The 56,613-nt window shown below is 63.8% G+C and carries 54 protein-coding genes (2 of these 54 running past the window's edge); 28 read left to right on the top strand and 26 right to left on the bottom strand.

Going from position 1 to position 56,613, the window contains the following annotated elements; genetic code table 11:
* Positions 1-891: the 5' portion of a radical SAM protein gene (locus EN846_RS29570; protein WP_189379543.1), read on the bottom strand. It extends 873 nt beyond the left edge of the window; only the first 891 of its 1,764 coding nucleotides appear in the window; its start codon is at positions 889-891; its stop codon lies off the left edge, out of view.
* A gap of 466 nt (positions 892-1,357) precedes the next feature.
* Here EN846_RS29570 and EN846_RS29565 point away from each other — a divergent pair, with 466 nt between their 5' ends.
* Genes EN846_RS29565 through EN846_RS29550 form a run of 4 tightly spaced genes read left to right on the top strand, consistent with a single transcriptional unit; the run spans position 1,358 to position 6,503 of the window.
* Positions 1,358-2,110 carry a hypothetical protein gene (locus EN846_RS29565; protein ID WP_128346094.1) on the top strand — a complete coding sequence of 251 codons (753 nt, stop codon included), beginning with the start codon at positions 1,358-1,360 and terminating at the stop codon, positions 2,108-2,110.
* 4 nt (positions 2,111-2,114) lie between these two features.
* A complete protein-coding gene (locus EN846_RS29560) occupies positions 2,115-4,241 on the top strand; it encodes an MBL fold metallo-hydrolase (RefSeq protein WP_348630840.1) in 2,127 nt (708 codons plus the stop codon).
* Position 4,242: 1 nt separating this feature from the next.
* The gene (locus EN846_RS29555; protein ID WP_128346096.1) at positions 4,243-5,445 is read left to right on the top strand and encodes a YcaO-like family protein; all 1,203 of its coding nucleotides are present in this window, start codon (positions 4,243-4,245) and stop codon (positions 5,443-5,445) included.
* Complete coding sequence (locus EN846_RS29550; protein WP_128346097.1) at positions 5,442-6,503, top strand: TfuA-like protein; 1,062 nt, start codon at positions 5,442-5,444, stop codon at positions 6,501-6,503. The genes EN846_RS29555 and EN846_RS29550 overlap by 4 nt, the downstream gene beginning before the upstream one ends.
* 26 nt (positions 6,504-6,529) lie before the next feature.
* On the opposite strand, the gene EN846_RS29545 is transcribed toward EN846_RS29550, so the two are convergent.
* A complete protein-coding gene (locus EN846_RS29545) occupies positions 6,530-6,784 on the bottom strand; it encodes a hypothetical protein (RefSeq protein ID WP_128346098.1) in 255 nt (84 codons plus the stop codon).
* A gap of 932 nt (positions 6,785-7,716) precedes the next feature.
* On the opposite strand from EN846_RS29545, the gene EN846_RS29540 reads away from it, so the two are divergent.
* On the top strand, positions 7,717-8,346 hold the full coding sequence (locus EN846_RS29540) for a hypothetical protein (protein ID WP_245493291.1): 630 nt from the start codon (positions 7,717-7,719) through the stop codon (positions 8,344-8,346).
* A 1,382-nt stretch (positions 8,347-9,728) separates the two neighbouring features.
* Positions 9,729-9,941 (top strand): AlpA family phage regulatory protein, encoded by a 213-nt coding sequence (locus tag EN846_RS29525; protein ID WP_128276450.1) that lies wholly within the window; start codon positions 9,729-9,731, stop codon positions 9,939-9,941.
* A gap of 323 nt (positions 9,942-10,264) precedes the next feature.
* Here the strand turns inward: EN846_RS29525 and EN846_RS29520 are convergent, their stop codons facing one another.
* Positions 10,265-10,939 carry a hypothetical protein gene (locus tag EN846_RS29520; protein ID WP_128346100.1) on the bottom strand — a complete coding sequence of 225 codons (675 nt, stop codon included), beginning with the start codon at positions 10,937-10,939 and terminating at the stop codon, positions 10,265-10,267.
* A 165-nt stretch (positions 10,940-11,104) separates the two neighbouring features.
* On the opposite strand from EN846_RS29520, the gene EN846_RS29515 reads away from it, so the two are divergent.
* Positions 11,105-11,344 carry a helix-turn-helix transcriptional regulator gene (locus tag EN846_RS29515; RefSeq protein WP_128333228.1) on the top strand — a complete coding sequence of 80 codons (240 nt, stop codon included), beginning with the start codon at positions 11,105-11,107 and terminating at the stop codon, positions 11,342-11,344.
* A 150-nt stretch (positions 11,345-11,494) separates the two neighbouring features.
* Here the strand turns inward: EN846_RS29515 and EN846_RS29510 are convergent, their stop codons facing one another.
* Positions 11,495-12,814 (bottom strand): site-specific integrase, encoded by a 1,320-nt coding sequence (locus tag EN846_RS29510; protein ID WP_135898837.1) that lies wholly within the window; start codon positions 12,812-12,814, stop codon positions 11,495-11,497.
* Between the two features lie 1,323 nt (positions 12,815-14,137).
* Here EN846_RS29510 and EN846_RS35385 point away from each other — a divergent pair.
* The 3 genes from EN846_RS35385 to EN846_RS29495 all read left to right on the top strand — a co-directional run bounded on the left by EN846_RS35385 (position 14,138) and on the right by EN846_RS29495 (position 15,249).
* The gene (locus EN846_RS35385) at positions 14,138-14,305 is read left to right on the top strand and encodes a hypothetical protein (RefSeq protein ID WP_189340676.1); all 168 of its coding nucleotides are present in this window, start codon (positions 14,138-14,140) and stop codon (positions 14,303-14,305) included.
* Between the two features lie 152 nt (positions 14,306-14,457).
* Positions 14,458-14,637 carry a hypothetical protein gene (locus EN846_RS29500; protein WP_127285361.1) on the top strand — a complete coding sequence of 60 codons (180 nt, stop codon included), beginning with the start codon at positions 14,458-14,460 and terminating at the stop codon, positions 14,635-14,637.
* Positions 14,638-14,817: 180 nt separating this feature from the next.
* Positions 14,818-15,249 carry a cupin domain-containing protein gene (locus EN846_RS29495; protein WP_127392900.1) on the top strand — a complete coding sequence of 144 codons (432 nt, stop codon included), beginning with the start codon at positions 14,818-14,820 and terminating at the stop codon, positions 15,247-15,249.
* A gap of 6 nt (positions 15,250-15,255) precedes the next feature.
* Here EN846_RS29495 and EN846_RS29490 read toward each other — a convergent pair whose 3' ends face one another.
* Entirely contained in the window at positions 15,256-15,711 is a 456-nt protein-coding gene (locus tag EN846_RS29490; protein ID WP_127285359.1) for a carboxymuconolactone decarboxylase family protein, read from the bottom strand.
* 303 nt (positions 15,712-16,014) lie between these two features.
* On the opposite strand from EN846_RS29490, the gene EN846_RS29485 reads away from it, so the two are divergent.
* The 3 genes from EN846_RS29485 to EN846_RS29475 all read left to right on the top strand — a co-directional run bounded on the left by EN846_RS29485 (position 16,015) and on the right by EN846_RS29475 (position 17,849).
* Positions 16,015-16,773, top strand: a complete 759-nt coding sequence (locus tag EN846_RS29485; RefSeq protein ID WP_128346102.1) for a copper homeostasis protein CutC — start codon at positions 16,015-16,017, stop codon at positions 16,771-16,773.
* Between the two features lie 16 nt (positions 16,774-16,789).
* Positions 16,790-17,284, top strand: a complete 495-nt coding sequence (locus EN846_RS29480; RefSeq protein ID WP_127392902.1) for a GNAT family N-acetyltransferase — start codon at positions 16,790-16,792, stop codon at positions 17,282-17,284.
* 76 nt (positions 17,285-17,360) lie between these two features.
* On the top strand, positions 17,361-17,849 hold the full coding sequence (locus EN846_RS29475; protein ID WP_128346103.1) for an SRPBCC family protein: 489 nt from the start codon (positions 17,361-17,363) through the stop codon (positions 17,847-17,849).
* Between the two features lie 63 nt (positions 17,850-17,912).
* On the opposite strand, the gene EN846_RS29470 is transcribed toward EN846_RS29475, so the two are convergent.
* From EN846_RS29470 to EN846_RS29460, 3 genes are all read right to left on the bottom strand, one after another.
* Positions 17,913-18,707, bottom strand: coding sequence for a xanthine dehydrogenase family protein subunit M (locus tag EN846_RS29470; protein WP_127393493.1), 795 nt, complete (start codon positions 18,705-18,707; stop codon positions 17,913-17,915).
* A gap of 14 nt (positions 18,708-18,721) precedes the next feature.
* Entirely contained in the window at positions 18,722-21,073 is a 2,352-nt protein-coding gene (locus EN846_RS29465; protein WP_127393492.1) for a xanthine dehydrogenase family protein molybdopterin-binding subunit, read from the bottom strand.
* 101 nt (positions 21,074-21,174) lie between these two features.
* Entirely contained in the window at positions 21,175-21,675 is a 501-nt protein-coding gene (locus tag EN846_RS29460; RefSeq protein WP_127285950.1) for a (2Fe-2S)-binding protein, read from the bottom strand.
* Between the two features lie 216 nt (positions 21,676-21,891).
* Here EN846_RS29460 and EN846_RS29455 point away from each other — a divergent pair, with 216 nt between their 5' ends.
* Both EN846_RS29455 and EN846_RS29450 read left to right on the top strand, forming a co-directional pair.
* Entirely contained in the window at positions 21,892-23,127 is a 1,236-nt protein-coding gene (locus EN846_RS29455) for an FIST signal transduction protein (protein WP_245493292.1), read from the top strand.
* 12 nt (positions 23,128-23,139) lie between these two features.
* Positions 23,140-24,483, top strand: a complete 1,344-nt coding sequence (locus tag EN846_RS29450) for a hybrid sensor histidine kinase/response regulator (RefSeq protein ID WP_127285949.1) — start codon at positions 23,140-23,142, stop codon at positions 24,481-24,483.
* Between the two features lie 3 nt (positions 24,484-24,486).
* Here the strand turns inward: EN846_RS29450 and EN846_RS29445 are convergent, their stop codons facing one another.
* Positions 24,487-25,170, bottom strand: a complete 684-nt coding sequence (locus EN846_RS29445) for a response regulator transcription factor (RefSeq protein ID WP_127393290.1) — start codon at positions 25,168-25,170, stop codon at positions 24,487-24,489.
* A gap of 12 nt (positions 25,171-25,182) precedes the next feature.
* Positions 25,183-25,428 carry a hypothetical protein gene (locus tag EN846_RS29440; RefSeq protein WP_127393291.1) on the bottom strand — a complete coding sequence of 82 codons (246 nt, stop codon included), beginning with the start codon at positions 25,426-25,428 and terminating at the stop codon, positions 25,183-25,185.
* A gap of 69 nt (positions 25,429-25,497) precedes the next feature.
* Here EN846_RS29440 and EN846_RS29435 point away from each other — a divergent pair, with 69 nt between their 5' ends.
* From EN846_RS29435 to EN846_RS29425, 3 genes are read left to right on the top strand one after another with little or no spacing between them, the layout of a single operon-like run.
* Positions 25,498-26,196, top strand: a complete 699-nt coding sequence (locus EN846_RS29435; protein WP_127393292.1) for a fumarylacetoacetate hydrolase family protein — start codon at positions 25,498-25,500, stop codon at positions 26,194-26,196.
* A gap of 4 nt (positions 26,197-26,200) precedes the next feature.
* Complete coding sequence (gene maiA / locus EN846_RS29430) at positions 26,201-26,851, top strand: maleylacetoacetate isomerase (RefSeq protein ID WP_127393293.1); 651 nt, start codon at positions 26,201-26,203, stop codon at positions 26,849-26,851.
* A gap of 35 nt (positions 26,852-26,886) precedes the next feature.
* Positions 26,887-27,927, top strand: coding sequence for a zinc-dependent alcohol dehydrogenase family protein (locus tag EN846_RS29425; RefSeq protein WP_127393294.1), 1,041 nt, complete (start codon positions 26,887-26,889; stop codon positions 27,925-27,927).
* 15 nt (positions 27,928-27,942) lie between these two features.
* Here the strand turns inward: EN846_RS29425 and EN846_RS29420 are convergent, their stop codons facing one another.
* Positions 27,943-28,836 carry a DMT family transporter gene (locus EN846_RS29420; RefSeq protein WP_127285941.1) on the bottom strand — a complete coding sequence of 298 codons (894 nt, stop codon included), beginning with the start codon at positions 28,834-28,836 and terminating at the stop codon, positions 27,943-27,945.
* A gap of 106 nt (positions 28,837-28,942) precedes the next feature.
* Between EN846_RS29420 and EN846_RS29415 the strand changes: the two genes are divergently transcribed.
* A complete protein-coding gene (locus EN846_RS29415; protein WP_135858367.1) occupies positions 28,943-30,361 on the top strand; it encodes a PLP-dependent aminotransferase family protein in 1,419 nt (472 codons plus the stop codon).
* Between the two features lie 6 nt (positions 30,362-30,367).
* Here EN846_RS29415 and EN846_RS29410 read toward each other — a convergent pair whose 3' ends face one another.
* On the bottom strand, positions 30,368-31,261 hold the full coding sequence (locus tag EN846_RS29410; RefSeq protein WP_127394344.1) for a LysR family transcriptional regulator: 894 nt from the start codon (positions 31,259-31,261) through the stop codon (positions 30,368-30,370).
* 114 nt (positions 31,262-31,375) lie between these two features.
* Here EN846_RS29410 and EN846_RS29405 point away from each other — a divergent pair, with 114 nt between their 5' ends.
* Complete coding sequence (locus EN846_RS29405) at positions 31,376-32,830, top strand: MFS transporter (RefSeq protein ID WP_128346105.1); 1,455 nt, start codon at positions 31,376-31,378, stop codon at positions 32,828-32,830.
* 138 nt (positions 32,831-32,968) lie between these two features.
* Here EN846_RS29405 and EN846_RS29400 read toward each other — a convergent pair whose 3' ends face one another.
* The 3 genes from EN846_RS29400 to EN846_RS29390 form a co-directional block, all read right to left on the bottom strand.
* Entirely contained in the window at positions 32,969-33,466 is a 498-nt protein-coding gene (locus EN846_RS29400) for a MaoC family dehydratase (RefSeq protein WP_127285957.1), read from the bottom strand.
* Positions 33,467-33,693: 227 nt separating this feature from the next.
* A complete protein-coding gene (locus EN846_RS29395) occupies positions 33,694-34,122 on the bottom strand; it encodes a phasin family protein (protein WP_127311406.1) in 429 nt (142 codons plus the stop codon).
* Positions 34,123-34,177: 55 nt separating this feature from the next.
* The gene (locus tag EN846_RS29390) at positions 34,178-35,473 is read right to left on the bottom strand and encodes a DUF445 domain-containing protein (protein WP_127285959.1); all 1,296 of its coding nucleotides are present in this window, start codon (positions 35,471-35,473) and stop codon (positions 34,178-34,180) included.
* 201 nt (positions 35,474-35,674) lie between these two features.
* Here EN846_RS29390 and rirA point away from each other — a divergent pair, with 201 nt between their 5' ends.
* Positions 35,675-36,136, top strand: coding sequence for an iron-responsive transcriptional regulator RirA (gene rirA, locus EN846_RS29385; protein WP_127285960.1), 462 nt, complete (start codon positions 35,675-35,677; stop codon positions 36,134-36,136).
* A gap of 13 nt (positions 36,137-36,149) precedes the next feature.
* Here the strand turns inward: rirA and EN846_RS29380 are convergent, their stop codons facing one another.
* The 5 genes from EN846_RS29380 to hemP are packed head-to-tail and all read right to left on the bottom strand — an operon-like array spanning position 36,150 to position 40,262.
* The gene (locus EN846_RS29380; RefSeq protein ID WP_127311405.1) at positions 36,150-36,938 is read right to left on the bottom strand and encodes a heme ABC transporter ATP-binding protein; all 789 of its coding nucleotides are present in this window, start codon (positions 36,936-36,938) and stop codon (positions 36,150-36,152) included.
* A gap of 7 nt (positions 36,939-36,945) precedes the next feature.
* Positions 36,946-38,046 (bottom strand): iron ABC transporter permease, encoded by a 1,101-nt coding sequence (locus EN846_RS29375; protein ID WP_135858363.1) that lies wholly within the window; start codon positions 38,044-38,046, stop codon positions 36,946-36,948.
* A gap of 2 nt (positions 38,047-38,048) precedes the next feature.
* Positions 38,049-38,945, bottom strand: a complete 897-nt coding sequence (locus tag EN846_RS29370; protein WP_127285963.1) for a hemin ABC transporter substrate-binding protein — start codon at positions 38,943-38,945, stop codon at positions 38,049-38,051.
* A gap of 12 nt (positions 38,946-38,957) precedes the next feature.
* On the bottom strand, positions 38,958-40,019 hold the full coding sequence (locus tag EN846_RS29365) for a hemin-degrading factor (RefSeq protein WP_127285964.1): 1,062 nt from the start codon (positions 40,017-40,019) through the stop codon (positions 38,958-38,960).
* Positions 40,020-40,055: 36 nt separating this feature from the next.
* Complete coding sequence (hemP, locus tag EN846_RS29360; protein WP_127285965.1) at positions 40,056-40,262, bottom strand: hemin uptake protein HemP; 207 nt, start codon at positions 40,260-40,262, stop codon at positions 40,056-40,058.
* A gap of 281 nt (positions 40,263-40,543) precedes the next feature.
* Here hemP and EN846_RS29355 point away from each other — a divergent pair, with 281 nt between their 5' ends.
* From EN846_RS29355 to EN846_RS29340, 4 genes are all read left to right on the top strand, one after another.
* Positions 40,544-42,682 (top strand): TonB-dependent hemoglobin/transferrin/lactoferrin family receptor, encoded by a 2,139-nt coding sequence (locus EN846_RS29355; RefSeq protein ID WP_245493485.1) that lies wholly within the window; start codon positions 40,544-40,546, stop codon positions 42,680-42,682.
* Between the two features lie 5 nt (positions 42,683-42,687).
* Entirely contained in the window at positions 42,688-43,128 is a 441-nt protein-coding gene (locus EN846_RS29350; RefSeq protein ID WP_127285681.1) for a hypothetical protein, read from the top strand.
* 102 nt (positions 43,129-43,230) lie between these two features.
* A complete protein-coding gene (locus EN846_RS29345) occupies positions 43,231-44,232 on the top strand; it encodes an energy transducer TonB (protein WP_245509017.1) in 1,002 nt (333 codons plus the stop codon).
* 44 nt (positions 44,233-44,276) lie between these two features.
* Positions 44,277-44,591: an antibiotic biosynthesis monooxygenase gene (locus EN846_RS29340; RefSeq protein WP_127285680.1), complete on the top strand. Its 315-nt coding sequence runs from the start codon at positions 44,277-44,279 to the stop codon at positions 44,589-44,591.
* Between the two features lie 175 nt (positions 44,592-44,766).
* Here the strand turns inward: EN846_RS29340 and putA are convergent, their stop codons facing one another.
* Positions 44,767-48,378, bottom strand: coding sequence for a bifunctional proline dehydrogenase/L-glutamate gamma-semialdehyde dehydrogenase PutA (gene putA, locus EN846_RS29335; RefSeq protein WP_127391900.1), 3,612 nt, complete (start codon positions 48,376-48,378; stop codon positions 44,767-44,769).
* 163 nt (positions 48,379-48,541) lie between these two features.
* Here putA and EN846_RS29330 point away from each other — a divergent pair, with 163 nt between their 5' ends.
* Entirely contained in the window at positions 48,542-48,994 is a 453-nt protein-coding gene (locus EN846_RS29330) for an Lrp/AsnC ligand binding domain-containing protein (RefSeq protein WP_127285682.1), read from the top strand.
* Between the two features lies 1 nt (position 48,995).
* Here EN846_RS29330 and EN846_RS29325 read toward each other — a convergent pair whose 3' ends face one another.
* On the bottom strand, positions 48,996-50,204 hold the full coding sequence (locus tag EN846_RS29325; RefSeq protein WP_127391901.1) for a cytochrome c peroxidase: 1,209 nt from the start codon (positions 50,202-50,204) through the stop codon (positions 48,996-48,998).
* Between the two features lie 7 nt (positions 50,205-50,211).
* On the bottom strand, positions 50,212-50,655 hold the full coding sequence (locus EN846_RS29320) for a FixH family protein (RefSeq protein ID WP_127391902.1): 444 nt from the start codon (positions 50,653-50,655) through the stop codon (positions 50,212-50,214).
* Between the two features lie 208 nt (positions 50,656-50,863).
* On the opposite strand from EN846_RS29320, the gene EN846_RS29315 reads away from it, so the two are divergent.
* Positions 50,864-51,784, top strand: a complete 921-nt coding sequence (locus EN846_RS29315) for a sugar kinase (protein ID WP_127391903.1) — start codon at positions 50,864-50,866, stop codon at positions 51,782-51,784.
* A 162-nt stretch (positions 51,785-51,946) separates the two neighbouring features.
* Here EN846_RS29315 and EN846_RS29310 read toward each other — a convergent pair whose 3' ends face one another.
* From EN846_RS29310 to EN846_RS29300, 3 genes are all read right to left on the bottom strand, one after another.
* Positions 51,947-52,975, bottom strand: coding sequence for an aldose epimerase family protein (locus EN846_RS29310; RefSeq protein WP_127391904.1), 1,029 nt, complete (start codon positions 52,973-52,975; stop codon positions 51,947-51,949).
* A gap of 98 nt (positions 52,976-53,073) precedes the next feature.
* Complete coding sequence (locus EN846_RS29305; protein WP_126088724.1) at positions 53,074-54,531, bottom strand: NAD-dependent succinate-semialdehyde dehydrogenase; 1,458 nt, start codon at positions 54,529-54,531, stop codon at positions 53,074-53,076.
* A gap of 175 nt (positions 54,532-54,706) precedes the next feature.
* The gene (locus EN846_RS29300; protein ID WP_135858358.1) at positions 54,707-55,657 is read right to left on the bottom strand and encodes an AEC family transporter; all 951 of its coding nucleotides are present in this window, start codon (positions 55,655-55,657) and stop codon (positions 54,707-54,709) included.
* 144 nt (positions 55,658-55,801) lie between these two features.
* Between EN846_RS29300 and EN846_RS29295 the strand changes: the two genes are divergently transcribed.
* Positions 55,802-56,613, top strand: the 5' end (the start) of a protein-coding gene (locus EN846_RS29295; RefSeq protein ID WP_135858355.1) for a caspase family protein. 2,200 nt of this gene lie beyond the right edge of the window; 812 of the gene's 3,012 nt are visible here — the first part of the coding sequence; the start codon lies at positions 55,802-55,804; its stop codon lies beyond the right edge, outside the window.

Here is a 56,613-nt window from a genome sequence, read left to right as displayed (position 1 = left end):
CTTGCGCATCCCCATCGCCGCGACCTTCCTACAGGCCTCCTCATTGAAACCATCTTCTAATCGGGCATAGCCGGTGAAGTTGAAGGAACCGCTTTCCGGGCGCAGCGCATCTGAAAGCGACATCAGCAGTCGCGGCGACAGCGCCTCGTCGGTAATGACAAAGTGGCGCGCGTCAAACCAGGCCGAAAGCGTGCGCACATCCTCCGCGATCTTTTCAACGGGCCGAATGCGATAAGCTTTGCGACTAACGTGGTTGATATAGGGAATGTCGCAGAATTTGCACCTGTTGAAGTAGCATCCCTTGCCGGTGAGGATTGGAAGTACGGGGACAGGCGTAAGGTAGCTCGAAAGCGGCAATCCTTCGAAATCGGGTGTCGGTAGTAGGCCGACGTTCTCAACATGCGTGACAGTCGCTTTCACTCGACCACTGTCGAGATAGAGCAAATTCGGAATTTCGCTCAGATCCTCACCCGCAGCTCGCGCATCCAAAATGCCTTCAAGGGCCGTTTCACCTTCGTACACGACGACGACATCGGCAAACGCCTCGAAGAACTCTGGCCTCGACTGCAATTGAGCCGCAAACTTCGTATATACGGCGCCCCCAAGAACAACAAACTGTCCGCTGCGCCTCAACATGGACGCCAGCATCAGTCCCGGCACTATCTGCTGCCTGTTGGTAATAGTGATACCGACCACGTCGGGTGCCTGTGCGAGCATCTGAGGCACAAGGAGGTCAGTCCAGATCTCCTCAAAGGCGTTGGCCTCCGGACGTCGCTGGAGCGCGATGAGATCAGCAAGTCTTGCGGCATCAAAGCCCGGCACGTCATAGCGTATGGGACTCAACCCGAAGTCGAAGGCGAAACCCGAGGCGGCACTAGCGACATTGAACATTCGCTCTAGCAACTCTCGAGCCGTCGCGTGCGAAACCGCGTCGAAGAAGCTGACTGGGCTTCGCAACACGTCGAGCGCCCACTCAATTCGCTCCTGAACATTTTGCGCGACACGGATAAGTCGCTGCCGCGACGCGTCATTGTCCTTCGCTGGCAGCCGCCTTACACGTCGCGATAACTCCTCTTGGAAGGCCCGAGACGCTAGTACCTGAATACTCTCCAAATTTAGGTCAACAAGATTGACAGTATGGCCGCCTCTTCTGAGCCACGCAGCTAGCGAAGGCAGCGCAAGTTGAGACGCTCTCGGGTCTCCCATCGGCGGGTATACAAGCGTTGCAAGCAACGGCAGCCACCCCAAAATAGCTAGCAATATCACCTTGAATGGAGCTAGCATGCGTCATTAAGGCGAGTTGATCAATGGTGAAGCTTTGAGCCGATTGCGAACGATATCGGAGGAGTCGTTCTCATTGACGGTTGTGGAGATGTCCCGGGATGTTGGAGACATCGTCACAATTCCGATCGTGAACGACTGGCTGCAACTCGAATTTCGTCTGATCTGTCTGCCAACTGTTGAAGAGGATGCAGATTTTTGGCGAGAGGTGAGCGCTCTGGCCGAGGAAATGCGCGCGCTAGACACCAATTTGGCCTGGTTCTTTCTACATAAGCATCCCGGGCTAAAACTTCGCGTTCGTGCTGTGGGAGCCCGTGAGGAAATCTTATCGATCGTCGACCGCTTTGGTTCGAGGCGCAGATCGTGGCTCGAGTTTTTATCGTACGGATCGTACTTCGATCAGGCCGGCCTCCTCCCACATGCCTTTCGGCGATCGATCGACCGCGTACTGACTGCATCAGCAGTAGCCTATCTTGCTGCGCCAGTGATCGAGGAAGACGTAGTGACGTGCTGGTCTCGCTTTGCAACAAGATTTCTCAGCCACTTTGAAGCTGACCCTTGGATCGTCTGGGAACTGCTTTCTCGGTTCCAGCAGTTCAATACAACTAGGTTCTATCCGCAGAGTTTCGTACGCACCCGTTCTACGCGCGATCCATCTGCGCTGCTTCCGGCGTTGCCGGTCTCGGCTGAGCGGGGTTTTGCTGCTAGCCCGGCGCTCCTACAGTGCCTGAACCTAATATTCAACATGTGGATGATCGACGGGGAGATTCAGAGGGACTTGCTGAGCCTAGCATTGGCCCAAACATCCCCTGAGCTTATGGCGAGGTAGCACAGTGTCATCAGCCGATTTCTTCGAGACTCGGGTTATTTGGAATGACACCACCAAATATGGAACTACGCTTTCTGGTCGCCTCGAACAGACAATCAGAAACACACTTCATTCTGGGACATTTGATAGACTGAGGCGATTGCGGTCCCGCCATGCGGGCCGGCCGAGATTGGCATCCGGAGAAATCGTCGAAGCGATTCTAGAGGAGCGCGCAGCACCCACGTATCAGGCGGCTATCAACGATCAGGACTTCTGGCATATCGATCGAAATGCAGTGCAGCCGTCGGCATGCCTCATTCGTACCAGCGATCATTCGACTTTCGCCTCTATTCCTCTCGATCCCCAGTCCCTCCGCAACCTTCGAGCGGGCCTACGCTCAAACAACGCGGTCGTACCCCCGTTGGGCCGGCTTCTGCAGCGACAGGACGGTATACTACGCAATGCCAACTTCGCGCGGCGGATCCAGCGGTCCCCGCGACTCCAGCCGTTGTTTGTGGGTCACGCATGCGTGTCGTGGACCGACGGAGATGTCCGAGTATGGACCGACCCGTTCTTGCGTCCGAAGAGTCTCGCTTACCCCGCGACCTATCAACCGCTGGGGCCCCTGGACATGCCGGAAGCAATTCATGTGGTCGCGATTACTCATTCGCATCCGGACCACTTCGATCCGGGCTCGCTCCTATTGTTCCCTGAGGATACGCAATTTCTGATACCGATGGTTGAGCGCGAGACGCCCCTTACCCTCGACCTCTCACATCGCCTCCGTCAGCTCGGGTTCGACAATGTTCGACAAATGCGGTGGGGGGAAAGCTACAGCGTAGGTCGGTTTGAGATTGTTGCGCTTCCATTTCACGGAGAACAGCCCTTAGGAGGCCATGCGATCGCTGAGCGCGACGACAGGATGGTCGGGAACATTTACCTCGTGAAGCCGGCCGGTGGTCCATCTTGTCTTTTGTTGGCCGACAGTGGCTCGGACCCTTGGGGAAGCGCCGTTGGCGTGGCTCGTCACGTCCGGAGGGATCATGGACGGGTCGACTTTCTCTTCGGAAATCACAGACGGTGGCGGTTATTTCCTCCTCAGTACTTGATAAGTTCGGTTCCCCATTACCTCTGCTACATACCTGACGCTGAACTCCAAGTTCCTCAGCAAATCATGCTCGATGCCGATGGTCTTTGGTCTATCGCCGATATCATCGGCGCCAAGCGAGTGGTCCCCTACGCGATGGGCGGCGCACGATGGTACGCGGAGCTGGGGCTCGGACCCGATCCAATGATGGAGACGAGTTCCTCAGCCTTCTATGCGGGGCTCGATGAGCTCGAACGAACGGACGACGAAGACACTGTAATCACGTCGAGTGCTCGCCCGCTCAAGCTAGCCGCGGGCCAAGGGGCGACAGGGCTTGCGAGAAAGTGGTGGGCCACAGGGGTATCGAAACCGGGCGCGAGACAGTTCGGTAAGACCAAGCCAACAAGCGCGCCGCGCACTTTCGCGGCGGGTGGAGTAGTTATGACATCCGTGCTCCCACACTTGAGCGAGGTTACAAAACTAGATCCACGCGCTTGGCTGGTCGCGGACGGCGACTTCTGTGAGATCGTTTGTGCGTCTGACGCACAAGCCGATTTCCTCTGGACCATGGTCGGTCGGCTTCAACCACCGGGTTCGTGGTACACGCGTTCGGAAGTGCCAATTTCCGCGGGCCAGTTTGCAGACCACCGCAACTGGCTCGGTATTTTCGAGGACCTGCATAGGCAGAGTTTTCTCGTCCTACGCGACTCTGACGCCCCGATCGCAAGGTGGCGTCAGATCTTTACCGGCTACCCGTTCCAGAGTCTGCCGTCTGAACTCGTCGCCATGATTGCCCAAGGGTTGCTAAAACTGCCACTCAGCATTCGTGGTCGAATTGGCACGGGAGGGCGAGATGAGACCTTCGCGATCACCCATAGCGACGTGTCGCTGCCCGACCAAGCTGAGTCTTTGCTGAAAACCTACAGCCGGGTCGAAATAGCACTCGCGCTGCTTCTTGTACGCCTCGTTCATAACACGTATCGCAGCGTGAGCGCGATACGAACATCTGTCGCGGTCGGAGACGAGTACTCATTCTTCGTTTCTATGCTTTCATCAGAGACATAACTTGAAGGTCAGCTTGTTGATGGAGCATCGATCTATTTCTGTCGAGGCGACTTGGCAAAACATCCGACCCTACCTGGCCGAGCGAGGGATCACTCGCGTTGGAGACATCACCGGTCTCGACCGCATCGGAATACCCGTCTGGATCGCCGTACGCCCTAATTCACGCGCGTTATCAGTCGCGCAGGGCAAGGGCGAGACTGCTGCGCGGGCCCGTGTTGCCGCCGCGATGGAGGCAATCGAGAGTTCCCATGCTGAGTGCCCTAACCTGCCCTTGAATCTCGATACCTACGAGGGCCTGGTCCGTCGGAGCCAGGTGGTCGACGTTGGGGCACTGCCGCAAGTTAGGGACTCGCTCTTCGGGACCAGACAGCCGATGTTCTGGTGCCAAGCCTCTGAATGGTCCACTGGCGACCGGATCTGGGTTCCATATGAGGCTGTGTATGCCGACACCACTGTGCCACGGCTAGAGGGAAGCGGCGCGTTCCTAACAAGCACGAACGGCCTTGCCGCAGGAAACAGTTTCGAGGAGGCGGCAACGCATGCCCTCTACGAACTTGTTGAGAGAGATGCCCTTGCCCTCTTTCGACTTTGGAGCGAGGCGGAACGACACGCCGGCCGGGTGATAGTCAGCACCGTGACGAGCCGTAGGACGCGAGACATCATCGATCACCTTCTGGCTCTTGGCATCATTCCGATGATTTGGGATTGCACGAGCGATGTGGGGATTCCCACCTATCGGGTCATCTTGTTCGACGAGACGGCATCTGCCACTTCAGCGCTCCACGCTGCAGCATTCGGATCGGGCTGCAATCTTGATCGCGAAGAAGCTCTCTGGAGCGCCTTACTTGAGGCAGCGCAGAGCAGACTAACGGCTATCGCTGGTGCACGGGACGACCTCTCACGGGACCGCTATGCCTCGGCCGCCCTCACAATGCGCTCGTTTAGGGCAATGGCCCAAGAAAACGGGGCCCTTTCTTTCGATGACCTAGCGAACATCCGTGACTACGATCAACCGATTGACACGATTTGTCGAGCTCTTAGGAAAATCGGCATTGGCTCAGTGCTGTCCGTGCAGCTGTCGCCACCGGACCGTCCCTACGCCGTCGTCAAGATGCTGGCGCCAGGTCTGGAAGGGGCCGACGACTCCCCCTCTTACCTGCCGGGCGCTCGCGCCATGAGCAGGTTGCGGGGCCACTCGGCATGACAGAGATCTTCGTCTTCGTTGGCCCGAGCATTTCGCGTGCAGAGGCAGCCAAAATCTGCGACGCCGTGTTCCTCCCACCGGTGCAGCAGGGGGACATCATCCGTGCGATAGAACGGCGACCTCGCTGCATCGGTATCATCGATGGCTTCTTCGAAGCGGTTCCGGCGGTATGGCACAAAGAACTGCTGCTGGCGCTGTCGGTCGGGATTCCAGTCTTCGGCGCCGCAAGCATGGGCGCACTGCGGGCGGCAGAACTCGATCAGTTTGGGATGATCGGGTTTGGCGAAGTTTATCGGTGGTACAAGGCCGGGCTCATCACTGCGGATGACGAGGTCGCAGTCCTGCATGCACCAGCCGAGTTGGGCTATGCCCCGCTAACGGTCTCGACGGTTGATATCCGGGACTTTGCAAGTGAGGCTACTCGAGAAGGTGTCGTCAGCTCAGACTTTCTAGCGGACGCCGTTAGCTGTGCACAACAGTTGCACTTCAAAGATCGAACTTGGGACAACTTGGCGCAGGCGCTGTTGCAAACCCAAACCAATGAATCGGTTTCTCGCTTCTTCGACTTCACTCACCGAGGTGCGCCGGGTGTAAAGGCAAGAGATGCCTCCAAGCTGCTCCGCGCGCTTAGTGCGTGGACCTGCAAACCCGCACAGGATGTAGGTCCAAACTTTGAACTGAGGAACACTATCTTCCTTCATCGATTGGAGGAAGGGGAGCGTGCGCATCCGCAAACCGCCATGAGCGACGAAGAATGGACAAACTTCACGACGCAGGCCGGCGCCGGCCTGCGTGCGGTCGCGCGTGAAACAGCCGCTACATTGGGATGGACACTTCACCCCATGGAGGTAAGCAGTTGCGCGACTGAATATCTGATATCGCACGGCGCCTTCGAACCGTGTATGCAAGAAGAATGGCTGAGAGAGCAACAGCTAACCGAGGCGTCGTTCTGGAGCTTGGTCAACGACATTCTGTTTGTCAGACGCCTTAGGAAACTTCAGTCACTCAGGCGCGGTGCATTCGAAAGTTTGGCGATCAGTACGCGCGACCCTGGTTGAACCCAAGCATCAAAGCTTGCTGTTGGTTACCAGGGGCACATGATTGTCGAGCCAACGCCGCCATTCGCTGCTGCCAAACGCTTCAGCTCCTCGGCGCTCATGACGAGCCCGTATACGGGCGGGCCAAGTTTAGCCTTGGTAGCCTCGCTCAATGTATTGTAGGCGTCGAGTTGAGCCGCACTTACAGAGATTGTGACCGTGACGTCGACGGGGACCGCTGCGGATTTCTCCGCGTCATTGACTTGGTGCAATAAAGTGTCAACCGGCTTTTTCTTAGCCATATGCAATGTCCTCCAATTGCAGACAGACTGCTAGTGCACGTGACAACGCAGTCTAGGCCAAATTGCTGTGTTACGCAACCAGTGGCCGCATTCTATCAGTAGCAATTTATGCGCTGAATGAGTATGTCTCAGCTGGTGCGCCTGAGTTGCTCGGGATGGCAGAGTCCTTTTCGGCCGCATCCTCGATTGAACATTCGGATCGCTGGTTTGATCAGCGACCGACGAAATCGACCCGCTGCCAGACCCAGCAGCATCTCGATAATGGCCCGCTAGAACTGTTGGGTCACTGCGAACGCTCCATCTTCGCGATCCGCGTGACAGCCCGATTTCAGGCTATGCGCAAGCCTACTTCAATGGCCGAACCTAGTATCCCGCTTTGTCCATGAGCACCCGCAATTCGATCTGAGGTGCGACCCAGAAAGTCCGAAAAGCTTCCAGGAAGTCCAGCCGATGACCAATTGTAGAGCTGTCTGACGTTGGCTTTGGGACCGTTCACCGTCCGTCGGGTTTTGGTCGGCTCAAGCATTAAGTTGCCGGTCCGGTTCCAACCCATCTCGGACATCGTAGGGTAGTCTCCTTCTCGAGATATTTGACTCCTTGAGAACATCAGCGGCGCAACCGTGCCGAATGACTTCTTCTCATCACCGTCCTCTCTGCCTGCCTGATTGTCTACGGCCCGCCTGTGCGGCATCGCCGGATGCGCGCCTGCACGGACTGACTGGCCATCCGCGGTTGGAGCCGTTATGCTGCCGTCACCATGCGCTGAAGTCGTTTTTGCGCAATTTGACTGACATTCAACTAGCTAATGACGAAGTTGATGGAAGCCGCGCGGTGTCCTCAAGGGGTTCCCGGTATACCGCCCAGCCAAAACTTGTCAGTCCAGATATTATGAAATCACCCAATTAGTTGATGCTGGTATGAGGGAGAGAACCATGGACCGAAATGAGCCCGTTCATCTAACGACACAAGCCGACCTGATGCGGGCCGCACATGCAAAGGTGAAAGACGATCTGCAAAGTCCGGAAAAAAGATGTCGCGCCATTGCCCAGAAGGCGCTTGACGATTTCGGTGCGAAGCTCCCTCCTACAAGAAGCTTTGAACTGTACCTTGTTCAAGGAGTTTCGGGGAAAGATGTCATCTTTCCTCCCGAGTTCATTTTTCTACTTGATGTTGGCCTAGACGCGGCAGTCGGGGTTTCTGTGTACTGGCAAGCACACGGGCGAGGCGATCCAGACTTCCCGGACTTCTCAGCCGCCACTTTGAGGAGTGTTCTAAATCGTAGCAGCACGGGCATCATTTTCCCCAAAATTGCGGGTGAATTGATGATTGTAGTCAAGACCGGATACAAGGATAGCGATGTGAAGGCTGGCTTGGAGGCGGAGGGGTTGAAGAACGTGCAAGGGTCCGACTTCTTTTGGACCGGGAATTGTCAACCATTCATCGAGCAAAGCTTGTGCAAAAAGCTGGAGGCCGATTTGCCGTTCGTGAAGTCCGCGGAGCAAAACGGAGTCGCTCGAATTGTCGATTTTGGACCGGGCTGGTCCTGTGTGAGATTGGCTTAGATCGTGGAAATGAGACGGATGCGCGGATCGGAGCATCCCTCCTACTGGACGCCGTCGCTCTCTTAACGAAAGGAGTGTATCATGACTGAACGATACGAAGGGCGCGCACTATCATTGGAGGAGGCGGCCGTTCGCGCCGTGGATCAAATCCCCTGGCGGGAAGGTCGGGACTACGCTGTTGGCCGCGTTGTAGAGTGGGGACTGCAGCGGGGCGGCTTTATAGATACTAAACTCTACTACGTTATTGTCGAGGAAGACCCAAACGCCGACTTCCGGACGGAGGGTCCTTGATGGCCAGACCAGTCACTATGAAGGAACATCAAGAAGGTCGCATCAAAACAGCCTCTCTTACACTCATTTGCCGGTCGTAGCACCATGCAGAAGAAGCCCTGCGCCGAGACCGCGCTGGTGATGCCTGGTGGCTGCATGTCGGCCTGCGTCTGGTGAACCTGGAAACGGCGGAGATCCTCAGCCGTCGCCGTGTCGGACGAGCGGCCGATGACGGCCGCCAATCTCTTAACGCAGCGGATATAGTCCCGGCGCGTGTCTTCGATCATGCGCTCGCGCAGCGAACTGCCGGATGGATGCAAAGGATCGGTGATTATCAGATGCTCCTCTCAAGCAGAAGGTTGACCCCTCATGCTCGGAGCGGATGACCGCCCGTCACCCTTGGTCGTTCACCGCCCCACCAACGCCGCCACCTACGCGCCAGCCTCGAAACTCGCGTGCTCCCGCGCGAGCGAATTCGTTTCATTGGTGCAACCACGACCTCAAGCGAGATCGCCGGCAGATCCGGTTTCCGGAAGCTGCGAAGCCGGCGTCCACGGCTAAACTTGCTGCGAAAAGCAGCCGTTGGGGCCGTGGATAGCTTTCGGGTCAGACTCTCCCGTTCCCTTTCGGTCTTTGCAGCACCGAGCCAGGCGCATCACGCTCGACACTGTAGAAAATATCGCATGCCCTCAGAGTGGGGGGAAAGGCGGTAGCGCTCTACCGACTCGAACCCCCAATAGGCGCCTCGCTCAAGTTTGCACCGCCGCGGATCCAGATCCGCCAACTTCCTTGAAAAGCGCACGCAATTCGGCTGGAGGGGCAGAAAGTTCGAAAAAGCTTCCAGGAACCCCAGGCAAACTGGACTCGGGGCGCGTATGGACTGTCTCAGGGCACGGATTCTTCAGTGTCAGGCCTTTGTTTCGGACTTAGAACGCCTTCAATCACGGTATCGAGCTTGGGCGGGGCCGTGGCATTGGACTCTAAACCCATCCCATTTGCCGCCGTCTCTAGGCCGGGGTACAACGTCGGCGGAAAACCTCTTGCACGCCCGTAAGTGTCTGTCCTCTCTGGATCAGGAGCAATCAAGAACAGCCAACAGAGGCAGCGCGACCATGCTCGAACCAGACCGTATCATCCGCCTGAAAACCGTTCTTTCCCGGACCGGTCTGTCCCGATCCACGATCTATCGCAAGATCGCCAAAGGCACCTTCCCACGCCAGATTCAGATCAGTATCCACGGTACAGGCTGGCACGAATCCGATATCAGTCGCTGGATCTCCAATCCCGTTTCGTGGCGTCCACAAGACCAGGGCGACAAGGCGTGATGAGGGTGATGTACACTGCGCGGAAAACTGGGCTTCATCGAGACGCAGCGGCACGGCGGCGAGGCTATTGCTTGAGCCCAGTGGGCCATGTCCATTACAAGCGTCGCCGAGGCGAACGAACACGGCAAACCAGAAACGATGGTCGGCCTCACGCTCAACCAGGTCAACTTTGGGTCTGGCCGCTTATCTCCTTTCAGAGCCCGCGCCGAATCGGTGGCCGCCCTCAGGCTGACAGAGCAAGCGTTCAGCGGAGCGGCCGTGACGCCGGCGATCGATCAGGCTTCCCTTGAGGCAGACAGCTTCCTCTCCGCCTATAAGAGCCGTCAGCTATCGATTACCCGATCGATCCGGCGATCGTCGCCGGATCGATATTTATGGTGGCGGGCGAGGTCATCCAGCACCGATCGGATATGCGGCCAGGGGAAATCGTCTGGATGTTCCCAGTGCTCACCGTCACGCAGGATGACCTCGAGCTTGGCCAAAATGCCTTCGATGGACGTGGCCACTGTCTGCGGTAGATCCTCCAGAAGTGCGCTTTCGGCTGTTTCCGATTGCCGGATCAGTTCGTCTGTTCTCGAATAGCCGATCTCAGCATCAGCAGCGTCCCAGCGCGCCTGGTGTGCCGCGAAATCCGCAAGCGCCCTGCCCCATTCGACTTCATTTTCAGGAGAGTAGGCATCGTTCAGACTCTCGATGGAATGGAGCGTCACGTTCGTACCATCGGCAAGTCGCACCTCGGCGCAGGGAAAGCCGACGGTCCTGGCGAGGTGTGTCTCCAACTGCTGCTGTTCGTGACACAGCGCCAGTGTCTCATCATGGATCTTTTGCCAGTCGCCACACAGACGAAGAGCAGGATCAGCCGCGTTGCTGCCGTCCGTCAGTTCGGCGGCTCGCGACTTTACCTGGAAGGGCCACGCCGCCGCGGCCGTGGCCGTGCCCGCCAGCAAGCGCCGCCGGGTGACGAAAAACGAACTCATGCTACTGTCGGAATCAGCCATTATCCGAGCTCCTAACAGCTGGGGTTTTGGTGAGGCCGCATCGGGTGTTCGCGCACTCGGTGCGGTCGCTTTCTAAAAACGAAAGGATTGTCTGTTTTTAGAAAGCCATTGTCAACGTTTTCCGAAAAGGCTTGCGATTTTCGGGAGTTATCACCAGTTTGCGGCATGGATTCTTCCCAATGTCGCGCCGCACGAGCGCTGTTGAAATGGACGCAAGAGGATCTCGCCGCCCGCTCCGGCGCGAGTGCTGTTACCATTCGCAATTTCGAAAACGACCGTTCTGTTCCTCAAACAGGAACGCGATATCTCCTCCAGAAAACGCTTGAGAATGCCGGCATCGAGTTCATTCCTGAAAATGGCGGTGGTGTCGGCGTGCGTTTGTCACGGCGTTCCGAAAGGACGTAGGATCGGTGAAACAGCTCCCGATAGGCAAGGCAAAGCGCGTCCATTAGCCGACAATCATTCGATTGCGGCCGCAGTCAGAGGGATCAACCGCGAAGACTTCGACGAGCGGCAGAAGGGTTTCGGGGTCGAACGGCGACTGCGCAGACCGGTTCATGCAACTGCCTTCGCTCGCAGAGGTTCGATGTTGCTCTTGCCTGCAATGATGCCGGCAAGCCGATCGGCCCAACGCTCCAAGGCATCCCGTTTCTCGCTCATATAGTCGTAGCGCGCATATACCCGCGACGTGACCGTACTCTTGGTCGCCGAAACGTGATTCAACACATGCCCGACGATGAACGGCGAAATGCCGATTTCTTCCATGCCCGTCGCAGCAGATCGCCGAAGGTCATGCGGCGTCCACGGTGCAATGCCCATGATCATCGCTACGCCGCGCTTGCTGATCTCTTCTCGCTTCACTGCCTTCGGGACAGATGCGCCGGTGACGGCTGCACGGGCGCCCGGTCCAGGAAAAACGAAAGGCGGTACCGCCCTGCCCTTGCGCTCCGACAGCGCCTTCACGTCTGCGATCTGATCGCCGATGATCCGGATTGCCATTTCACACAGCGGGACAATATGGTCGCGGCCGTTTTTCGCGCGCCTGGCTGGTATCGTCCAAAGGCCGCGTGTCAAGTCCAGTTCGCCGTGCTCCATGCCGGCGATCTCGCCAACACGCTGTCCGGTAACCAAGCACAGGCGCAGAATGCGGCGGGTGCTTTCCCGCATGTCGGCTTCGGGCAAGGCTGCCCACATCGTCTTGATCTCGTCGGCCGTCAGCACGCGGTCGCGCTCGACCGTTTCGGTCGGCCTAGCCATACCTTCGGTCAAGTTGTTGTCCAGATCGCCACGACCGCGCCCCCATCGGATCATGGCGCAAATGTCCTCGAACACCCGGTTTGCCTCGACGGCCGCGCCCCGGTCCTTCACCGCGTCGATCGCCTTAGTGATATCGCGACGATGCAGGTCCGCGAGCTTCACCTCGCCTATGCAGCCAGATGATGCCTTCTCGACCTTCTTTCCGTCAGCGTCATAGCCGGACACATTCTTGCGCAGCCGGCGCGCGATCTCATCGACCGACCGCCGCGATGATGCCCGGCGGGTGAGATAGCTCTCGACCAAATCAGAGACGGTCATCGAGGCGGCGTGCGCTTTCTTGGCGGCCACAGGGTCGCCGCCCTCTTGCACGCTTGCACGAGTGTCCTTGGCCTTCTGGCGAGCGCCCTTGTCGGTGCCGAGCGGTGTCTCGGGATAGGTGCCGAGCTTCAACCATTGCCGCTTGTCGGGCGGCCCGTAAACCGCGAACCAGGTCTTTTGCCCACCCGCCGAGACGCGCAGCACAAGACCTTTGACGGTCGTATCGAAATAGTCGACTTTTCGGCCGGAACCGGCCTTGGCAGCCTGGCAGAATTTGTCGGTGAGTTCGAGTTTCGGCATCTGTCCAGCGACCAATCTTGCTTCAACCGGTTGCCCGGGGGTCCATAAGTGATCTACAGAATGATCTACACAAAACCACGCGCTTTGTCGATACCGGCTGCGACAGGTCGCGACGGGATGAAACACTAATTTGTTGTTATTCAAAGAATTTTTAGAAATTCAGGCTGTCGCACGCTGATCCAGAAAATCACATTGGAAACCCTCTGTTAACCGGTTGGTCGCTGGTTCGAATCCGGCCCGGGGAGCCAACATTTCCAAAGACTTAGGCGAAAGTTGCGCAGCCAGTCCGGCCAGGCAGCCACGGATGCGTCCATATCCAAAGGCCGCAACCGCTCCGCCGTTCATCGCCTGGTCCGGTCAACCATTCTTATTTCCGTTTGGATTTGGTGACGGTGCCTCACGCACATCTCGCGGCGGTGGGTCGACATGTTCAGGCTCGGGCGATGATGATTCCTTGTCGCGGGGATGCACCGGTGGCTTCTTGTGGTCGGCTTTCGGCGGGGGCCGCTCTTTGGTTTGATCTGGCATCAGGTTTCTCTCCCTCACCCGAAACCAGACAGACGCGCTCTTTGTTCCGATGGCTCCGACCAAAAAAGGCCCGGCGACCATGTGCCGCCGGGGCATGAGGGGCCTACGGACTGGCGACGCCGCCGCCTGGCGGCACGATGGTGGGGACGGGCTCCACGACTTCGAATTCCTAGTGCCGATCGACAAGAGCAGCCGGCCGGAACATGTCGCGTCGCCAGAAGGCCCGGCCGGAAAAGCAGAAACCTCGCCGCTCCATTCGCGGAGCGGCGAGGCCCCCAAACGCCCCTATTGCCGGTCCCAACAACCCGGCATTGCTGGCAGTGCAATTGTGGTGCCAGCAGCAAATGACCCATTCCGAGACGCCGGCGTGCGTCGGCCCAGGCGGCAAATCGTGCGCCGGCCAGGCGTGGCACGGTTCTTGCTGCCACAACTTCAGTCATGCCGGCCGAAAAGACCTGTTCCATATCGACACCGGCATCTGAGGTTGGGACAATGATGTCGCACAAACTTCTGTTCGGCCCTCCTGCGGTGCTCTCGGTCACCGCCCTGGGGCTGGCCCTCATTCGGTTGGCATCGGCTTTTCGCGAGTTCGTTCATCCACGCTACCGGCCGGAGCTCCACTATATGCGCGGACCCGGGCCGGCCACCGCGCGCCGGGCGAGTGCGCGCTAAGCGGGGTTCGGCCTGCGGCGGAGATGCGCCTCCCGGCGCCTTCTGTGGCTTGTTGCCATAGAACAAAAGGGGGATTCACATAACCGAGGATATGATTTAGGCTTACCCTGAAAAGATCGCAGGGTGGCAACCGTGGAAGCGACTTTCGATGACCTGACAAGGGCTGTGGCACAGCCCCATAGTGATGTGCGCGCCAACGTCCGCGCCATCGCCCTCAATCTCGCCGGCAAGCTCCTGATGGGCATTGCCATCGGGTTGGGCATTGCCATTGGCTTGGCCATCATTGGCTAGCGCGGCCAGCTGATCATCACCAAGTCGCGGCGCCACCGAGAGGCGTACACGCCAAGCGCTGGCAACTATATATTAGCAATCGCTTGTATTTCGCCTGAAGCAGGCTCATCATACAGCCGCTTTGTCGGGAACTTCTTGAGGGAGATTTTCCGATGCGACCGGTGCTCATTGTCATCGCCTTGGCGGTCTGCTTTGTCCTGTGGGACAGGCTTCAGAATGAAGGCCGTTATACAACACGGATAGAAGACAGTTTCCGCCAGGCCGCCGCCGACCTGCCGAGCGGCTCGTACGGCCACGAGGTCAGGTTCAGCCGTGACCTCATGAAACGCTGAAGGGCTCAGTCGGAATGGGCCAGAGCGGCGGCTGACGCGGAATTCTCTTTTTTCTCGCACTCCTCGCTGCGATCGCGACAGCCCGTGCGGCGGTCACGCCGATGGGGCGCGCGGACCGTCAAGGAATCTTGCGCCCGCACGCCCGCCGCGCCATGGTCCGGCAAACCCTGAGGAGGAACCATGCGAATCGTCCTGGCATCGGCGCTGCTGCTAACCGTCGCGCTGTCCGCAACCGCCGCCAACGCTCTGGACAGCGGCGCAAACCCTGTCGTCGTGACGCCGCTCGCCGATCGCACGCAAACGGCGTCCGGCCAGCCCATCACGCTGCCGCAGAAGAATGTCGAGGTCATCGTCTCGAGCTTCGAGATCGCCGTGGGCGCGACCTTGCCGGTCCACAAGCACCCGTTTCCCCGCTACGCCTATGTCGAGGCCGGAACGCTCAAGGTGACGAATGTCGAAACCGGCAACAGCAATACCTACAAGACCGGCGATTTCATCGTCGAGATGATCGGCCAGTGGCACCAGGCCACCAATCTCGGCGACGGCCCGGTGAAACTGCTGGTCATCGACCAGGTCGAGCAGGGCGCCAAGAACACGGTGCTGCGCCAGTAATCGCCCTCATCCCCATGCGCCGACAGGTTGCTCGGTGGCGGCGTTGAGGCGGTTGAAAGCGTTGATCAGGGCGATCTGCACCACCAGTGCGGCCAGTTGCTTTTCGTCATAATGCCGGGCGGCTTCGTCCCAGATCGGGTCCGGCACCGGGTCGGCCCGATCGCTCAGCCGCGTCGTGGCTTCGGCCAGCGCAAGCGCGGCGCGTTCCGGCTCCGTGAAATAAGGCGTTTGCCGCCAGGCCGACACGGCAAAGATGCGCTCGTCCTTCTCGCCGGCCTTCTTCAACTCGCGCGCATGCATGTCGACGCAGACGCTGCAGCCGTTGATCTGGCTGGCGCGCAGGTGGACGAGCTTGCGCGTCACATAAGGCACGTCGGCCGCCTCGGTCGACTTGTCCAGCGCCAGCAGCGCCTGCAGCGCGCCGGGGATGAGCATTACGGGGTTCTTCAGTCGTGCTTGCACAATGGCCTCCTTCGGTCGTGTTCTCGCAAACCCCGGGCGCTCAGCATCCGGAGGTCCTGGTTTCTCCAGGGCTTTTTTGGTTCGCCGACACCGTCGCAGGCTGGACGGCCTTTGGGCCACATTGCCTGCCTCGATCAATAACCCGTCGGCTATGAATTAACTCATAACTCGCTAGTTATTGAATTGTCAAGCACGCCTTGGCGAATGCCGGTCGCCCGTCGCCTGCTGGACCGATCATTGCCGCTTTCACGGCAGCGGACCCGATGCTAGGGCTGTCGCCGAAAATCATGGACGGACCGCACCTTGAGCAAGAATCCTCAGCCACCCCTGATCGAGCTCTGTGTCGAAGGCATCGACGGGCTGCTTGCCGCGCAGGACGCCGGCGCCGACCGGGTCGAGCTCTGCGCCAGCCTGGTCGAAGGCGGCATCACGCCGAGCCTCGGCACGGTGCGCGCGGCGCTTGAGCTCGCCACCGTTCCGTTCCACGTCATCGTCAGGCCGCGCGGCGGCGATTTCCTCTACAGCGAGGCCGAGTACCGCTCGATGCTTGCCGATGTCAGCGCGCTGGCCGGTCTCGGCGTCGCCGGCGTCGTCGTCGGCTGCCTGAATGCCGACGGCACCATCGACGAGGCCCGCATGGGCGAATTGGTGCGCGCGGCTGGCCCGCTCAACGTCACCTGCCATCGCGCCTTCGACATGACGCGCGACCCGGCCGAGGCGCTCGAGGCGCTGGTCCGCTGCAGGGTCGGCCGCGTGCTGACCAGCGGCCAGCGCGACACTGCTCTGGGGGGCGCCGAGCTTCTGGCCGCGCTCGTCCAACAGGCCGGCGAGCGCATCATCATCCTCGGCTGCGGCGGGCTCGATCCCGACAATATCGCAGAGGTGCTCGCCAGGACCGGGCTGAAGGAAATGCATTTCGCCGCGCTTGCCGATGTGCCGAGCGCCATGCACTACCGCAACCCGCGCGTCGGCATGGGCGGCAGCGACCTCGACCGCGAGTACCGCACCACGGTGACCGACGGGGCATTGGTGGCGGCGACCATCGCGGCCGTCAGGGCCTGATCCCGGGGAAGATGCGATGACCGAAGGACGCTCGCCGATCGACCGCGTTTCGCCCGGGGACGAGCCCGCGATCCTCGCGCTCAACAACGAGCATGCGGCGGAACTGTCCTGGCTGGAAGCCGAGCGGCTCTCCTTCCTGCTCGGCGAGGCCTTCTATGCGCGCCGCATTGGCGCGCTCGAGGCCTTCATCATGACCTTCGACCAGGACGCCGACTACGACAGTCCGAACTTCCTCTGGTTCCGCGAGCGCTACCAGCGCTTCGTCTATGTCGACCGGGTCGTCGTCGCCGCAGCCGCGCGCGGCCGTGGCCATGCCCGCCGGCTCTACGAGGATCTGTTCGAGCACGTCGCGCGCTCCGGCCAGGCGATCATCACCTGCGAGGTGAATGCCGATCCGCCCAATCCGGCTTCGGACGCCTTCCATGCGGCGCTGGGGTTCGCCGAGGTCGGCGACGCGGTCATCCATGGCGGCAAGAAGGCCGTGCGCTACTACCTCAGGCAACTTGCCTGAGCGCCGGCGCGCGGCACTGGCGCAACAAACAAGCCGTCGCTAAAGTGGCCGTCTGCGCCACCGGGGGCGAACCGCCATGCCGAGCAACGTCTTCCGCTTCGACGAGAGCTGGGACATTCCAGAGGCGACGCCGCAAGAGGTCTGGGATGTGCTCTCCGACGCCGAATTGCTCCCGCTCTGGTGGGGCGACGTCTACAAGCAGGTCGTGCCGCTCGACAAGAAGGGCAAGGGCGTGGTCGGCTCGCGGGCAAAGGCCCGGGCGCGCGGCGCCCTGCCCTACGAACTGAACTTCATCATCGAGGCGGCCGAACTCGAACCCGGCCGGCTCGTGGTGGTCAAGACCTTCGGCGATTTCGACGGCCTGTGGCGGGCGGAACTGTCGCCATCGGCAAATGGCACCCGGGTCAACCTGATCTGGCAGGTCACGGTGCTGAGGCCGATCCTGAAGTTTCTGGCGCCGCTGCTCAGGCAGGCCTTTGCCTGGAACCACCGCTGGACGACGCCGCGCGGCGAAGCCGGCCTGCGCCGTTACCTGTCCGAACGGAAAAATCGCCAGGCGGCCTGATCAGGCGGCCGCGAAAAAAAGGGGCCATAACGGCCCCTTCTCTCTTCATGCGAACTGCAAGCGTCAGCCGGCGGCGGCGACTGCACGCTTGGCCATGACCGCGATCAGATTGGCCCGGTAATCCGCCGAGGCGTGGATGTCGCTCATCAGGTTCTTCGCCGGCACCTTCACGCCATCGAGGGCCGACGCCGCGAAATTTTTCGCCAACGCCGCCTCGATCTCCTTAGAGCGAAAGACGCCATCGTCGCCGGCGCCGGTCACGGCGGCGCGGACCCCGTCCTTGCCCTTGGTGACGAACACGCCGACGATCGCATAGCGCGACGCCGGATTGCGGAACTTTTCGTAGGCCGCCTTGGCCGGCGCGGTGAAGCTGACGGCCGTGATGATCTCGCCATCCTTCAGCGCCGTCTCGAACAGGCCCTTGAAGAACTTGTCGGCTGATATCTCGCGCTTGTTGGTGACGATCGTTGCCCCCAGCGCCAGCAGTGCCGCCGGATAGTCGGCGGCTGGATCGTTGTTGGCGATCGACCCGCCGATCGTGCCCTTGTGGCGCACCGCCGGGTCGCCGATCAGCGATGCCATATGGGCGAGCGCCGGACAGGCCTTCCTCAGCTTCTGGTCATTCGCGACGTCGTGGTGCGTGGTGGCGGCGCCGATGGTCACCGTCTTGCCCGACACCTTGACGCCTTGCAGTTCCTTCAGCCGGGACACGTCGACGAGGTCCGAGGGCGCGGCCAGCCGCGTCTTCATGGCGGGGATCAGCGTCATGCCGCCCGACAGGAGCTTCGCTTCGCCGCTTTTCAAAAGCTTGGCGGCCTCGGCAACCGAGGCGGCACGGTGGTAGTTGACCGAATACATGCTTGCTCCCTCCCTCAGTGCTTGGTCTTCGCGCGGATCGCGGTCCACACCGTGGACGGCGATGCCGGCATGGCGATGTCGGCAATGCCGATGGCATCGGTGATGGCGTTGATCACCGCCGGCGGCGAACCGATGGCGCCGGCCTCGCCGCAGCCCTTGATGCCGAGCGGATTGCTCGGGCATGGCGTGTTCGAGGTCGAGACCTTGAACGACGGCAGGTCGCCCGCGCGAGGCATCGTATAATCCATGTAGCTCGCCGTCAGCAATTGGCCGCTGGCGTCGTAATAGGCGCCTTCCAGCAGCGCCTGGCCGACGCCCTGGGCGATGCCGCCATGCACCTGCCCCTCGACGATCATCGGGTTGATGATGTTGCCGAAATCGTCGGCGGCCACGAACTGGATGATCTCGGTCGAGCCGGTCTCCGGATCGATCTCGACCTCGCAGATGTAGCAGCCGGCCGGGAAGGTGAAGTTGGCCGGATCGTAGAACGCCGTCTCCTTCAGGCCCGGCTCCATGCCGGCCGGCAGATTGTGGGCGGTGTAGGCCGCCAGAGCCATCTGGAACCACGGCACGTTCTTGTCGGTGCCGGCAACCTTCAGCGCGCCGTTCTCGATGACGATGTCGCTCTCGTCGGCCTCGAGCAGATGCGCGGCGATCTTCTTGGCCTTGGCCTCGACCTTGTCGAGCGCTTTGGAGATCGCCGACATACCGACCGCGCCCGAGCGCGAGCCGTAGGTGCCCATGCCCATCTGCACCTTGTCGGTGTCGCCATGCACGATCGACACGCTGTCGATCGGCACGCCGAAGCGCTGGTTGACCAGTTGCGCGAAGGTCGTCTCGTGGCCCTGGCCATGGCTGTGCGAACCGGTCAGCACCTCGATCGTGCCGACGGCGTTGACGCGTACCTCGGCCGATTCCCAAAGGCCGACGCCGGCGCCAAGCGAGCCGACCGCCGCCGACGGCGCGATGCCGCAGGCCTCGATGTAGCAGCTCATGCCGATGCCGCGCAGCTTGCCTTGCTTTGAGGCGGCGGCCTTGCGCTTGGCAAAGCCGGCATAGTCCGATGCCTTCATCGCCGCGTCGAGCGAGGCGCCATAGTCGCCGGCGTCATAGTTCATGATGACCGGCGTCTGGTGCGGGAACGACTTGATGAAGTTCGTCCGCCGAAGCTCCGCCGGCGATACGCCGAGCTCGCGCGCGGCGGTCTCCATCGTGCGCTCCAGCAGATAGGTCGCTTCCGGCCGCCCTGCCCCGCGATAGGCATCGACGGGCGCGGTGTTGGTGTAGACGGTACGAACGTTGGCGTGGATCGCCGGCATGTCGTATTGGCCCGACAGCAGCGTGGCGTAGAGATAGGTCGGCACGCAGGACGAGAACAGCGACATGTAGGCGCCGAGATTGGCGATCGTGTCGACCTTCAGCCCGGTGATCCGGTTGTTCCTGTCGAAGGCCATCTCCACCGTCGAGACATGGTCGCGGCCATGCGCGTCCGAGAGGAAGCTCTCGGTGCGGTCGGCGACCCATTTCACCGGCACGCCGGTCTTCTTCGAGGCCCACAGGCAGACGATCTCTTCCGGATAGATGTAGATCTTCGAGCCGAAACCGCCGCCGACATCAGGCGCGATGACGCGCAGCTTGTTCTCCGGCGCGATGTTGTAGAAGGCGCTCATCACCAGCCGCGCGACATGCGGGTTCTGCGATGTCGTCCAGCAGGTGTAATGATCCTCTGCCTTGTCGTAGTGGCCAAGCGCTGCCCTGGGCTCCATCGCGTTGGGCACCAGCCGGTTGTTGACGATCTTCATCCGGGTGACGTGCGCCGCGCCCTTGATCGCCGCGTCGACCGCCTTGGCGTCGCCGATCTCCCAGTCGAAGATCAGGTTGTTCTCGGCTTCGGCATGGATCTGCGGCGCGCCCTTCTCCAGCGCCTTGGTCGCGTCGACCACCGCCTTCAGTTCCTTGTAGGTGATCTCGACAGCCTCGGCTGCGTCGCGCGCCTGGCCCTTGGTTTCGGCAACCACGATTACGACCGCGTCGCCGACATAGCGGACCTTGTCGACGGCCAGCGGCGACCATGCGCCCATCTTCATCGGCGAGCCGTCCTTGGAATGGATCATCCAGCCGCAGATCAGGTTGCCGATGCCGTCGGCCTTGAGTTCCTTGCCGGTCAGCACACCGATGACGCCAGGCATGGCCTGCGCCTTCTTGACGTCGATCTTCCTGATCTGCGCATGCGCGTGCGGGCTGCGCACGAACGCTGCATGCTTCATGCCGGGAACCACCATGTCGTCGACATAGCGGCCGGCGCCGGTGATGAACCGCTTGTCCTCCTTGCGCGCCACGCGGGCGCCAACACCTTCAATGCCCATATGAAATTCCTCCGGAATTTAGGGGAATAGGTCAGTAGGGAAGTAAGGGAGTAGGGAATTAAGAGCCAATTGGCTTACTCCCCTATTCCCTTACTCCCCTATCAAGCAGCCCGTTTCGTCTTGCCCTTCGACCCCTTCGCCATCGCCTTCGAGGCGGCGAGGATCGCCTTCACGATGTTGTGGTAGCCGGTGCAGCGGCAGATATTGCCTTCGAGCTCGGCCCGCACCGTCGCCTCGTCGAGGCCTTCAGGATGACGCGCGATCATGTCTGTCGCCGTCATGATCATGCCCGGCGTGCAGAAGCCGCATTGCAGCCCGTGATGCTCCTTGAACGCGGCCTGCACCGGATGCAGGTCGGCGCCGTTGGCGAGGCCTTCGATGGTCACCACGCTGGACCCTGAGGCCTGCGCCGCCAGCATCGTGCAGGACTTCACCGCCTTGCCGTCGACGTGCACGACGCAAGCGCCGCATTGCGAGGTGTCGCAGCCGACATGCGTCCCGGTCAGGCCGAGATTCTCCCGCAAGAAGTGAACCAGAAGCGTACGGTCCTCGGCGGCGCCACTGACGCGCCTGCCGTTCACCGTCAACGATATGTCCGACATGAAACCTCCCTGGGTATTTTACCTTGGTCGTCCTGGCGCCGTTTTCCTCCCGGCGCCTGGCTGTTCGCCCGTTCACGTGCCGCACAAAAAGCGGGAAAAAATAGCTTGGGCCCTCCACGGGGCGAGAATGCAGTTCGCCCGAAAAGTCGCATATTGTACTTTCGGTCACGCCGGATGGGGGCGGACCATTGCCAAAGCGCCGCCGTGAAGACAACAATGCCTTTCGACGCCGCTCGCCCGACGCGCACAAGACAACGTCGGAGGAAATGCAGGAGAAGGCAGCTGGCCAGTTCGCGGACGCGCTATGCATGCGGCCTCTCGGCGCTCACCACGGATGCGCCCGACGCCAATGCCTTCGCCCGGGCAATCGCGGCGGAAGCGGCGGCGATCGACGCTGGTTTCGCGCTGCTGTTCTTCTCCCAAAGTCTGGTCGATGCGGCGGCGCTGTCGCAAGCGCTGACCGAGCACGCGCCGGCGCTTGCCTATGCCGGCTGCTCGACCGCCGGCGAAATCACGCCGCAGGGGCTCGAGGACGGCCACATCCTTGCCCTGCTCCTGCCGTCCGCCTCGTTCGCCACGGCCAGCATCATGGTCGACAATCTCTCCTCGTCGGGCATGGACAGGATCACCGGCGAGGTCGCGGCGCTCAGGCGCTCGCTGCGCGGCCGCGTCGGACATGGACGGGCCAAGGATACCTTCGCGCTGTGCTTCATCGACGGGCTGTCCTATGCCGAGGAGGCCGTGACGTCGGCCATCCATTGGGGGCTGGATGACATTCCGCTGATCGGCGGCTCGGCCGGCGACGACCTCAAATTCGAGACCACCACGCTGATCTCGAATGGCAAGGTCGCCTCCGACAGCGCCATCATCATGCTGATCGCCACCGAAATCCCCTTCCACGTCTTCAAGACCGACAATTTCATTCCCACCGACGAGAAGCTGGTGGTGACCGCTTCCGATCCCGATCACCGCATCGTGCGCGAATTCAACGCCGTCAACGCCGCCGAGGAATATGCCGCCTCGGTCGGGATCCTGCCGCATACGCTGACGCCGCTGAGCTTTGCCTCGCATCCGGTGGTGGTGAAGGTGGGCGGCGAATATTACTGCCGCTCGATCCAGAGGATGCATGCCGACGGCTCTCTCTCCTTCTTCTGCGCCATCGACGACGGCGTCGTGCTCTCGATCGCCCAGCCGAAGAACATGGTCGAGGCGACACGCGCCGCGCTCAGCGATGTCAGGGAGCGGCTGGGCGGCATCGATATGATCCTCGGTTTCGATTGCGTGCTGCGGCGGCTCGACGCGCGCAACCGCCAGGTGTTCCGGGATATTTCGGAGCTCTACCGGGTCAACAACGTCATCGGCTTCGGCACCTATGGCGAACAGTATCGCTCGATGCATCTCAACCAGACCTTCACCGGCATCGCCTTCGGCGATCGCCTGGCGGCCGAATAGCGCGGGCCGCCCATGCCGCTCCGGGACATCAACGACCTCGAAAAGCTGAAGAAGATCAACGCCGCCCTCGTCAGCCGCGTCGAGCGCTCGATGGACCAGCAGGGCAATGCCTTCTCGCTGTTCCAGACCGCGATCTCGCTGGAGAACCGGGTGCGCACGCGCACCGACGAACTGCATTCGACCCTGCGCCGGCTCGAGCAGACCAACATCGACCTGATCGCCGCCAAGGAAACCGCCGAACTGGCGAACCTTTCCAAGACCAGGTTCCTGGCGGCCGCCAGCCACGACGTGCTGCAGCCGCTGAACGCCGCCCACCTCTCCGTCTCGGCGCTGGCCGAGGTGCAGACCAGCGAGGAAGGCAAGAAGCTGGTGCGCCAGGTCGAGCGTTCGCTGGAGACGATGGAGGACCTGCTGCGCACGCTGCTCGACATCTCCAAGCTCGACGCCGGCGTTGTGCAGCCCGAGATCGGCGATGTCAGCTTGGAGGCGCTGTTCTCCTCGCTGCGTTCGGACTTCCTGCCGGTGGCCGAGCTGAAAGGGCTGACGCTAAAGTTCCGGCCGGTGAACGCGCTGGTGCGCTCCGACCGCACGCTGCTGCGCCGCATCCTGCAGAACATCCTGTCCAACGCGCTGCGCTACACCCGCTCCGGCGGCGTGTTGGTCGGCACCAGGCATCGCGGCGATATTATCCGCATCGATGTCGCCGACACTGGCTGCGGCATTGCCGACGACCAGCGCGAGGCGGTGTTCGAGGAATTCCACCGCGGCAGCACGGCGCTCACCGACACCGGGCTGTCCGGCGGCGGGCTGGGACTGGGCCTCGCCATCGTGCGCCGCATGGCCGCCGCCCTTGGCCATCCGGTGACGTTCTCGTCGAAGCTCGGCCGCGGCACCATCTTCCACATCGACGTTCCGGTCGGCATCGGCGCCGCGGCCGATACGACCGCCAGCACCGCCGATCTGGAGCGGCCGCGCGGCTACGGCCTGTTCGGCACCAAGGTGCTGCTGGTCGAAAACGATGCCGACGTACTGCAGGCGATGACCTTCCTGCTCGAGCGCTGGCAATGCCAGGTGCGCGCCGCGACCTCGACCGACGATGCGCTGGATATGCTTGGCGACACCGACTGGGTGCCAGACATCGTCATTGCCGACCAGCATCTCGACGGCGGCGACCTCGGCACCGCGACCATCGCCGAAGTCCGCGACTATCTCGGCCGCCCGGTGCCGGCGCTGATCGTTACCGCCGACGGGTCGGACGTCGTCGCCAAGGCCGCCCGCGCCGACGGCATCGAACTGATGCGCAAACCGCTGAAGCCGGCGCAACTGCGGGCGCTGCTGGCGCATCTGCTGGCTTGAATTTCAAAACCCCGCCTGATCCCGAAACAGCTCCGCATTATCCAGCTTCGACACCTCGATCACCGCTTGTGTGCGGCTGTAGACGTTGAGCTTGCGAAGGATTTCGGAGACATGCGCCTTCACCGTAGTCTCGCCGACCTGCAGCTCATAGGCGATCTGCTTGTTGAGCATGCCCTGGCGCAGCATCTGCAGCACCCTCAGTTGCTGCGGCGTCAGCCGCGCCAGGCGCTGCACCATATCGGCGCGGTCGATGCTGTCGGCATCGGGCGGCTGGATCTCGTAGGTCTCCGGCACATAGATCGCGCCGTCCATCACCGAGCGGATGGCGCCGGCGAGGTCGCTCTTGCGCGCCGATTTCGGGATGAAGCCGGCCGCGCCGTAGGACAGCGCCTCGGAAATGATGCGCGGCTCCTCATAGCCGGAGACGATCACCACAGGCAGGCGCGGATGGCGGGTCCTGAGCTGCAGCAGCCCGTCGAAGCCATGCACGTCGGGCATGCTGAGGTCGAGCAGCGCGAGGTCGAACGGCTTCGGGCCGGCCAGCAGGTCGAGCGCCTCGGCGATCGAGCGCGCCTCGACCGTATCGACGTCCGGATAGGCCATCTGCACGGCGCTGTGCAGCGCCTCGCGGAACAGCGGATGGTCGTCGATGATCAGAAACCGGGCGCGATCGTTGACTGCGGTCATGATGAGGTCGCTTCACTTGCGCCCAGAATAGGATAATCCCGCAACCATGGCCAGATTATTGGCAAACAATACATCGCCATTCTTGCCGTCGATTGCAGTGCCCAGGTGACGCCATAACCGGAAACGAAAGTAAACGACATGCCGCCGAATGGCCCACAGCGCTGTTTCTTTTGGCCGCGACGGTTTTTTGAACGTCGGCCCGGCCTTGTTCCGCTGAAATTCAGCCGGCAAGCGCCGGTATGACCAGCGCCTTGCCATCGCGCATCCCTTGCCGGGTCGCGCAAATCGGCCGAATGTGCCGACCAGAGATACGATTGAGAGAAACGCATGACGGAATTCGTCCTTCCTTTGCCCGCGACCCCGTCCGTTGCCGTCGCGGGCTCGCACGAACGCTTCGCGGTGCGCCGCATCTTCTGCGTCGGGCGCAACTATGCGGCGCATGCAAGGGAACTCGGCAATGACGAGCGCGATCCGCCCTTCTTCTTCACCAAGCCGGCCGACGCGGTGGTCGACAGCGGCGCCACCATCCCCTACCCGCCACTGACCGCGAACCTGCATCACGAGATCGAGCTGGTCGCGGCGATCGGCAAGGCGGGCTTCCGCATTCCCCGCGACGAGGCGCTTGCTCATGTCTGGGGCTATGCCGTCGGCATCGACCTCACCCGGCGCGACCTGCAGGACCAGGCCAAGAAGGCGGCGCGGCCCTGGGACTGGTCGAAGGCCTTCGACCGTTCCGCCCCGTGCGGCGCGCTGGTCCCGGCGCAGAAGTCCGGCCACCCCGCGAAGGGCCGCATCTGGCTCGCCGTCGACGGCAAGGTCCGGCAGGATGCCGACCTTGCCGAGCTGATCTGGCCGCTCGCAGACATCGTCTCGATCTGCAGCGAGGCGGTCGAAGTGGAACCGGGCGACCTGATCTTCACCGGCACGCCAGCCGGCGTCGGCGCGGTCGGGCCGGGCGAAACGATGACCGGCGGCGTCGACGGCATCGGCGCCATCGAAATCACCATCGGCCAGCCGGCAGCGTGATGCGATGAGCGACCTGATCCTCCACAATTACTACCGCTCCTCCACCTCCTACCGGGTGCGCATCGCGCTGGAGATGAAGGGCCTCAGCTACGACTACGTGCCGCATCATCTGCGCCATGGCGAGCACCTCGAAGCCGCCTACCGCGCGGTCAATCCGCAAGGGCTGGTGCCGGCGCTGGTTCTCGGCGACGGCCGGCTTTTGACGCAGTCGCTGGCGATCATCGAATATCTCGACGAGACCGTGCCCGAGCCGCCGCTTCTGCCGAAGGACGCGCTCGGCCGGGCGCGCGTCAGGATGCTGGCGCAGATGATCGCCTGCGACATCCATCCGGTGAACAATCTGCGCGTGCTCACCTCGCTCCGCACGCTGTTCGGCGCCAGCGACCAGGATGTCGTCAACTGGTTCCGGCACTGGGTGAACGAAGGGTTCCAGCCGCTTGAGACGATTCTCGCTTCATCGCCCGAGACCGGCACCTTCTGTCACGGAGACACGCCCGGCCTTGCCGACATCTGTCTCGCCGCCCAGGTCACCAACAACGCCCGTTTCGGCGTCGACATGGCGCCCTATCCGGTGATCTCGCGCATCCACGCCGCCTGCATGGCGCTGCCGGCTTTCCGCAAGGCGGCGCCGGAGAATCAGGTAGACGCGGAGTAGCCGCACAATTCCGGGTAGAGCATGAGGAGTTGCCGATGAAAGCCGTCGTCTTCGAGAAGTTCGGCGAGGCGCCGACGATCCAGACCGTCCCCGACCCGAAGCCGGCGCCGGAAGGCGTCGTCATCAAGGTCGAGGCGACCGGGCTTTGCCGCAGCGACTGGCATGGCTGGATGGGCCATGATGACGGCATCACGCTGCCGCATGTGCCCGGCCACGAACTCGCCGGCATCGTCGTCGCCGCAGGCAAGCGGGTGACCCGCTGGAAGGCCGGCGACCGCGTCACCGTGCCGTTCGCCATTGGCTGCGGCCGCTGCTTCGAATGCACCTCGGGCAACCACCAGGTTTGCGAGCACCAGACGCAGCCCGGCTTCACCGGCTGGGGCTCGTTCGCCGAATATGTCGCCATCGACCATGCCGACACTAACCTGGTGCGCCTGCCGGACGAGATGGACTTCGCCACCGCCGCCAGCCTCGGCTGCCGCTTCGTCACCTCCTTCCGCGCCATCGTCGACCAGGGCCGGGTGAAGCCGGGCGAATGGGTGGCCGTGCATGGCTGCGGCGGCGTCGGCCTGTCGGCGATTATGATCGCCAGCTCGATGGGCGCTAACGTCATCGCCATCGACCTCACCGACGAGAAGCTGGACTTCGCAAGGAAGATCGGCGCCGTGGCGACGATCAACGCCTCGAACACCCCCAACGTGGTCAAGGCGGTCAAGCAGATCACCAATGGCGGCGCGCATATGTCGATGGACGCGCTCGGCCACCCGACCACCTCGTTCAATTCGATCGCCAATCTGCGCCGCCGCGGCCGCCACGTTCAGGTCGGCCTGATGCTGGCCGAGCATGCCAAGCCGCAGGTGCCGATGGACAAGGTGATCGCCTTCGAGCTCGAGATATTCGGCAGCCACGGCATGCAGGCCTACCGCTATCCGGCGATGATGGAAATGATCCGCACCGGCAAGCTGAAGCCGGAACTTCTGGTCGGCAAGAAGATCAGCCTCGAGGATGCGCCTGCGGCCTTGATGGCGATGGGCGGCTTCGAGGGCATCGGCATCGGCGTAGTGACGAAGTTCTAGGAGCGGATGCCGGCGTCACGCCGAAGCCGCGGGTCTCGGCAACTCCTGCTTGGCGAATCTCTTGGCGCCGACGACGCAAAGCACCACGGCGACGGTGACGGCGATCATCAGCGGGCTGACCTGCTCGTGCAGCAGGCTCGCCGCCAGCGCCAGGCCGAAGAAGGGCTGCAAAAGCTGCAGCTGGCCGACGGCGGCGATGCCGCCTTGGGCCAGGCCGCGATACCAGAACACGAAGCCGATCAGCATGCTGAACAGCGAGACATAGGCGAGGCCGGCCCAGGCGCCGGAGCCGATGCCGACGAAGGACGGGGGCAGCGTTGCAAAGGTCAGCACCAGCATGATCGGCAGCGAGATCGCCAGCGCCCAGCAGATCACCTGCCAACCGCCGAGCCGGCGCGACAGCGCGGCCCCTTCCGCATAACCCAGTCCACAGACGATAATGGCGGCCAGCATCAGGCCGTCGCCAATTGGTGACGCCGTCCCGCCTTGCATCAGGGCAAAGCCCGCGACGAGCGCACTGCCGAGGCAGGAGAACAGCCAGAAGGCCGGGCGTGGACGCTCGCCGCCACGCAGCACGCCGAAGATCGCCGTCGCCAGCGGCAGCAGACCGACGAAGATGATGGAATGGGCCGAGGTGACGTGCTTGAGCGCCAGCGCCGTCAGCAAGGGGAAGCCGACGACCACGCCCAGCGCAACGATCGCCAGCGACAGCAGATCCCCGCGCTCCGGCCGTTTCTGCCGGAACAGGATGAGCATCGCCAGGCCGAGCAGTCCGGCAATCGCCGCGCGGGCCGAAGTCAGGAAGGTCGGATCGAAATCCGCCACCGCCACGCGCGTCGCCGGCAGCGAGCCGCTGAAGATCAACACCCCGACGAATCCGTTCACCCAGCCGCTCGCGGTCTTGTCCATTCCAGGCTCCATTTCTTTCGCCCTGTATCGCGCAGACCCCTATGGTGCAGCCAGAGACAATGCGGTACAATTCGGCAAAACTGTAATGGTCAATTGAGCAATACAGATGACCGAACTCGCTCTGGAAGCCGACGCAGCGCGCACTTTTGCCGCCACCACGCTTGTCGAAACTGTCATGGCGACCATCCGCCAGCGGATCGCTGCCCGCAGCCTGACGCCGGGGGCGCGGCTGCCCTCGATCCGCGCCCTCGCCAAATCCATGCGGGTTTCGAAATCCACCGTCGTCGAGGCCTATGATCGGCTCGCCGCGGAAGGCACCATCCGCTCGCGCCCTGGCTCGGGCTTCTACGCCGCCGGCCAGCTGGCGCCTTTGTCGCTGGCCGAGATCGGCCCCCGTCTCGACCGCGAGGTCGATCCGCTCTGGGTCTCGCGCCAGTCGCTGGAAGCCGGCGACGAGGTGCTGAAACCCGGCTGCGGCTGGCTGCCGGCCGCATGGATGCCGCAAGCCGCCCTGCGCCGGGCGCTGCGCACGGCGGCGCGCGCCGATGATGTCGCGCTTGCCGATTACGGCACGCCGCTCGGCCTGCCGCCGCTGCGACAGTTGCTGGCGCGGCGCATGGCAGGGCATGGGATCGAAGCCGCGCCCGAACAGATCATGCTGACGGAATCGGGCACCCAGGCCATCGATCTCCTGTGCCGCTTCCTGATCGAGCCCGGCGATACCGTTCTGGTCGACGACCCCTGCTATTTCAATTTTCACGCGCTTCTGCGCGCCCACCGCGCCAAGGTGGTCAGCGTGCCCTACACGCCATCTGGGCCGGACATCGACCTGTTCGCCGCGGCGCTGGCCGAGCACCGGCCGCGCCTCTACATCACCAACTCCGGCATCCACAATCCGACCGGCGCGATCCTGTCGCCGGTCACCGCCCACCGGCTGCTCAAGCTCTCCGACCAGGCGGACCTCACCATCGTCGAGGACGACATCTTCGCCGATTTCGAGCACAGCCCGGCCCCTCGCCTGGCGGCGTTCGATGGCCTCAACCGCGTCGTCCAGATCGGCAGCTTCTCCAAGACGCTGTCGGCCTCGGTGCGCTGCGGCTTCATCGCGGCGCCCCGCGACTGGATCGAGCAGCTCATCGACCTCAAGATCGCCACGACCTTCGGCGGCGGCAGGCTGGCGGCCGAACTGGTGCTGACCCTGCTGAAGGACGGCAGCTACCGCAAGCATGTCGAGGCGTTGCGCATCCGGCTTGCGCGCGCCATGGCCGAAACGAGTGCCCGCCTGAAGCCGATCGGCATCACGCCGTGGATCGAGCAGCCGGCCGGCCTGTTCCTGTGGTGCAGCCTGCCGGAGGGCCTGGATGCGGCGGAGGTCGCTCGCCGCGCACTGGCCGACAGTGTGGTGCTGGCACCCGGCAATGCGTTCAGCCTGTCCGGAACAGCCAGCCGCTTCCTGCGCTTCAATGTCGCCCAGTCGGCTGACGAACGCATCTTCACGGCGCTCGAAGCGGCGATGTCAGCGTAATTCCGCTCAGCCGGAAGCGGCGCAGACCGCGCGCACGCAATCGCGCAGCCAGCGTTGCGCCGGATCGGCGTCGAGGCGCGGATGCCAGAGCATGGAGATCGTCACCTCCGCTGTCGCGACCGGCAGGGGAAAGCTGAACATGCCGGCGCGCGCGCCTTCCGTATGCCGCTCGGGCACGCTGGCGATCAGGTCGGACGCGCGGGCCATGGCGAGGGTCGCCGAGAAGCTGGACACCATGCACACCACAGTCCGGCGCAGTCCGAGCTGTTCCAGGGCCTGGTCAATCGGCCCTCTCTCGCGGCCGCGCCGGGAAACGCTGATGTGGCGCCCGGCCGCGAAGCGCGCCGGCGTGACGGGGCCCAGGCTTAGCGGATGGCCGGACCGCGCCGCACCGACGAAACGGTCGCGAAAGAGCGTCTGAATGCGGACCTCGGGTCCGGTCTCGCCGGCTACGCCGATCTCCAGATCGATGGTCGCGTCGCGCAGCGACGCTACGTCCTTGTCGGACTTCGGCGCGAAGCGCAGCCGCACATTGGCAGCCTCCGCTCCGGCGCGGGCGACAAGCCGCGGCCCGAACTCCTCGACGAAGCTTTCGTTGGTGCGCAGCGTAAACGTCCGGTCGAGGCCTTGCAGGTCGAGCAGCCCGGCCGGGCGCAGCAACGCTTCCCCGTCTTCGACCACGCGGCCCACCTGCAGCCGCAATTCCTGCGCGCGCGGCGTCGGCACAAGGCCCCGGCCGGCGCGGACCAGCAGCGGATCGCCCGTCGCCTCGCGCAGGCGCGCCAGCGTGCGGCTCATCGCCGACGGGCTGAGGCGCAGCCTTTGCGCGGCGCGCGCCACGCTGCCTTCGTTGAGCAGGACATCCAGGGCGGCCAGCAGGTTGAGATCGGGTGACGGCATCGCCGGATCATAGCACGGATATATGGCGTCGCATGCATGAATAAGATGCAAATGCTGCGTCTTTCGCCATGTCAGCGAGGGGCGTACGACCAGGCCGAAGCAAAGGAGCAAGCCATGGCGAACGTCGCGGAAAAAGTTGGAACCGAAAGCAATTGGATTGACGGCGCTGCGACGCCCACGCGGTCCGTTCGCTGGGCGCTGGCCAGCCTGTCGCTTGCCACGCTGTTGTCCTCTCTCGGCACCAGCATCGCCAGCGTCGGCCTGCCATCGCTGATGCAGGCGTTCGGCGCCTCGTTCCAGTCCGTGCAATGGGTGGTGCTGGCCTATCTGCTTGCCATCACCACCATGATCGTCAGCGCCGGGCGGCTGGCCGACATTGTCGGCCGCCGTCCGCTCCTGCTCGCCGGCATCGCCCTGTTCACGATCGCCTCGGCGCTCTGCGCGCTGGCGCCGACGCTTGGGCTGTTGATCGCGGCGCGGGCCGCGCAAGGCCTTGGCGCGGCCGTGATGATGGCGCTGACGCTGGCCTTCGTCGCCGGCACCGTCCCTAAGGCCAGGACCGGCAGCGCCATGGGCCTGCTCGGCGCCATGTCGTCGATCGGCACCATGCTTGGCCCCTCGCTCGGCGGACTGCTGATCGCCGGCGCCGGCTGGCGGGCGATGTTCCTGGTCAATGTGCCGCTCGGCATGCTGGCTTTCGCGCTTGCCTGGCGCGCGCTGCCCAAGGACGGCAGGTCCGGGCCGGGACGAAGCGCTTTCGATACGCTCGGGACGGTTCTGCTCGGCCTGACGCTGGCCGCCTACGCGCTGGCCATGACACTGGGCAAGGGCAGCGTTGGTCTGCTCAATCTCGCCCTGCTTGTCGTTGCCGCCCTTGGCGTCGCCTTGTTCATCGTGACGGAATTGAAGGTCGAAACGCCGCTCGTCCGCCTGGCTGCATTCGGCGACCGCATGCTGACCGCAAGCCTCGCCATGAGCGTCGTCGTCTCGACCGTGGTGATGGGCCAGTTGGTGGTCGCGCCGTTCTACCTCTCCAGAGCGCTGGGCCTCGACCCCGCCACCGTCGGGCTGGTAATGTCCACGGCACCGTTGGTCGCGACGCTGGCTGCGGTGCCGGCGGGGCGGCTGGTCGACCGCTTCGGTGCCCAGCCGACGATGATAGCCGGCCTGGCCTCGCTCGTTCTCGGCACGTTTGCCCTCTCGTCGATCCGGATCGCGTTCGGCATTCCCGGCTACGTCGTCCCGGTCCTGGCGCTGAGCGGCGGCTACGCCCTGTTCCAGACCGCGAATAACGCCGCGGTGATGGGGGCCGCGACCGCCGACCAGCGCGGCGTCGTCTCCGGCCTCGTCAACCTGTCGCGCAATCTCGGCCTGATCACCGGCGCATCGCTGATGGGCGCCATATTCGCCGCGGCATCTGCTGGAGCAGATTCAGCGACCCCATCGGCAACCCTGCTCGGAATGCAGGTCACGTTCCGGTTCGCGATGGCGCTTGCGCTGTTTGCGCTCGGCCTTGGCGTGTTCTGCCGGCGGGCGGCTACGAGAAGCAAGGAGCGGGCCGAGGCCTAGAGCTGTTTCGAAATTCGCTCTGGCGAACCATATGGTGGTGGCTTCGAGAACCGGAGCGCAGCGGACGTTTGGGCCTGTGACCACCGGAAGCGCACAAAACGCCATCAGATGGCCGCCAGAGTAGAATTCCAAACAGCTCTAGGCCCCTGCCCGCTTGCGGCGCTCGTACAGCATAACCAGTGTCTCGGCGGTCAAGGCCGGCTTCTGCTCGCCTTCGATTTCGACCGTATTGGCGGCCTTCATCAGATACTGGCCGGGGCCCCTGTCCTCCATGGACAGCAGCGTCGTGCGCAACCTGATGCGCGAGCCGACCCGGACCGGCGCCAGGAAACGCACCTTGTCGAAGCCGTAATTGAAGGCGGCCTGGGTGTTTTCGGGCACGATGCCCATGTCGAGCGCCAACGCGCCGATGATCGACAGCGTCAGATAGCCATGCGCGATCGTGGTGCGGAACGGACTCTGCCGTTTTGCCCTTTCAGGGTCGACATGGATCCATTGATGGTCGCCAGTGCATTCGGCGAACTGGTCGATGCGATGCTGGTCGACCGTCGTCCACTCCGACACGCCGACTTCCTGCCCGGCCATCGTCCTCAACTGCTCGAAGGTCGGCGGCGTCCTCGGCCGTGTTTCCGTCATTCCTGCTTTCCCGATCGCTTTGCCTGTCTCCCGATCACGAAGCGGAGCCCACTGTCAATTCGCCGCCTGGCAATTCGGTTCCGACAGGCAGCGTTTTGCTGCCATGGGTGGCAGTTCGTCCACAATGCCGCCGGAAGGCAGCATTGCCCCTCAACGCCCGCGACCTAGCCGCTCCCGGAAGCGCGAGGGTACCTGGCAGGCAGCACCAGCGACGCCGGTGGGAAGCGTCACTTCTTGTCGTAGCCGGCGCGGATCTCCGCCATCGCGTCCTTGATCCGCTCGCGCAGGATCTCGATGGATTCGGTGCCGGATTTCCTGGCCATTTCAGCCACCTCGCCGGCATTCTTCAGCGCCGTCTCGAAGGATTTGCGCGCGAACTCCGCTTGCCTCGCCATCAACTCCTGCGGATTGCCGGGCGCCCGATAATTCTGCGCCAGATCGGTGATCTCGCGCAACGCGTCCTGCATCATCTCGCGTTGCCGGCTGAGCAACGAGGACGCGCCGGCCGCGCCGGCCCTGGCCGATTTTTCGAGTGCTTCCAGATTCTTGCGGTGGTGGCTGATTATCGCCTCGACATCGACATTCGGCACCTTCAGGTCGCGGCCGAATCTGCTGAACATGTCCAGGAACGAGTCGGATTCCGGTTGCTTCGCCATATCTCTGCTCCCCAATCTACTCCCGCCAGGAAGAATAGAGCACGCTACGCTTGCGTCAATTGACGAGGAACAACCGCTCGGCCGTGTAGAGCACGATGCCAGCAAGGCCGCCGATGACCATGCCGTTGAAGCGGATATATTGCAGGTCCCTGCCGATGTTCATCTCGATCAGCCGGGTGAGCTGGCCGAGATCCCAGCGCTTGACCTGGTCGGCGATGAATTTCGACACGCCGCTCTTCTGGCTTTCGACGAAGGACGACAGCGCCACCACGAACCCCTGGTTCATGTCGGCCCTGATCCGCGCGTCGCTGGCCAGATGGCGGCCGACCTCGACGAACATGTTGGCCAAGTGGGCGCGGATCAGGGAGTTCTCCGCCTGAGCGTCCTGCTCGATGAACTGCCGCAGGCTTTCCCACATGCCGCCGGCCAGCGCCTTCATCTCCGGCTGCTCCAGGAAATCGCGCTTCAACTGCTCGGCCCGCCTGGCATATTGCTTCGACGTCCTCAGCCGTTCGATGAAAGTCCTCGCGAAACGGTCGAACTCTGCCCGCATCGGGTGGTCGGGATCGGCCCGCACCTCCTCGAGCAGCGTGCCTGCCGAGGCCACGATCTTCTTCAGGAGATAGGCGTCGGCGCGAAACAGGTTGAACAGCGACGGCAATTCCTCGCGGATCTTCTCGCGCATGGCGGAGAGCGCCTCCTCGTCGTTGAGGAACCGGCCGATCACCCTGGTGAACTCGTCGAACAGTTTCTGGTGGCGGCGGTCGTCGGTGAGCGCCGACAGGAGCTCGGCGGCAAGCGGCGCCAGCGGCACCTTCTCGACCTCATCCATCATGCGGCTGGTGACGAAGCCGCGCAGGCCGGATTGTTCGACGGCGGCAAGCGTCTGCGGCACAAGGCGGGCGACAAAGCGCGACAGGCCGGCGGCGCGCTCCGCATCGGCCAGCCAGTCGGCGACCAAGGCGGAGAAATCGACCTCGGCCAGCTTTTCGCGCACCGGCTCCGGCGCCAGGAAATTGACCTCGATAAAGCGGCCGAGATTGTCGGCGATGCGGTTCTGGTTTTCCGGGATGATGGCCGTGTGCGGGATCGGCAGGCCGAGCGGGCGCCTGAACAGCGCCACCACCGCATACCAGTCGGCCAGCCCGCCGATGGTCGCCGCCTCGGCGAAGGCGGCGACGAAGCCGAGCCACGGATAGGTGCCCTCGAACGACTTGGCGAGCGCAAAGACCAGAACGCAGAGCGCCAGCGCCGCGGTCGCCACGAACTTGGTTCGCCTCAGCGCCGCAAGCTTGGCAGCGGCGTCGGTGTCGAATCGGACATGGTTCATGGCCGGGGCCGCTTGTGACATTGTGAGCCGCTCCTGATCGATGTTGCGACTTATCTAGGGACGCTGAAGGCCAAATGCCCGCGGCACGCTACCCACGCTCACGATTTGCGCCACCATGCACATAAAGTTGACGCGTTTATTCATCTATCGTGCGCTGCCAGTCTGGAATTGTTCCAAGGTATAGGCCATATTGAGCCCAAGCTACTGGTTCAAGAGGACGAAATGCGGCTGACGCGCCAGACCAACTATGCCATGCGCATCCTGATGTATTGCGCCGCCAATACCGAACGGCTGAGTCGCATCCCCGAGATCGCCGCCGCCTATTCGGTGTCGGAGCTGTTCCTGTTCAAAATCCTGCAGCCGCTGGTGGAGAACGGCCTGGTCGAGACGGTGCGTGGCAGGAATGGCGGCGTCAGGCTCGGCCGTCCGGCCGAACAGATCAGCCTGTTCGACGTCGTGCGGGTGACCGAAGAGAGCTTCGCCATGGCCGAATGCTTCGAGAACGACGCGGTCGAATGCCCGCTGGTTGACAGCTGCGCGCTGAACTCAGCGCTGCGCGAGGCGCTCAACGCCTTCTTTGCCGTGCTGTCGCGCTACACGATCGCCGACCTTGTTGCGGCGCGCCCGAATGTGCGCCATCTGCTCGGCATCGACATGCTGGAGCAGCGGGCCCCGGCCGCCTGATTGCAGCCGGCGGCTAGGCCGCCGATTGCGGCAAAACGAACGGCATATTGGCTGCCGGCAGCACGCCAACTTTCAACCGGCAATCGAACACCTTCTCGATCAGTTCGTCGGTCAGCACGTGCTGCGGCGCGCCCGCGGCGGCGAGCCGGCCGCGATGCATGACGTGGATGCGGTCTGCATACATGGCGGTCAGGTTGAGATCGTGCAGGATGGCGACGACGCCGCCGCCGCGCCTGGCGAAGTCGCGGGCAATGTCCATGATGATCAGTTGGTGCTTGACGTCGAGGCTGGACACCGGCTCGTCGAGGAACAGGTAGCGTGGCTTGCCGTCGAGCACCGGCGCCCAGACCTGGCAGAGCACGCGGGCAAGCTGCACGCGCTGCTGCTCGCCGCCTGAAAGCTCCTGGTAGAATCGTCCGGCAAAGCCGTCGAGATCGACGCGCGCCAGCGCCCGCTCAGGCAGCCGCGCGTTCTCGCCGGGCAGCACGCCGGAGCGTCCGCCGACAAGGCCGAGCCTGACGATCTCGCGCACCGTGAACGGAAAGGACAATGTCGTCGCTTGCGGCAGCACGGCGCGATAGGTCGCCGCCTCAACCGGCTTCATCGCCTTGAGGTCGCAGCCGTTCAGCGCAATGCCGCCCGTATAGGCAAGCTCGCCCGACAGCGCCTTGAGGAATGTCGTCTTGCCCGAACCGTTGGGTCCGACAATGGCCGCGATCTCGCCCGGCCGCGCGGCGAAATCGACGTGGGTGACGATGCGCTTGCCGCAGATCGCCACCGAAACATCGCGCGCTTCGATCATGCCAGCCTCACAGGTCGATCACGCCGCGCTTGCGCAGCAGGATCCACAGGAAGAACGGCGCGCCGGCGACCGCCGTAACGATGCCGATCGGCAGTTCGGCGGGCGCGACGATGGTGCGGGCGACCGCATCGGCCAGCAGCAAGAGCGAGCCGCCGAGCAAGGCCGACGCCGGCAGCAGATAGCGGTTGTCCGGGCCGATCAGCAGGCGCAGCAGATGCGGTACGACGATGCCGACGAAGCCGATGCCGCCGCTGACGGCGACGGAGGCACCAACCGCCGCCGAGACACCGACGATCGCCGTGTATTTCAGCCGCTGCACCGGAATGCCCAAATGGCCCGCCGTCGCTTCGCCCAGCGCCAGCGCGTTGAGGCCGCGCGCCAGGAACGGCATCGCCGAGAGGGCCAGAACGATGACCGGCCCGACGGAGCCGATCTTCTGCCAGGTCGCGCCGGCGAGCGAGCCGAGCTGCCAGAAGGTCAGGTCGCGCAACTGCCGATCGTCGGCCATGAAGATCAGGATCCCGGTCAGCGCCATGGCAAGCGCAGCGAGCGCAAGGCCGGCGAGCAGCATGCTGGCGACCGAGGTGCGGCCATGCCTGGTCGCAACGCGATAGAGCAGCAGCGTCACCGCCAGCCCGCCAGTGAAGGCCGCCAGCGGCAGCGCCAGCGTGCCGAGGGCCGAGGTGAGCGGCGCCAGCCACGTCGAGCCAAGCACGATGACGGCGACGGCGCCAAGGCTGGAACCGGCCGAGACGCCGATCAGGCCGGGGTCGGCGAGCGGATTGCGGAACAATCCCTGCATCACCGCCCCCGACACGGCGAGTGCGGCGCCGATCAGCACGCCGAGCAGGGCGCGCGGCAAGCGGATGTCGTAGACGATCAGCCGGTCGCGGGCGCTCAATACCGCGTCGCCGGGCACCGCACCGGTGAGCCAGTCACGAACGACGCCGACGGCCGAGGCGTCGGAGGCGCCCGATGTCAGCGACAGCAGCACCGAGACGGCAAGCGCCAGGCACAGAGAGAGTATGACGAGACGAGCGCGCGCCGAACGGTCGCCCTCGGCCACCGTCATCCTGCCCGCCGCGCCGGCGATCGATTGACCCGCCATGATCAGTCCGTGACCTGGCCGCCATAGAGCGAAACGGCAAGGTCGTGGATGGCTTCTGCCGTGCGCGGTCCGAAGCCGAGCAGATAGCCGCCATCCATGCGGATGACCTTGCGGGCGAGGCCGGCCGGCGTCGAGGCAATCGACGGATTCGAGAACAGCTCGTCGTCGGACACCGCCGGTCCGGCATTGTCCATCATCAGGATGACGTCCGGCTTGGCGGTGACGATCGCCTCGTCCGACAGCTGTTTGTAGCCGGAGAAGCGCTCGACCGCGTTGACGCCGCCGGCCAGCCTGACGATGCCGTCGGCGGCGGTGTCGCTGCCGGCGGCAAGGATCTTGCCGCCCTGTGTCGACAGCACGAACAGGATGCGTTTGCGCTCCTTGATCGAGGCCGTCTGCTTCTCGGCGGCCTTCAGTCCGGCGTCGACCTTGGCCGCCAGCCTGTCCGCCTTGGCATCGACGCCGAGCGCCTTGCCGACGAGGCGGATTTTTTCGAGGATTCCGTCATGGGTGTAGTGCTCGGGCAGCTCGATGAAGGGAACGCTCGACTTCCTCAGAACGTCGACCGCTTCCTTCGGGCCGCTGCCGTGCAGGGCCAATATCCCCGACGGATTGACCGACAGCACGCCTTCCGGCGACAGCTGGCGCATATAGCCGACGTCCGGCAGCTTGAGTGCGGCTTCCGGATAGCGGCTGGTCGAGTCGCGCGCGACGAGGTGGTCCTCTTCGCCGAGCGCGTAGACGATCTCGGTGATCGAGCCGCCGATGGCGACGATCTTCGACGTGTCGGCGAAGACGGTCGCGGCTTCCTCGGCTCGAACCGGCAGGACGGCAAGAAGAAGCGAAAGTCCGATTGCCGGAGCAAGGTTCGGTCGCGACAGACTGGGGAAGGAAACCATGGTTCATCCTCCTCAGGCAGCGGTCGGGCTTGGGATGCGCGGCAGGTTCTCGGCGAGGAACCGCCAGTCGTCGCGCTCGCCCTCGCCTTCGTGGCGCTTGCCGAAGAACTGGATGATCATCTTGCCGTCGGCGCCATAGGCTTCGAGCGAGGTGACATGGCCGTCCTTGGTCGGCTTGCGCACGGCCCAGACCTCATGGATGTGGTCGTTCCTGAAGTGCAGGTGGAACGTCTCGTCCAGCACGTTGATCCACGGCCCCATCGGCTTGACCGCCTTGATCGGACCGGAATGGATCTGGATGCAGCCGCGGTTTCCGACGAAGCACATGATCGGCATCGCGCCTTCGGCGGCGTGATGGAACATGGCGGCTACGGCATCCTTGTCGAGCAGCCAGGCATAATCCTGGCCGACCATGCGCACCGCCTGGCGGCGGCTGAGCTTCAGCGTCTTCAGCATGCCGAAGAACTGATGCACGTCGGTGAGCCTGCTCCACCGGTCGCGCAGGTCGTCGATGCTGGCCGCCTGCCCCTCGACTTCCGGCTCCTCCTCGCTCGCGCTTGCCGACACGGAAACGATCGGCTCCTGGTTCGACGATTCCAGTTCCGCCACCAGCTTCTGGTAGGCGTAGAGGTTCGAGGCGGGCCTCAGATGCACCTTGTGCACCGCCTCGCCCGAAGCATCGAAGAACTGCAGGCTGCGGCGGATGTCGCCGCCGTCGCGCTTCTCGACGGCAAAGCCATGCGCCCAGACTTTCGGGAAGATGCGCAGGTCGATGTTCTCGCCGAGCACCATGGCGTTGTGATTGCCGGTGACGACCTTGTCGTAGACGCCGATCTTCTCGTGAACGGCGCTCTCGTTGCGGGTCAGCGCCATCACCTCGCCGACAGCTTCGAGGCCGGTCAGCAAATCGTTGACGCGCGGCTCGACCCGCACGACGCCCTGCCCGCTATGGGCCGCGACGAGCTCAGCTTCCGAGATGCCGAGCTCGGCGGCAAGGTCGCGCTCGCGCGCTTTCGGATTGTCTTCCCGCGCCCGCCGGATTTCATGCGGTGTGGGTTTCACGCGCTGGTCCATGTCTTCCCCTGCCTTCAGCCTGTCGTCGGTTGCTGCTCACTTGTTGAGGATCAGCTTGCCCTGGCGGGTGATCTTCAACCGATAGAGCGCGCCATGGTGCTCGATGCCGATCTCGTGCTCGCCTTGGAAAAGCGTGTTGCTGGAGAGCGTCCTCACCGCCAGCGGAACGCTGTCGAAACGGGTGGCAACGTCTTCGGAACGACGGACGCGATAGCGGAAATCGTTTGCGTTGTGCGTGTTCATCTGGGTCGGTCCTTTCCCTGTGCCGGCCACCTGGCCGGACGTCTGCATAAAATGCCGATTCATTTCTTGACTCGAATAATCATGTTTTATAACCAGTGCAATACCGGAGTAAATGAGTCAACATTTAACGCGCCGGATGTGATGAAAAATGCCAGCGAGCCCTCGGGCCAGCCAGCAGCGAACCTGTAATCTGGAGTTGGGGCATGGGGTTGGCGAATTGGCAAAGGCTGGGTCTGGCGGATGAGAACGCGGGCTCGGCGCAACGGTCTATGGCAAGGGGAATGGCCGCGCTTCTGGCCGGCGCGGCGGCGATCGCGATCCTGACTCCGCCGGCAAGCGCGCAGCAGACAGCCCAGGCTGCAAGCGACCAGCAGGCCGATCCTGCAAAGAAGACGGAAGAGACGAAGCCGGCCGAGGCGACGCTGCTCGACAAGATCCTGGTGCTCAGCCGCACCGGCGAGACGGCGATCCAGTCGCTCGCCTCGGCCAGCCATGTCGACCGCGAGCAGCTCGACCGCCGCATGGCGACGACGCCGAACGAGATGCTGCTCGGCGTGCCGGGGGTGACCGTGCAGGCCGACGCGCGCCGCGTCAGCTCCAGCATCAACATCCGCGGCCTGCAGGATTTCGGCCGCGTCGCGGTCATCATCGACGGCGCCAGGCAGGATTTCCAGCGCTCCGATCATGGCACGCAGTCGACCTTCTACGTCGACCCTGAACTCATCAAATCCGTCGACGTGATCCGCGGTCCGGTCGCCAACACCTATGGCTCCGGCGCCATCGGCGGCGTCGTCTTCTTCGACACCAAGGATGCCGAGGATTTCCTCAAGCCGGAGGAAAGCTGGGCTAGCGCGCTCACCGGCCGTTATGAAAGCAACGGCAAGGGCTGGACCACCAGCGCCACCGGCGCCTACCGCTTCAACGAGAACTGGGATGTGCTCGGCAACATCGTCTACCGCGACTATGACGACTACAAGAATGGCGGCGGCGACACTGTCGGCGGCACCGGCTTCGACGTGCTGAGCGGCCTGCTCAAGACCACGATCCGCCCGACCGAGAACAGCGAGTTGAAACTCGGCTGGGTCGGCTCCAGCGACGGCTGGACGGAGACCAGCAGCGGCGTGCCGGCCAACGATGTCGACCTGAAGTCGAACACTTTTACAGCCCGCTACAACATCACCGACGACTCCAGGAGCTGGCTCGATCTCCACATCAACGCCTCCTACAACAAGACCAACCTCGATCTGACCAGCCTTGTCGCGCAAAACCGGTTCGATCCGGAAACCGGTCTTCCCGTCGTGTTGCCTGCGGGGTCGACCTCGACCTTCGATGTCGGCACAACCGGCATCGATATCTGGAACACGTCGCGCTTCGAGACCGCCGGCGTCGCGCACGAGCTGACCTATGGCGGCGACTGGGTCGGCGACAATGTCGAGACGGGCGGTACCGCCGGCGGCGACAGCTTCTACACGCCGTCCGGCAAGCGCAACGTCTCCGGCGCCTACATCCAGGACAAACTGACCTGGGAGTGGCTCGAGGTGATCACCGGCCTGCGTTACGACAGCTACAGGCTGAAGGATTCGGATAACGAGACATCCGGCGACAGGCTGTCGCCGCGCATCACCGTCGGCGTCTCGCCCTTCGAAAGCGCCAGCCTGTCTGGCCTGCAGTTCTATGGCACCTACGCCGAAGGCTACCGCTCGCCCTCGCTGACGGAGACGCTGATCAGCGGCAACCATCCGGCCGGCGTCAGCTTCCCGTTCCTGCCCAACCCCAACCTGCGGCCCGAAACCGGCAAGACGGTCGAATTCGGCGTCAACTTCAAGCAGAACGACATCTTCGAAGCCGGCGACGCGCTGCGGCTCAAGGCCGCCTATTTCAACAACAATGTCGACGACTACATTGACGGCGTCGTGCTGTCGGCATTCGACCCGACCAGCGGCTGCCCGTTCGGCCCGGGCATCCCGATCTGCTTCCAGTACCAGAACTTCGCCAAGGCCAAAATCAACGGCTTCGAGCTGGAAAGCGTCTACGACGCCGGTTGGGGTTATGCCGGGCTCTCGGCCTCTGTCATCGACGGCCACACGATTTCCTACAAGGGCGTGCGTGCCGACCTTGCCACCATCCCCTCCTCCCAGGTCACCGCGCAGCTCGGCCTTCGCTTCCTCGAAGACAAGCTGACCGTCGGCGGCGAGGTGCAGTACAACGGCAAGCCCAAGGGCAACTCCGTGGCCAAGGACTATACGCTGGTCAACGCCTTCGCCAGCTACCAGGCGACCGACAATCTCAAGGTCGACTTCCGCGCCGACAACCTGTTCGACGTCAAATACACCAACCCGCTGAACGGCGGCACGACGGCTGTCCTCTACGAACCCGGCATCACGCTGAAGCTGGGGGCGACCATGCGCTTTGGGGGCTGACGACCATGACAAGCTTGACGGCATCGCTTCGTCTGCTGGCCTCGACGCTGGCGATGTCGCTTGCGGCGGCGCCGGCGTGGGCCCAGTCCGCACCGGCCCCTCAACTCAGCCTCGAGCTTAATGCCGCGCAGCCCTCCGATAAGGGCTGCCGGCTGACTTTCGTGGTCAACAACGCGCTCGGCGCCGACCTGTCGAAGGCCGCCTTCGAGATCGCTCTGTTCAACGAGGCCGGCGTCGTCGACCGCTTGACCGTGCTTGACTTCAAGGACCTGCCAGCGGGCAAGACCAAGGTGACGCGCTTCGATCTTGCCGGCACCGACTGCGCCAAGGTCAGCCGCGTGCTGATCAACAGCGCGGCCGAATGCGCCGGCGCTGGCGTCAAGCCGGCCGGCTGCATGCGCGGCCTGAAGACCTCGACCAAGACCGGCATCGCTTTCGGAGTCTGATGCAACGGTGGGAATAGAGCCGTCACTCGCGCGAGACGCCCTTGCCTGGCCTCGGCCGGCATCGGCTTCGCGCCGCTCGCGGCAAGCGATCTTGATTTGACAATGCCGGACTGGTCGCGGCAGCTTCCGTACCGCGCCATGCAGGACATCAGTGAAATTTCCGACCTCAGCAGCGAGTTGACGGCAACACCAGGCGAGCCGCGTGCGGGCGCGCGGCCGCCGGAAAGGAACCTCAATTGGATCGCGACGATCGGCGCGTCCGGCACCCTTCATGCGGCGCTGGCGGCGGCCTTGATGATTGCGCCGGCGACAACCCTTAGTTTTCAGGACGCCATGCAGGCGGAGGGCGCCGATCAATCAGGCGCCAACGTCGTCGGCAGCGCCTCGGATGGACAAATGCCGGGCGCGGTCAACGTCGCGCTGGTGCCAACCCCGAAACCACCGACGACGCCGGCAGTGAAGCCGGCGCCAACTCCGGCTCCCCAGGCACAACGAGAGTCGGCAGCGCCAGCACCTGCGAAGGAAACCGTCGAAAAGCCAGACCCGGCACCTGACATTTTGATCGCCGGAACGCCGCGAGACAACCTTCACAGCCCGGCGCAGGCGGATGAGCAGCCGGTGACTTCCGCGATCCAGGACGAAAGCTCCGAGCCTGAACCGGCTTTTTCCGGGCAGCCGCCCGTCCCGACCCCGAGGCCGAGCCCTGCCGACGGTTCGGGCGCTGTAAGCAAGATGGCCGACGCGCGCGGCACGGCGGACGGGCAAGAGATCAAGGCGTCGATCGCCAGCAAGGGCAAGGCCAAGGCAGCGAACGGCGAAGCGGCGAGATCGCGCTACAGTGGCGAGATCGCCAGCAAGCTGGCGAAAGCCAATCGTCTTGTTTCAAAGTCGGCGCAGGCCAAGGCTCTCAACAATGCCACGGTGAGCTTTGTGGTGTTGGCGAATGGCCGCGTCACGGACCTTGAGCTCGCCAAAAGTTCAGGTTCACCCGAACTCGATCAGTTCGCGTTGAACCTGGTGCGCCAGCAGTCACCCTTCCCTCCCATTCCGCCGGAGATCGGAATTTCGAGCTGGCGGTTCAGAGCCCCAATCGGTCCGTACTGATCGGCTTCGAAACCACCCACCATACATCGCCAAAGGAATAGCCAATGTACATCGCCATGAACCGCTTCAAGGTCCAGAACGGCTCGGAAGACGCCTTCGAGGATGTCTGGAAGAACCGCGATTCCAGCCTCTCCGACATGAAAGGCTTCAGGGAATTCCACCTGCTGCGCGGTCCGGTCAACGAGAACGAGGGCTACACGCTGTTCGCCTCGCACACGGTTTGGGCCAGCCACGAGGATTTCGTCGCCTGGACGAAGTCGGAAAACTTCCGCGCCGCCCATCGCAACGCCGGCACCTCGAAGGTTCACTATCTCGGTCATCCCCAGTTCGAAGGGTTCTCGGTTGTCGAGGGGGCGTAGCCGCTGGCGCGCGGTCAATCTCGGTTGACGGTAAGGGTGTGTCGAGATTCAGGTCAGGCCGAGTTGAAAATGGTGGCTTCCGACAACCGGAGCGGAGCGTACTTGAAGCACGTGAGCACCGGAGGCGCAGGAAGCCGCCATTTGCAGGCCGGCCTCACCTGAATATCAACACACCCTAGGCAGCAGCCAGCAGGCTGGCGTTTCCGCCCGCCGCCGTGGTGTCGACGCAGACGGCGCGCTCATGCGCGTAGGCCGCCGGGTTGAGCACCTCGCTGACCAACGGCACGATCGGGCCGGCGCGCTCGGCGATGACCTTGCGCACGACGCGTGCCGCCTCCGGCGTGCCGGAGAAGGCGACGACGTCGACCCGCAGCGCGCGCGCCTCGACCGGGTCGGGCCTTCCGTCTATGGCCGCGATCGGCAGGCCCTTGCCGGTCAGCGCCGACAGCGCCGCCGGCGCGCCCGGCGCCACCGCGAGCACGGCGTTGCCGGCGGCGAGCGCCTGGATCGCCTGCGCCAGCAGCGTGTCGGTATCCGGTCCAAGGCAAAGCACGCGACCGCGCGGCGCCAACGACAGCGTGTTGGCCTCCCCCGTCGGGCCTGGCAGATCGACCTGACCAAAATCGATACTTGCCGCCGCGCCGATGGCCGCCGCGCCCTTGCCGCGCAGATGCTTCCGCAGGATTGCCACGCGGTCGGGCCGCGTCGACCAGCCGCCGAGCGTCGGATCGGGCAGATTGTCGGCAAGTTCGGTTGCCGTCACCTTGTGGCCCTCGGCGACATGCGTGCCCGCCTCCGGCCCCTTGCGGAAGCGCCGCAGGTAATGCGGCCCGCCGGCCTTCGGTCCCGTGCCCGAAAGCCCCTCGCCGCCGAACGGCTGCGAGCCGACCACGGCGCCGATCTGGTTGCGGTTGACATAGATGTTGCCGGCATGGATGCCGTCGACGAAATGCTGGACGCGGCCTTCGATGCGTGTGTGCAGGCCGAAGGTCAGGCCATAGCCCTTGCGGTTGATGGCGGCGATGACGGCGTCGATCTCGTCGGCGTCGAAGCTGGCGACATGCAGCACCGGGCCGAACACCTCGCGCTCCATTTCCTCGATGCCTTTGACGCGGAAGACATGCGGCGCGACGAAGCGGCCGCCCTTCGGCGCCTCGAGCTTGGCAATCAGCCGGCCCTGCAGGCCCATCCTGGTGCAATAGTCGCGGATCGACGCTTGCGCCTCGTCATCGATGACCGGGCCGACATCGGTCGAGATCAGCCAGGGATCGCCGAGGTGGAGCGCCTCCATCGCGCCCTTCAGCATCTCCAGCATCTTCTTCTCGACGTCCTTCTGCACGTAGAGCACGCGCAGCGCCGAGCAGCGCTGGCCGGCGCTCTGGAAGGCGGAGGCGAGGATGTCGCGCACCGCCTGCTCGGGCAGCGCGGTGGAATCGACGATCATGGCGTTAAGCCCGCCGGTCTCGGCGATCAGCATGGCGTCGGGCGCGGCGGTCTCGGCGAGTTGCTTCTCGATCAGCTTGGCGACCTCGGTCGAGCCGGTGAAGCAGACGCCGGCGATACGCGGGTCGGCCGTCAGCGGCGCGCCGACCGAGGGACCGTCGCCGGGCAGAAGCTGGATGATGTCTTCCGGCACGCCCGCCTCGCGCAGCATCTCGACGGCGCGGAAGGCAATCAGCGGCGTCTGTTCTGCCGGCTTGGCTATGACCGAATTGCCGGTGACGAGGGCTGCCGCGATCTGGCCGGTGAAGATGGCGAGCGGGAAATTCCACGGCGAGATGCAGACGATCGCGCCGCGCGCCTCGGTGCCCGTTTCCGCATTGGCGGCCTCGGCGGCGTAGTAGCGCAGGAAATCGACCGCCTCGCGCACCTCGGCGACGCCGTCGGCCAGCGACTTGCCGGCCTCGCGGGTGGCGAGCGCAAAGAACTCGGCCGCGTTGGCCTCATAGAGGTCGGCGGCGCGGTTCAGGATCGCCGCGCGCTCGGCGACCGGGCGCTTGGCCCAGGCCGGCTGCGCTTCGACGGCGATGCGCACGGCAGTGGCGACCTGCTTGGCGGCCGCCTCGTGGATGGTGCCGACAACCTCGTCGGGCTTCGCCGGATTGACCACCGGGCGTTCCTTGCCGTAGCCGGCGGCGCGCGTGATCGGCTTGGCGTGCCAGCGGTTCGATCCGGCGAACTCGGCCTTGGCCTTGTCGATCGCCGCCAGCGTCACCGGATCTGTGATGTCGACGCCCCTGGAATTGCGGCGGCCGGCGCCGAAGATCCCGGCGGGACGGGCGATCGCCGGATTGGCGGCGGGCCCCTGCGTCTCGACCGTTTCCAGCGGGTCGCGGGCGATGTCTTCCGGCTCGACCTCCTCGTCGGTGAGCTGGTGCACGAAGGACGAGTTGGCGCCGTTTTCCAGCAGACGGCGCACCAGATAGGCGAGCAAGTCGGAATGGGCGCCGACCGGCGCATAGATGCGGCAGCGCGCGCCTTCGGCCTGGCGCACGGTCTCGTGCAGCGCCTCGCCCATGCCGTGCAGGCGCTGGAACTCGAAGGAATCGCGATCCTTGGCCATCGACAGGATGGCGGCAACCGTATGGGCGTTGTGGGTGGCGAACTGCGGATAGATGCGGTCGGTCATCGACAGCAGCTTCTTCGCGCAGGCCATGTAGGAGACGTCAGTGTTGACCTTGCGGGTGAAGACCGGATAGCCGGCGAGCCCCAGCGTCTGCGCCCGCTTGATCTCGGTGTCCCAATAGGCGCCCTTGACCAGCCGCACCATGATGGTGCGGTCGTACTTTTTGGCCAGCTGGTAGAGCCAGTCGATGACGAAGGCCGCGCGTGGCCCATACGCTTGCACCACCACGCCGAAACCGTTCCAGCCGGCAAGCTCCGGCTCGGCCAGCACGCGCTCGATGACGTCGAGCGACAGATCGAGGCGATCCGCCTCCTCGGCGTCGATGTTGAGCCCCATGCGCGAATGCCGCGCCGCCAGCGCCAGCGACAGCAGCCGCTCGGCCATCACCGGCAGCATTGTCTCCTTCTGCGCCACTTCGTAGCGCGGATGCAGCGCCGAAAGCTTGACCGAAATGCCGTGGTTGTTGCGGATGTCCGGCCCGTTGGAACCGGAATCGAGTGAGGAGATCGCGTCGGCATAGGCCTTGTGGTAGCGCAGCGCGTCGGCCTCGGTGCGGGCCGCCTCGCCCAGCATGTCGAAGGAATAAAGATAGCCCTTCTGCGTCATCGGCCGGCCACGCTTGACGGCCTCAGCGATGGTGCGGCCGAGCACGAACTGCTCGCCCATTTCGCGCATGGCGGCTGCCACCGCCTTACGGATCACGGGTTCGCCCAGCCGGCGCACCATGGCCCGCAGCGTGCCCTCGATGCCGCCCTCACCTTCGTCCAGCACGCGCCCGGTCAGCATCAGCGCCCAGGTCGAGGCGTTGACGAAGATCGAGCTCGAGCCGCCCGAATGCGCCGACCAGTCGTGCGGCGCGATCTTGTCGGCGATGAGATCGTCCATCGTCTCGGTGTCGGGCACGCGCAGCAGCGCCTCGGCAAGGCACATCAGCGCGACACCTTCCTTGGTCGACAGGCCGTAGGCGGAGAGGAAAACCTCCATCAGCCTCGGATCGGTCGAGCCGCGCACCGCGCGCACCAGATCGGCCGCGCGGGCCGAGATCGCCTTGCGGTCATCCGCCGAAAGCCCCGCTCCATCGGCGAGCCGCTTCACCGCGGCGTCTTCGTCGGGCAAATAATTGGCACGGATCTGCTGGCGGATGGCATCGAGCGCGGGCATGGCTGTCCTATCGAGCGAGCTTGAGGGAGCGGGCCGGCGGTCACCGGACCGAATGGCGCAAGCTAGCACAATTGCCGTTTTCAGTCGGTCCAAAGAAATCGACATTCCGGTTCGATTGGACTATGATTTGCCCAGTATTCTTGCCAATTCGATTGCCAATTCGATGACAGAAGACCAATTGGACCGCATTGACCGCAACATCCTGTCGGCGCTGGCGCGCGACGGGCGGCTTTCCATGTCTGAGCTGGCCGGCAAGGTCGGCCTGTCGAAGACGCCGGTACAGGCGCGCGTCAAGCGCCTGGAGAAGGACGGTTACATCAGGGGTTACCAGGCGATCATCGATCGCGAGCGCATGGGAGAAGGCCACGTCGCGTTCGTCCAGGTGAAATTGTCGGACACCCGCTCGGCCGCGCTCGACGCCTTCAATCGATCCGTGCAGGCAGTCCCCGAGATCGAGCAATGCCATATGATGGCGTCGAGCTTCGACTACCTGTTGAAGGTCCGCACCACCGACATCGCCGCCTATCGCCGCGTGCTGGGGGAACGCATTTCGGCGCTCCCCCATGTTGCCCAGACTTCCACCTTCGTGGCGATGGAGACGGTCAAGGATCGCTAGCTCATTCCGACAGCGTCTTCAGGAACGCCACCAGCGCCGCGCGCTCGCGGTCGGAAAGCTCGACCGGGTGGACCTCGGAAACACCTTCGACGCTCGCCGGCGCCTTCGAATAATGCTCGACCACCTCTTCGAGCGACGAGAACTGCCCGGCATGCATGTAGGGCGCGCGGGCAGCGGCCCCTCGGAGCGACGGCGTCTTGTAGGCGCGCACCAGGTCCGGCCCGCCCTTCACCATGAAGCGCAGCTCACGGCACGCGTTGTCGTCGCCGTCGCGGAACTTGCCTAAGCAGTTGAACGGGTCGGCCTCGACCTGCACTACGGCATCGATGCGGCCGCGATCCGGCGGCAGGTCCTTGACCGGCGGCACGCCGGTGTTGTGGAAAGAGTTGTCGGTGAAACGCGGACCATTGTGGCAGGTCACGCAATTGGCCTTGCCGATGAACAGCTTCAGCCCAAGCATCTCCTCGGGCGACAAGGCGTCGTCCCCCTGTGGCTCGGCGCCAGATGCCAGATCGATGGCGAAACGGTCGAAGCGCGTTTGCGGCGGCTCGATCGACCGCTCGAAAGCGCCGATCGCCTTGCCGATATTGGCAAAGACGCGGTTGACGTCCTCGGCCTGGCTGACGGGCATGGCGGCCCAGGCCGCCTTCTCGGCATCCGTGCCGAGCGGGCTGGCATTGGCGGGCACAGTGGAAAGATCGGGCAGCGGCCCGAAGATGCGCTCGTAGCGCTCGCCGAAGCGTTTCTTGATGTAATGCGCGAAGGCGGCGCGGTTTCCGCCATGCTCGAGCGGGTTTTCGAGCGGCGTCAACGCCTGCGCCCACAGGCTGTCGCGCCGCCCGTCCCAGAAGAACCAGGGATCGCGCGCCACGCCGGCCAGCGGCATGGTGCGCCGGTTGGTGCGGCCGATGCCGACCGCTTGCGGCAGGTCGTCCTGGAACTGGCGGTCGATCTTGTGGCAGGTCGAACAGGACACGTTGCCGTCGCGGCTCATGCCCTGGTCGAAGAACAGCGTCGAGCCCAGGGCCGCGGCCGCCGGCACCTCGGCGAAGCGATTGGTGGTGTCGGGCTTCAGCGGCGGCATCGTGTTCAGCGCCAGCGAGGCGATGACCTTCTTCTCGGTATCGGAAAACTGCGGCTTGCCGCAGCCGGCAAGCAACGCCATGGCGACCAGTGCGACGAGAGGCAGGACCAGCAGGAGACGCCTCATCGACCGCTCACAGCACGATGTTGAAGACGACCGTATCGGACCCGGCGGCCGCGGAAATGGCAAAGCGCAACTGCCACCAGCCGCTCATCGTGAATTTCAGCCCATCGATGCGATAGCGCCCTTCGCCCAGATAGTCGGTCGCCTGCGGGCTGGTCGGCAGGCCGTGATTGTGCTGCGGCATGCCGCCGGAAACGGCAATCGCCGCTCCCTCCACCGGATCGCCCTTGACTGTCTTCAGCGTCAGCAGCCAGGACTGCAATTCGCCTTGCCGAACCCCGCCCCGCTCCGGCTGGAAACTGGCGACGAACAGCCCGTTTGCCGTCGTCTTCGAGCGCGACCTGTCGGGGCCCGGCGTCGTTTGCGGAGCGGTCAGGTACACGATCGCAAGAACGCCAGCCAGCAAGGCGGCCAGACCAAGACCCGCGAGAAGATAGCGCCATAGGGATGCCAAACCGGTTCCTTCTCCAAAGACAACGTTCCAGCGGGCGCATCGCATCCCGCCGCGACTGTGGGAAACCGCTTCTGACGCAAAAAACCGCAGCCGCCAAGCATGGCGTTACCCATCGCAAAAAGCTACAGCAGCACCTCGTTGGTTTGTGCATGTCGTCATCCCCAAAACGCTGGACACTTTTGCGCGACATGCACCGGGAGACAGATAGATGGCTGCAAATGGCGTCGCCTCGATCGGCGAGTGCATGCTCGAACTGTCAGGCCAGGCGGGACCGAACTGGCGCATGGGCTTTGCCGGCGACACGTTCAACATGCTGTGGGCGCTGCATGCGCTGAGCGGCGAGCGGCCGGCGACTTATGTCTCGGCCTTCGGCGACGACCCGTTCTCGCAAGGGCAGATCGCCTTCCTCGCCGAAAACGGCATCGGCATCGGCCAAAGCCCTGTCATTCCAGGCGCCCGGCCAGGCCTTTACGCCATCACGCTGACCGGCGCCGAACGCGCCTTCACCTACTGGCGCGCCGACGCCGCCGCCAGGCAACTGGCTTCGGATCCGGACGCACTGGCCAAAAACCTTGAAAACCAGGCACTTGTCTATTTTTCCGGAATCACTTTGGGAATTCTGGAGGACGCCGGACGCCAGATATTGCTGAAGGCGGTGGCCAAGGCGCGCGCGGCTGGTTCGCTCGTCGCCTTCGATCCCAACTACCGGCCGCGGCTGTGGCGCAGCCGCGAGGAGGCGCAGGCGGCAACCACCGAAGCGTTGGCTGTAACCGATATCGCGCTGCCAACCTTTCCCGACGAGCAGATGCTGTTTGGCGACGCGACGCCGCAGGCGACTGCCGACCGGCTTGGCCGTCAAGTCGGCGAAATCGTCGTCAAGAATGGCGAGGACGCGGCGCTGATCGCCGTCGACGGCGCCCGCCAGCCGATACCGGCCGTGCATGTCGCCACCCCGGTCGATACCACCGGCGCCGGCGATTCCTTCAACGGCGGCTACCTCGCAGCTCGGCTGGCCGGCCATGGCCCGGCTGAGGCAGCCGAGCGTGCGCACCGCGTCGCCGCCGCGGTCGTGCAAGTGCGCGGCGCGCTGGCGCCGTTCGAAACGCTGAGAGCGGCGTTCGGCAACTAGCTAAGGTGTATTGAGATTCAGGTAGGGCCAAGTCGAAGGCGATCGCGAAGCGACCAAACGGTGGTTTTCGAGAACCGGAGCGGAGCGTACTTCAGCACGTGAGCACCGGAAGCGCAGAAACCAGCGTTCGCAGGCCGGCTTCACCTGAATATCAACGCACCTTCAAGGCAGTCGGAACCGGTACTCGGTGACCTGATGGTAGATCTGCCCCGGCCACAGCGTGGCCTGCGGGAAATACGGCCGGTTCGGCGCGTCCGGCCAGACCTGCGCCTCCAGGCAGAGACCCGAAAAGGCCTTGTACTGGCGTCCGTCCAGGCCTGCCGAGGACGGCTGCAGGTACTGGCCGGTATAGAGCTGCAGGCCGGGCTCGGTGGTCCAGACCTCCATCTCGACGCCCGATGAAGCGCCTTGCGCCCAGGCAGCCTGCCGCAACGGCCCGCGAGCCGAGGCCAGGCAGAAATTGAGATCGTAGGGAAGCTGCTCGCCCTCGCTCTCCATGCGCAACGGACGCGCCTGGCGGAAGTCGAAAGGTGTGCCGTCGACCGGCTTGACCACGCCTGTCGGGATCATCTCGCCGTCGACCGGCGTGTAGGCGCCGGCGTTCAGCATCAGCCGATGGTCAAGGATATCGCCGGCGCCGCCGTCGTCGAGGTTGAAATAGGAGTGCTGCGCGAGATTGCACAGCGTCGGCTCCTCGGAGGTCGTGGCGGTCAGTTCGACGCTGAGCGTGCCGGGAATCTTGAGCCGGTAGGTGCAGGTCACGTCGAGCGCGCCGGGAAAGCCCATCGTGCCGTCCGGGTCATGCAAGGTCAGCGTGACGAAATCCCGGCCATGGAGCGAGACCGTCCACGGTCGGTGGAAATAGCCTTCCGAGCCGCCATGCAGAGTGTGCTTGTCGAGGAAGTTTCGTTCCGTCTGGTAGCGCTTGCCGGCGATGGTGAAACGGCCGTCGCCAATGCGGTTGGCAAAGCGGCCGACGACGGCGCCGAAGAAGGCGCGGTCCGTCTCATACGGCTCGAAACGGTCGTAGCCCAGCACCAGCGGCGCGTCGTGGCCGGCGAGCCGCAGGTCCTGGATGATCGCGCCAAGCCCGATGATGTTGGCGGAGAGGCCGCCGCCACGAATGGTGAAACGGCGCACGGGTTCGCCCGCCTGCGTCGTGCCGAAGACCTCGCCGTCCTTCATCGTCATGCCCGAAAGTCAGTTCGTTGATCTATTGACCCGGCCGGTCCCGGCCGGGTTTGCAATACAAGAAAGGCAGGCTTTGCGCCTGCTCTTCCGCTTGGTTGTCAGAGGCCGAGGCCGCCGATACACACATATTTGGTGTCGAGATAGTCCTCGATGCCCTGATGTCCGCCTTCCTTGCCGAGGCCGGATTCCTTGACGCCGCCGAAGGGCGCTTCCGGCGTGGTGATCAGGCCCTCATTGACGCCGACCATGCCGTATTTCAGCCCTTCCATGACCCGGAAGGCGCGGCCGAGATCGCCGGTGTAGAAATAGCAGGCGAGGCCGAATTCGGTGTCGTTGGCGAGCGCGATCGCCTCTTCCTCGGTGTCGAACTTGAACACCGGAGCGACCGGGCCGAAGATCTCTTCCTTCATGAAGCGCATCTTCGGCGTCGCATCGGCGATCACCGTCGGCTGGAAGAACGAGCCGCCGAGCGCGTGCCGCTTGCCGCCGGCAACGACCTTGCCGCCCTTCGACGTCGCGTCGGCGATCAGTTCCTCGACCTTCTCGACCGCCTTGTCGTCGATCAGCGGTCCCTGCTGCACGCCCTCTTCCAGACCGGACCCGACCTTCAGATTGTTGCTGGCGACGACCAGCTTGTCGACGAACTTGTCGTAGACGCCGGCCTGCACGAGGAAGCGGTTGGTGCACACGCATGTCTGGCCCGAATTGCGATATTTGGCGGTGATGGCGCCGGCCACGGCGCGATCGATGTCGGCGTCGTCGAAGACGATGAACGGCGCATTGCCGCCGAGCTCCATCGACACTTTCTTGACCGTCACCGACGACTTCTGGATCAGAAGTTTACCGATCTCGGTCGAGCCGGTGAAGGTGATCTTCTTGACCAGCGGATTGGCGCAGATCTCGTCGCCGATCTCGGCCGCCGAACCGGTCAGGATGTTGATGACGCCCTTGGGGAAGCCGACTTCCTCAGCGAGCGCGCCCCAGGCGAGGCCGGAATACGGCGTCTGCGAGGCCGGCTTGACCACGGCGGTGCAGCCGGCGGCCAGCGCCGGGCCGAGCTTGCGGGCGAGCATCGAGGACGGGAAATTCCAAGGCGTGATGGCGGCGATGACGCCGACGGGCTCCTTGGTCACCAGGATCCGGCGGTCGCCCCAGGGCGACGGCACGATGTCGCCATACGTGCGGCGGCCTTCCTCGGCGAACCAAAGGATGTAGGCGGCGGCCGAGCCGATCTCGCCCTTCGATTCAAACAGCGACTTGCCCTGCTCGATGGTCAACAGCTCGGCGAGCACGTCCTGATTGTCCATCATGGCGTCGTGCAGCTTGCGCAAGAGCTTCGAGCGCTCGAGCGCGGTGGTCTTGCGCCAGCTCTTGAATGCTTCCTCTGCGGCCTCGATGGCGCGGCGCGTCTCGGCCTTGCCGGCCTTCGGCACGGTGCCGATCTTCAAGCCCGTGGCGGGATTGTTGACGTCGACCGTCTGGCCGCTGTCGGCCTGCACCCATTCGCCATTGATGAGATTGGCCTGGCGCATGAAATGGCTGGTTTTCTGAAGCATGGTCTAGCCTCCGTTCGGCGCGCTGATCGGCCGTTTTTCTGGATATTCGTTGGGCGTGCCCCGTGGCCGCACGCTGGCGCACTGCTCTTACCTAGGGAAAGGCCGGCAAGCAATCGCAAGATGGCATATAGGGGTTGGACCAGCAAAGGCGAGAGTTGGCCGCGCGGCCGCTCCCCTATCCGAAGACGTGGAGAACCACCGTCAGCCAGAAGGACGTGGTCACCACCGCGCTCGCCGTCGCGATGGTTATCTGGTTCGACGCCAGCGCCTGGCCGGTGTTGAACTGGACGGCGATCAGGTAGGAATTGATGCCCGAGGGCAACGCCGCCACCACCACCGCCACCTTGGCCGTCAGCGGCGGCAAGCCGAGCAGCCAGACCAGGCCAAGCACCAGCCCCGGCATCAGGAAGAGTTTCAGCGCAGACAGCGCCAGAGCCGGCCGGATGTTGCCGGAGATGCCGAAGCGGCGCAGGCTGAGCCCCATGGCGAACAGCGCCACCGGCCCGGCGGTATCCGCCAGGGCATCGACCACACGCGAGACGAGCTCCGGCAGCGGCGCGCCGCTCAGGCGGAAGGCAAGTCCGGCGAGTATGCCGATGACCAGCGGATTGAGGAACAGCCGCCTGAGGAAGCTGGTGACGACGCGCAGCGGATGCGCGGGCTCGCCGGCGCCGCGGCCGAACATCTCGAACAGGACGATCGAGGCCATCATCGTGACCGGCAGGTGGACGGAGACCAGCAGCGACAGGACCTCGAAGCCGCTCGGTCCGAATATGCCGAGGATGAAGGGCGCGCCGAGCAGGACGATGTTGGAATAGCCAGACGACACGCCGCCGACGATGCCCGTGCGCGAATCCCTGCCGAAGACCCGCGTGGTGACGAGATGCCCCACCGCCCAGGTGATGGCCACTGCCGTAAAATAGGCGCCCCATAGCGACCACGGCGCCACGCCGTGGAAATCGGACTTCACCATCGTCTGGAACAGAAGCAGCGGCATCGCCACGTTGATGGCGAATTCCGAGATGCCCTCGCCGCTCGCCGGCCTCAGATAGCCGGTGAACCCGGCAAGGTAGCCGAGCGCGACGAGGCTGAAGACGAAAAGGACGGTTTCGGTGAGCGGGGACATTTTTCCCGTGATAGGCGAGCCCCGTTTGCAACGCAATCGCGCCGGCCGAGGAAGGCCTACCCCGCTTCCTGCCCCCGCCCGAATTGATCAAGGTCGGCTGGCAGCGTTATAGAGGCTTGGGATCGTCAGGGGGATACGCGGCGAATGGGTTTGCTCAAAACCCCGAACCATCACCTTTCGGCAAGGGCGTGGCTGACGGTTTTCGTCACCGGCTTGCTCTGTCTCGTCGCGACGCTGGCCAACGGCGCGGAGAACCTCAAGGGCGTCGCTCTCATCGTCGGCCAATCGGCCTACGAGCACATCGCCACCCTGCCAAACCCGGCCAACGACGCCCGCGACATGGCCAAGATGCTGACCGATCTCGGCTTCGATGCCCGCAGCGTCACCGATCGCGATGCCGCGAAACTGAAGCGCGACCTCGAGCGCTTCGTCGAGGACGCCGAGGGTGCCGATGTCGCCTTCATCTATTATTCCGGCCACGGCATCGAGGCCGGCGGCGAGAACTACCTGGTCCCGGTCGATGCCGATATGTCCTCGCTGAAGGATGCCGACAACGCCCTGGTGCCGATCTCCGCCGTCATGGAGGAGCTGAAGAAGACGGTGCCGGTGACGATCATGCTGCTCGATGCCTGCCGCACCAATCCGTTTCCGCCTGACGCTGAGTTGCGCCGCGCGCCGACCGCCTCGGCCTCGCCGATCGGAGCCGGCGGGCTGGAACCGGTGCGCGGCGCCAAGGCGCTCGGCAGCGCGCCGGCGACGGAAAACCTAGGAACCGTGGTCGGCTTCGCCGCCGAGCCCGGACGCCCGGCGCTCGATGGCGCCGCCGGCGAGAACAGTCCCTATGCGGCGGCGCTTCTGCGCCACCTCGCCGCGATGAAGGGCACCGAATTCGGCTCGGTCATGCGCATGGTGACCGAGGAGGTCTATCTCGACACCAAGGCCAGGCAACGGCCATG

Origin of the sequence: Mesorhizobium sp. M4B.F.Ca.ET.203.01.1.1, from assembly GCF_004791025.1 — a bacterium.
GTDB lineage: Bacteria > Pseudomonadota > Alphaproteobacteria > Rhizobiales > Rhizobiaceae > Mesorhizobium > Mesorhizobium abyssinicae.
The sequence above is the reverse complement of the archived record's forward strand: the minus strand, read 5'-3'. Positions and strand labels throughout refer to the sequence as shown.

Coding starts and splice junctions, on each gene's coding strand:
- EN846_RS29465 (WP_127393492.1), bottom strand. CDS start 21,073: ATGGGCATTGAAGGTGTTGGCGCCCGCGTGGCGCGCAAGGAGGACAAG.
- EN846_RS29470 (WP_127393493.1), bottom strand. CDS start 18,707: ATGTATTCGGTCAACTACCACCGTGCCGCCTCGGTTGCCGAGGCCGCC.
- EN846_RS29315 (WP_127391903.1), top strand. CDS start 50,864: ATGGCTGCAAATGGCGTCGCCTCGATCGGCGAGTGCATGCTCGAACTG.
- EN846_RS29350 (WP_127285681.1), top strand. CDS start 42,688: ATGACAAGCTTGACGGCATCGCTTCGTCTGCTGGCCTCGACGCTGGCG.
- EN846_RS29525 (WP_128276450.1), top strand. CDS start 9,729: ATGCTCGAACCAGACCGTATCATCCGCCTGAAAACCGTTCTTTCCCGG.
- EN846_RS29340 (WP_127285680.1), top strand. CDS start 44,277: ATGTACATCGCCATGAACCGCTTCAAGGTCCAGAACGGCTCGGAAGAC.
- rirA (WP_127285960.1), top strand. CDS start 35,675: ATGCGGCTGACGCGCCAGACCAACTATGCCATGCGCATCCTGATGTAT.
- EN846_RS29435 (WP_127393292.1), top strand. CDS start 25,498: ATGACGGAATTCGTCCTTCCTTTGCCCGCGACCCCGTCCGTTGCCGTC.
- EN846_RS29405 (WP_128346105.1), top strand. CDS start 31,376: ATGGCGAACGTCGCGGAAAAAGTTGGAACCGAAAGCAATTGGATTGAC.
- EN846_RS29520 (WP_128346100.1), bottom strand. CDS start 10,939: ATGGCTGATTCCGACAGTAGCATGAGTTCGTTTTTCGTCACCCGGCGG.
- EN846_RS29400 (WP_127285957.1), bottom strand. CDS start 33,466: ATGACGGAAACACGGCCGAGGACGCCGCCGACCTTCGAGCAGTTGAGG.
- EN846_RS29345 (WP_245509017.1), top strand. CDS start 43,231: ATGCCGGACTGGTCGCGGCAGCTTCCGTACCGCGCCATGCAGGACATC.
- EN846_RS29395 (WP_127311406.1), bottom strand. CDS start 34,122: ATGGCGAAGCAACCGGAATCCGACTCGTTCCTGGACATGTTCAGCAGA.
- EN846_RS29450 (WP_127285949.1), top strand. CDS start 23,140: ATGCCGCTCCGGGACATCAACGACCTCGAAAAGCTGAAGAAGATCAAC.
- EN846_RS29495 (WP_127392900.1), top strand. CDS start 14,818: ATGCGAATCGTCCTGGCATCGGCGCTGCTGCTAACCGTCGCGCTGTCC.
- EN846_RS29550 (WP_128346097.1), top strand. CDS start 5,442: ATGACAGAGATCTTCGTCTTCGTTGGCCCGAGCATTTCGCGTGCAGAG.
- EN846_RS29410 (WP_127394344.1), bottom strand. CDS start 31,261: ATGCCGTCACCCGATCTCAACCTGCTGGCCGCCCTGGATGTCCTGCTC.
- EN846_RS29445 (WP_127393290.1), bottom strand. CDS start 25,170: ATGACCGCAGTCAACGATCGCGCCCGGTTTCTGATCATCGACGACCAT.
- EN846_RS29510 (WP_135898837.1), bottom strand. CDS start 12,814: ATGCCGAAACTCGAACTCACCGACAAATTCTGCCAGGCTGCCAAGGCC.
- EN846_RS29415 (WP_135858367.1), top strand. CDS start 28,943: ATGACCGAACTCGCTCTGGAAGCCGACGCAGCGCGCACTTTTGCCGCC.
- EN846_RS29370 (WP_127285963.1), bottom strand. CDS start 38,945: ATGGTTTCCTTCCCCAGTCTGTCGCGACCGAACCTTGCTCCGGCAATC.
- EN846_RS29425 (WP_127393294.1), top strand. CDS start 26,887: ATGAAAGCCGTCGTCTTCGAGAAGTTCGGCGAGGCGCCGACGATCCAG.
- hemP (WP_127285965.1), bottom strand. CDS start 40,262: ATGAACACGCACAACGCAAACGATTTCCGCTATCGCGTCCGTCGTTCC.
- EN846_RS29475 (WP_128346103.1), top strand. CDS start 17,361: ATGCCGAGCAACGTCTTCCGCTTCGACGAGAGCTGGGACATTCCAGAG.
- EN846_RS29515 (WP_128333228.1), top strand. CDS start 11,105: ATGGATTCTTCCCAATGTCGCGCCGCACGAGCGCTGTTGAAATGGACG.
- EN846_RS29365 (WP_127285964.1), bottom strand. CDS start 40,019: ATGGACCAGCGCGTGAAACCCACACCGCATGAAATCCGGCGGGCGCGG.
- EN846_RS29540 (WP_245493291.1), top strand. CDS start 7,717: ATGGACCGAAATGAGCCCGTTCATCTAACGACACAAGCCGACCTGATG.
- putA (WP_127391900.1), bottom strand. CDS start 48,378: ATGCCCGCGCTCGATGCCATCCGCCAGCAGATCCGTGCCAATTATTTG.
- EN846_RS29355 (WP_245493485.1), top strand. CDS start 40,544: ATGGCCGCGCTTCTGGCCGGCGCGGCGGCGATCGCGATCCTGACTCCG.
- EN846_RS29330 (WP_127285682.1), top strand. CDS start 48,542: ATGACAGAAGACCAATTGGACCGCATTGACCGCAACATCCTGTCGGCG.
- EN846_RS29305 (WP_126088724.1), bottom strand. CDS start 54,531: ATGCTTCAGAAAACCAGCCATTTCATGCGCCAGGCCAATCTCATCAAT.
- EN846_RS29390 (WP_127285959.1), bottom strand. CDS start 35,473: ATGTCACAAGCGGCCCCGGCCATGAACCATGTCCGATTCGACACCGAC.
- EN846_RS29460 (WP_127285950.1), bottom strand. CDS start 21,675: ATGTCGGACATATCGTTGACGGTGAACGGCAGGCGCGTCAGTGGCGCC.
- maiA (WP_127393293.1), top strand. CDS start 26,201: ATGAGCGACCTGATCCTCCACAATTACTACCGCTCCTCCACCTCCTAC.
- EN846_RS29455 (WP_245493292.1), top strand. CDS start 21,892: ATGCCTTTCGACGCCGCTCGCCCGACGCGCACAAGACAACGTCGGAGG.
- EN846_RS29325 (WP_127391901.1), bottom strand. CDS start 50,204: ATGAGGCGTCTCCTGCTGGTCCTGCCTCTCGTCGCACTGGTCGCCATG.
- EN846_RS29375 (WP_135858363.1), bottom strand. CDS start 38,046: ATGGCGGGTCAATCGATCGCCGGCGCGGCGGGCAGGATGACGGTGGCC.
- EN846_RS29310 (WP_127391904.1), bottom strand. CDS start 52,975: ATGACGATGAAGGACGGCGAGGTCTTCGGCACGACGCAGGCGGGCGAA.
- EN846_RS29420 (WP_127285941.1), bottom strand. CDS start 28,836: ATGGACAAGACCGCGAGCGGCTGGGTGAACGGATTCGTCGGGGTGTTG.
- EN846_RS29440 (WP_127393291.1), bottom strand. CDS start 25,428: ATGGCAAGGCGCTGGTCATACCGGCGCTTGCCGGCTGAATTTCAGCGG.
- EN846_RS29500 (WP_127285361.1), top strand. CDS start 14,458: ATGCGACCGGTGCTCATTGTCATCGCCTTGGCGGTCTGCTTTGTCCTG.
- EN846_RS29545 (WP_128346098.1), bottom strand. CDS start 6,784: ATGGCTAAGAAAAAGCCGGTTGACACTTTATTGCACCAAGTCAATGAC.
- EN846_RS29380 (WP_127311405.1), bottom strand. CDS start 36,938: ATGATCGAAGCGCGCGATGTTTCGGTGGCGATCTGCGGCAAGCGCATC.
- EN846_RS29480 (WP_127392902.1), top strand. CDS start 16,790: ATGACCGAAGGACGCTCGCCGATCGACCGCGTTTCGCCCGGGGACGAG.
- EN846_RS29300 (WP_135858358.1), bottom strand. CDS start 55,657: ATGTCCCCGCTCACCGAAACCGTCCTTTTCGTCTTCAGCCTCGTCGCG.